The organism is Gordonia sp. McavH-238-E (genome assembly GCF_022348225.1).
GTDB lineage: Bacteria > Actinomycetota > Actinomycetes > Mycobacteriales > Mycobacteriaceae > Gordonia > Gordonia terrae.
Window position 1 is genome coordinate 1 of sequence record NZ_JAKRFE010000019.1, and the last position, 57,380, is coordinate 57,380.

Consider the following 57,380-nt stretch of genomic DNA (forward strand, 5'->3'; position numbering starts at 1 on the left):
GATGGCGGACTCGGCGGAGAACGTGTGCGATACTTTCACTGAAAGTGCCTTCTGAGCTGGAATGTTTTGTTGTCTCAACACCACCAATCATTCCAGCTCAGAGGGCATTTTCACGTTATCGACACCCGCACCCGTCCACGGATCCAGGCTGAGGAGCGAGCGTCGCCCCGCCCCCTGAGGAGCGAGCTTGCGAGCGTCACGAAGGGTCCTGGTGAGATGCTTGGCAGACCCTTCGTGACGCGCCCTCCGCACGCTCCGGGCGCTCCTCAGGGAGCAGAAGGGGCCGCTTCTATCGGATCAGGAGCAGTGTGAGACGTCGCTCGCGCTGGTGCATCGAGCGGAATGAGTCGTCGCCCCTGGCTGGTTCAGAGACCAGCGGTCGTGCGGGCGAGCCGGACGAAATCGTCGACGTCGAGTTTCTCGCCGCGCACGCCGGGATCGATATCTGCTTCGCGCAGTCGGCGTTCGGCCTCGGCCGCCGACCCGGCCCATCCGGCCAGTGCCGACCGCATCGTCTTGCGGCGCTGGGCGAATGCCGCGTCGATCGCCGCGAACACCCGCGCGCGTTCAACCGGATCGGTGGAGTGATCGTCGGTGCGTTCGATACGGACGAGCCCCGATTCGACCTTGGGTTCGGGCCAGAACACGTTGCGTCCCACCGCACCGGCGCGGCTCACGCGCCCGTGGTAACGCGCCTTGACGCTCGGCACGCCGTAGGTCCGGCTGCCCGGGCCCGCGGCGAGGCGGTCGGCGACCTCCGCCTGCACCATCACCAGGGCGGTGGTGATCTCGGGGAAGAGACCGAGCAGGTGCAACAGGACCGGCACCGACACGTTGTACGGCAGGTTTGCGACGAGCGCGGTGGGCACCGCGGGGAGGTCGTCGCGCGTCACCTGCAGCGCATCGGCGAGAATGACCTGGAAATTGTCCTGACGGCCGGGCGCGTACTCCGCGATCGTCGCCGGAAGACGTTGGGCGAGAACCGGATCGATCTCGATCGCGACGACCTTGCCGGCGGTTCCGAGGAGCGCGAGGGTGAGCGAGCCCAACCCCGGACCGACCTCGAGAACGGTGTCCTCGGGACCGACACCCGACGCGGCGACGATCCGCCGGACCGTGTTCGCGTCGTGGACGAAGTTCTGTCCCAGCGTCTTGGTCGGCCGGACGCCGACCTCGGCCGCGAGTTCCCGGATCTGTGCGGGACCGAGCAGACGGGGAGCCTCGTCGGGCTTGCCCGCGGGCGTCTCGTCAGGTGCCGGCGTCTCGTCGATCAGCGCAGGCCCAGCTTGGACGAGCAGGACGGCCACGCGCCCCAGCCCTGGACCGCCTGGGTCTTGCTGGCGACGGCGATCTGCTCCTCGCGGCTGGCGAGGTCGGCGCGCGGCGCATACTCGAGACCGCCCCAGCGTTCCCAGGTGTTCTGATCGAACTGCACCCCGCCGTAGAAACCGTTGCCCGTGTTGATGGCCCAGTTCCCGGTCGCCTCGCACGCGGCGAGAGCGTCCCAGACGGACCCGAACGGCACGAACGGCGCGCCCGGTTTGGTGCCGATGCGGACGGTGGCCGCGACCGGTTCGGTGAGCACTTCACTGGTCAGCTTGTCGCGCTTGACAACTCGGCCGTTGACGGTGGTGACCTTGTACGTCACGCGCGCCTCACCGGGCGTGCCCTTCTTCTCGACCACCTTGCGATCGCGGATGAGGGTCGGATCTTCCTTCTTGACCTCCGGCGGCGCGACCGGCTCGGTGAGCGTGACGTCCTCGGTCTTGATCCGCGTGACGACGATCTTCAGATTCGGGGTGACCTTGGTGTCGGCCGCGGGAGTGACCTTGTCCTCGGCGCCCAGCGGCGTCCCGAGCGACTCGAGCAGATCCTTCACGGTGTGTGCGGCGACGGTCGGACGCTTCTTGGCCGGCCCGTCGACGAGGTTCACCGGCTTGGGCAGTGCGACCTCGATCTGGCCGCCGCCGACCGGCAGCTCCTGGCCGAACGCGGTCTCCTCGGCGGCGTGGGTCAATCCACGCTCGGCCATCAGCTGGTCCACGGTCGAGGCGTTGGTGACGATGGTCTCGCGCTTGCCCTCGATGTCGAGGGTGAGCTGCTTGAGCTTGTTCACCCGGATGGTCTGGCCGTCGCCGAAGCCGGAGTCGGGCGCGGGGCTCACCTTGTCACCGTCGGCGGGCGCCAGCCCCTCGGACTCGAGGAGGCTCTCGACGGACATCGCCATGGTGGACACGTGCCGGACGTCGCCGTCGACGTCGATCGCGACGTTCTTGTGCATGGTGACGCCCATGATCCCGCCGGCCGCGACAGTGGCGCAGACGGCGCCGACCGCGACGCGGACACGCAACGAGTTCGATCCGTTGATCTTGGCGAATACCGACTTGGACGACACCGGCTCGGACGACTCTGGATTGGGCAAGGAAGACAAGGGCACGACATCCTGATAGGCAACACTGGCACCACGCCCGCCGAGTGGATCAGCACGTCGGCCAGGCGGATCACAGTACGATAACGAACCGGCCAGATTATGGCAAAGGGATGCCGTAGACCCGTCGCGCGTTGGCTCCGAGAAGACGCGCCATCTCCACATCGGTCACGCCGCGCACCTCGGCGAGCGCTCGCGCCGTGTACGGGAGGCAGTAGGACTGATTCGGCTGGCCACGGTAGGGATGCGGGGTCAGGAACGGGGCGTCGGTCTCGACGAGGATCTGGTCGTCGGGCACGAGTTCGGCCGCGACCCGGAGCTCGTCGGCGTTGGCGAAGCTCACAGTGCCGGCAAAGCTGAGCATGAAGCCCCGGTCGACACATTCGCGGGCAACGTTTCGGTCACCGGAGAAGCAGTGCATGATCACGGAGTCGGGTGCCCCCTCCGCGGCCAAGATGTCCAGCAGGTCGCGGTCGGCCTCGCGGTTGTGGATCATCAGGGGTTTGCCCACACGCTTCGCGAGGTCGATGTGCCAGCGGAAGGCCTCGTGCTGCACCTCGGGCGGCGCGCACTCGTCCGACTTCCCGGGCCAGTAGTAGTCGAGCCCGGTCTCGCCCACGGCGACGACGCGCGGATGACGAACCATCTGCTCGAGTTCGGCGGCAGTCTCGTCGTTCAGATCGCCGGCGTGCATCGGGTGCAGGGCCACCGCCGCGTACACCCGGTCGTCCCAGTCCGCGGCGGCGACCGCCCAGCGCGCGTCGACCATGTCGTCGGCAACCGTGACGACATGGTCGACACCGACGGCCTGCGCGTGGTCGCAGATCGCACGGACCGTCTCGGCATCGCGCCCGCCACACGCGGCCAGGTGGGTGTGGGCGTCGACGAGGCCGGGCAGGGGCGCCGGGTCGGGCGGTGGTTCGCGTCGACGCCGCTTCCTGGCGGCCTTGTTGCTCAGAGATTCGTCGCCGCTCGTCTCGGGATCGCTCTTGTCCGGGGCGCCAGGGGCGTCGCTCATGGCACCACCTTGGCACAGCGCGCCGACACCCTCCGGTTGCGGCCCTCACGCCCGGGCATCCGGGTCAGAGCGTCACCGTGCCCTCGATCACCGTCGTCGTGTCGCCACCGATCCAGATGTTCTCGCCGTCGTCGTGGACGTGAACGCGTCCGGCACGGCCGAGTGCGGCGCCCTGGGCCGCGACATACGACGCCGGGGCGTGACCGTTCGCACGCAGCCACATCGCGATACCCGCGTTGAGACTGCCCGTCACCGGGTCCTCGGGGACGCCGATGCCCGGCACGAAGGCCCGGACCTCTCCGAAGACCTCACCGTCCGAGTCGTACATCCCGAACAATCCGACCTTGTGATCGCCGAGCGCCGGGATGTCCGGCGTCACCTCGAGCACCCGCTCCCCGGACGCGAGTTGCAGCACCATCCATTCCGGCCCGTTGTCGACCCACTCGGCCGCGAGGACCTCGCCGGCCACGATCCCCAGTGCGGCGGCGACCTCGGCGACGACCGCGGACTCGACGGGGCCGGATCGTCGCAACGGCGGTGCCGCGAAGGCCAGCCGTGCACCCGAACGGCGGAGTCGGACCAGGCCGACGCCGCACTCCTGCACGATGTCCTCCCCCGCAGGGCGGCCGCCCGTCGTCAGCCACGCATGCGCGGAACCGAGCGTGGGGTGACCGGCGAAGGGCAACTCCCCGTCCGGGGTGAAGATCCGCAGGCGGTAGTCGGCTGCGGCGTCGGTCGGCGGCAGCACGAACGTCGTCTCCGACAGATTGGTCCAGCGGGCGAATGCCGCCATCCGGTCGTCGGGGATGTCGGCGGCATCGAGCACCACGGCCACCGGGTTACCACCGGTTCCGGTGGCGGAGAACACATCGATCTGGGCGAAACGTCGGGTCATCGGTTCATCGTCTCACCCTCAGTTGCAGCCCGGTCAAAGGTTTTTCGGGCCCGTCACCCCGGGACGGCGAGCGGTCGCCCGCCACCGCGAGCACCACCACCGCGGGAAAACGGTTCGCCCGGCCGCGCAAATCGCGCCGGAGTCGTCCGGGACGGGTAGCGTGGCGAAGCGTGTTGGGATTGCCAGATTCGATCACCGTCGCACTGTTCGACCTCGACGGGGTTCTCACCGAGACCGCGGTGTTGCACCGCAAGGCATGGAAGAAGGCGTTCGACGCCTTCCTCGCCGCGCGTGCGGGCGGCGCGGACCATGCCGATTTCGTCGAGTTCACCGACCAGGACTACCTCGACTACGTCGACGGACGTCCCCGGGAAGACGGCGTGCGAGCCTTCCTCGCCTCCCGCGGCATCGACGACGTCGACCCGCAGACCGTGACCGCCATCGGGAACGGGAAGAACGACATGTTCCTGGTGTCCCTGGCCGAGGACGGCGGGCAGGCATATCCGGGTTCGGTGCGGTACCTCGAGGCGGCTCGTGATGCGGGCCTCCGGATCGCGGTCGTGACCTCCTCGAAGAACGGAGCAGCAGTGCTGGATGCAGCGGATCTGTCGAAATTCGTCGAGGTCCGGGTGGACGGGCTCGACATCGTGTCGAAGGGCCTGAACGGCAAACCCGCTCCCGACTCGTTCCTCCTGGGCGCCGAGCAGATGGGCGTCGAACCCGCTGCGGCAGCGGTCTTCGAAGACGCCATCTCCGGCATCCGGGCCGGCAGCGCGGGCGAATTCGGCTTCGTCGTCGGCGTCGACCGTGTCGGCGGCGGGCAGGCCGAGGCGATGCGCGCGGCCGGCGCCGACGTCGTCGTGACGGACCTCGACGAATTGCTCCCCGCATGACCGCCGAGCACGGCCACGACTTCGGCTTCGAGATCCACCCGTGGCAGCTCAAGTGGCGCGGCGGAGTCGACCTCGACATGCTCGGCCGGACCGAGACACTCTTCGCACTGTCCAACGGACACATCGGTTTACGCGGGTCGTTCGAAGAGGGCGAGCCCGTCGATCATCCCGGCACCTATCTCAACGGCTTCTACGAACTGCGCGGCCTGCCCTACGCGGAGAGCGGTTACGGTTACCCCGAGTCGGGGCAGACCGTCGTCAACGTGACCGACGGCAAGATCATCCGTCTGCTCGTCGAGGACGAGCCGATGGACCTCCGGTACGGGCGTACCGAAGAACACGAGCGGACCCTCGACTTCCGTACCGGCACACTGCGTCGCCACACCGTCTGGACCTCACCCACGGGCCGCAAGGTGCGCATCAAATCCGAGCGGCTCGTGTCCTTCACCAAGCGCACCATCGCCGCGATCCGGTATGAGGTCGAGCCCGTCGACGAGGACATGAAGCTCGTCCTGCAGTCGGACCTCCTCGCCAACGAGCCGGTGCCCGCCCCCGGGAACGATCCGCGCCTGGCGGCCGCGCTCGACGCACCCCTCGTCTCCGATCTCGCGACATGCCGCAACTACTGGGGCATGCTGGTCCACCACACCAAGAAGTCCGGCCTGCACATCGCGGCCGGGATGGATCACGAGATCTACTTCCCGGACAAGGCGGACACGTTCATCCGCGCCGACGGCGACCTCGCCCGGCTCACCATCGCGGCGAACGTGCCGAAGGGCAAGAGCCTCACGCTGACCAAGTACATGGGGTACGGCTGGTCGGCGCGGCGTTCGGTGCCGGCACTGCGCGCCCAGGTCGACGCGGCCCTCGCGATGGCGATGGAGACCGGCTGGGATTCGCTCAAGGCCGACCAGGTCCGCTACCTCGAGGACTTCTGGCGCGACGCCGATGTCGAACTCGACGGCGATCCGGAGCTGCAGCAGGCCGTCCGGTTCGCGCTTTTCCACGTGTTGCAGGCCGGCGCACGCGGTCAGTCCCGCGCCATCCCGGCCAAGGGCCTCACCGGCCCCGGCTACGACGGTCACACCTTCTGGGACACCGAGAGTTTCATCCTGCCGATGCTCACCTACACGGTCCCCGCCGCCGCCGGCGAGGAACTACGGTGGCGCCACTCCACCATGGACAAGGCGAAGTCTCGCGCCGCCGAGCTCGGCCAGCGTGGGGCGATGTTCCCGTGGCGGTCGATCAACGGCGACGAGTGTTCGGGCTACTGGCCGGCCGGGACTGCCGGCGTGCACGTGTCCGCCGACATCGCCAACGCCACCGCTCGCTACCTGCGAGCGACCAACGACGAGCAGTTCGAAACCGAGTGCGGCGTCGAACTACTCGTGGAGACCGCGCGACTGTTCGCCGGGCTGGGTCACCACGATGTGAACGGGAAGTTCCGCATCGACGGGGTGACGGGTCCCGACGAGTACACCGCGGTCGTGAACAACAACACCTTCACCAACCTCGCAGCGCAACAGAACCTGCGGGACGCGGTGGCCGCCGTGCACCGCCGGCCCGATCTCGCCGAGCATCTCGGGGTCACGACCGCCGAGGCGGCGCACTGGGAGGCGTGCGCCGACGACATGACGATCCCCTACGACGACGCCCTCGGCGTCCACCAGCAGTGCGAGTCGTTCACCCTGCTGGGCGCCTGGGATTTCGAGTCGTCGGTCGGGCGGTATCCGCTGCTGCTGAACTATCCGTACTACGACCTCTACCGCAAGCAGGTGGTCAAGCAGGCCGACCTGGTCTTCGCGACCTATCTGTTCGGCGATGCCTTCACCCCCGAGCAGAAACTGCGCAACTTCGACTACTACTACCCGCTCACCGTCCGCGACTCGTCCCTGTCGGCGTGCTGTGAGGCGGTCACCGCCGCCGAGGTCGGCTACCCCGATCTCGCCTACGATCTGCTCGCCGAGTCGGTGTTCACCGACCTGCACGACCTGCACAACAACGTCAGCAGCGGACTACACATCGCGGCGCTCGCGGGTGCCTGGACCGACTGCGTGGCCGGTTTCGGCGGCATGCGCGACTTCGGCGGGAACATCACGTTCGCGCCCCGGCTCCCGAAGCGGCTGACCTACATGTCGTTCCGCATGATCATCCGTGACTCGAAGATCGTCGTGGCCGTCGACAAGGACAACGCGACCTATCGGTTGCTGTCGGGCCCGCCGATCGACCTCGCGCATCACGGCGAGAAGTTCACTCTCGAGTCCGCCCCGATGACCATGCACATCCCGGAACTGGAATATCGCGAGCCGCCCAAGGCCCCGCCCGGGTGTGATCCGTATCGTCGGGAGATCTAAAGCCCCCGACGCTTGACCTTGACACGGTGTCAAGCGGTCAGGTGGGCGGTGAAGGAGGTGGTCGATCATGACCGACCAGACAACCCGCCCACTCGATCCGGCCCTGATGGCAGCATTGTCGGCCGATGACGCGTCGATGCGACTGCGGGCCGCGATGGCGGCCGGCAGCAACCCGCATCCCGGGTATGCCGAGGAGCTGATCCGACGCTGCGGCGTGGAACCGGACTTCTTCGTGCGGGACATGTTGACCTGGGCCCTGACGCGGTTGCCCGCCGAACTGACGGTGCCCGGCCTCATTCCCGAGCTGGCGTCCGCGTCTCCGCAGGCGCGGGCACAGGCGCTACACACCCTGTCGAAGATCGGTGACCGGTCGGCGTGGACGTCGATCACCCCCGCGCTCCTGCACGATGCGGACGACGAGGTGGCTCGCGCCGCCTGGCGGACCGCGGCCGTCCTGGTCCCAGCGGGCCGGGAGGCCTGGCTCGCGAACGAACTGGCCGGCGAACTCGGCCGCGGGAGCACCGACGTCCGACGGAGTCTCAGCCGTGCCCTGGCCGGACTCGGCGACGCCACGGCCGGACCGCTTGCCGTCGCGAAACAGCGGGGCAACCGCGCGGTGCGCGCACACGTCGTGGCCACCGAACGGCTGATCGACGACCCGGACAGTGACTTCGCCGCTGCGTCGGACTTCGTCGCGCCGACGACCAGCCCTGTCCCCGACGACGATTCGGCCGTCGAAACAAACGACGGAACGTAGCGGTGCTGATCGGCGAGGTGGCGCGGCAGACCGGCTTGAGCAGCCGGATGCTGCGCCACTACGACTCACTCGGACTCGTGCGACCGACCGGCCGGACATCCGGCGGCTACCGGGAGTACTCCGAGGCCGACCTCGAGCGGCTCATGCACGTCGAGAGCCTCCGATCGCTCGGACTCTCGCTGCGCGACGTCGGCCGCGCGCTCGACGAGCCGGGGTTCGCACCGGACACGCTCATGGACCGCCTCATCGACGACACCGAGGCGAGGATGGCTGCCGATGCCCAGCTCCTCGCGCGTCTACAGGACGTGCGGGGTGCCGGGCCCACCGAGTGGTCCGCGGTGCTGGGAGTGGTCAGACTGCTCCGTGCCGTCCAGTCCGACAACGCGGCCGATCGTCAGACTGCCGCGATGCTGGCCGGCGAGGTCAGGGTGTCCGGGGACTCGCTGGCGGACGCACTCCTGAAGGAGCCCGATCCCAACGTCGCCGGTGCCCTTCGGTGGGCGCTCGCGCAGAGACCGGGCGGTGTCGACCGCCTCGTCGACGGTGCGGCCGACCCCGATCCGGTTGTTCGACGCCGGGCGGTCACCGCGCTCGCCGCGATCGAGGAGACCACACAGGTCACGTCGGTTCTCGAGGGACTGCTCGCCGATCCCGATCCCGCCGTCCGACGCACCGCTGCCCTGACCCTCGGACGCCGCGGTGCCGCGGTCGCGGTCGATGCCCTGGTCGAGCTCATCGGTGCCGGCGACCGCGATGTCGAGGCCGCCGAGGTCCTCGCCGGCCACGAAGCCCACCGCGAGCGGATCGTCGACCTGCTCGTCGACCGCCTGGGTGCCGACCCCGACGCGTCCGTTCGATCGCGCCTGGTGCAGGCTCTCGCCGAGATACCGGGGACCGCAGCAGCTTCGGCGCTGCGGACGTGCACCGGTGACGCCGACGAAATGGTCGCGCGCACCGCGACCGTATTGCTCGATCGGCGGCCGCAGGGCTGATAGCTCAACAAGTCGACGAAAACTGTGTGACTCGTGGGACTTCTGTTCACCGCGGTTCACTGCGGTTCACTGCGGTTCACCGAAGGTGCTCCTGTCCACTGATGGTTCTGATGTGAAAATCGCTGTCGTAGAACATCTTTGACTCGATGTAGTTGTGGAAATTGCTCGTCTTCGAACGGATTGTCGAGTACCTTGGTGGCATGACCCCGATCGCCGAGATGCGAGACTTCGTGATCACCCTCGAACCACCCACCGACCCGACCGGCCGGGAGATCTTCGACCGACTGGACGAACTTCGGTTGCTGCACAACGTCGTCGGTCATCAGATCGCCGTGCACGCAGCATCGTTCGAAGCGACCGGCGCGGCAGACAAGGTGGGGTCGACCACACGCGGGGTGCTGATCGAGATGGGTTTCGCGCCGGCTGTCGCTCACCGCAGCATACGGATCGGAGAGCGGATCGACTCGTTGCCGAAGCTCGGCGACTGCGCCTCCGACGGGCATCTGGCGAGCGAATGCGTCGACGCGGTTGTCCGCGGCCTGACCGTCATCGAGAAGCAAACACCCACAGGACTTTCCGACGAGGACCGGGCGGCGCATGAGTCCGAGCTGCTGGCTCAAGCATTCTCGGGTGCCACCCCCACCGAGATCGCCGACCACGCACGCACCATCGCCCACCGCAACGCCGACACCGCCGACGACGCCATCCCGGTTGCCGAGGACGCCTCGCTGAACGTGGTGAACTCGCGCATCACCGACGATGGCCGTGTGGAGATCAAGGCCGACCTCACCGCTGTGGTCGGTGAGAAGTTCCTGTCCATGATCGACGAACGATCCTGCCCGCGACCCGAACCCGACGGCAGCGAGGATCGACGGACGCGGGAGCAGCGGTGGGCCGACGGCTTCGAGTTGTTGATGGATCAGGCGGCGATCGGAGCGACCCTCGACACCAGCGGTTCGCCTCGAACCCAGCTGTTGGTGACGATCCCGGCCGATGCGAAAGATCCGGCGCGACTGCCATGGGTCGGTCCGGTGTCGCAGACCACCGCCAAGCGACTCGCGTGCGACGCCCTTGTGAGCGAGATCGTCCTGGACGGGGAAGGCGTGCCCTTACAGATGGGGACGAGCAGGCGGCTCTTCCCGTCCCACTTACGAAAGGCCATCACGGTCCGTGACCTGTGTTGCATCAAATGCGGTGCGCCCGCGGCACATACGCAGGTGCATCACATCGTGCCATGGGTGGACGGCGGCCCCACCGACCTCGACAACGGGTGCCTGCTCTGCCAACGCTGCCACACCCAGGTACATCACCACGGCTGGGAAGTGACGATGGGATATGACCGCCACCCCTGGCTGATCCCGCCTGCTGACATCGACCCTCAGCGCCGCCCGCGGCCCGCCTACAACCGACGCACGATGCGACTCGACGACGTGTTCGTGTAGGTCCTGCGTCACCGCACGCGCTGCCGGACAATCCATCTCAGACGGGACCGAGCAGCCGACACGACAACACCTCACGACCACAGATCCTGACGGCATAACCGTCGCGGCGTTCCTTGACAACTCCACAGTGTGAAAGCCGAGCACGGCGTGGGCGTCGTTGCGGTCCGTCTCCTGGATCTTCGGGAGATGGACCGCAACGAATCCGCGTTACTCGACGCGCTACTTGACGCATCAGTCGTCGCGGTCTTGGTCGCGTCAGTCGCCGCCGTCCCGGTCGCCTCAGCCGTCACCGTCTCGGTCGTGTGTGCCGCCACCACGCGGGTCTGGCCCTCGCCACCTCGGACGCTGCATGGTTCTGCACCTGGGTCGGCGCATGAGCCCGTTCATGGACCAGCACGATGGTCAGCGAGCTGGTGGTGACCGTTCCGCAGCTCCCGCGGCCTCCGCAGCCTTCCGGAGACCCAGCGCCGCGCGCAGGATCGACCCAGCGCCGACCAGAAACGTCTGGACCGCAATTGGGTGCCGTCCCGGCCGGTCGGTAGTCTGTTGGGCACTATGGCACCCGATCTGACCAGCCCCGATCCGTCCGGCGCATCCCACGGCGAGGGACGCCCGTACTACATCACCACCGCGATCGCCTACCCCAACGGCGCTCCGCACATCGGGCACGCCTACGAGTACATCTCCGCCGATGCGCTCGCGCGGTTCAAGCGGCTCGACGGGTTCGACGTCCGGTTCCTCACCGGCACCGACGTCCACGGGCAGAAGATGCAGCAGACCGCCGCCGCGGAGGGCATCCCCACCGCCGAACTCGCGAAGCGGAACTCCGACCGTTTCCAGTCGCTGCAGGAACGCCTCGGGTCCAGCTTCGAGCGCTTCATCCGCACCTCCGACGAGGACCACAAGCGCGCCTCGGAAGAACTGTGGAAGCGGATGAGCGACCGCGGCGACATCTACCTGGACAAGTACTCGGGCTGGTACGACGTCCGGGACGAGACGTTCTACGCCGAGGCCGACACCCGGGTCGACGAGTCCGGCGACCGCGTCGCCACCGACACCGGGCATGTCCTCACCTGGACCGAGGAAGAGACCTATTTCTTCCGCCTCTCGGCGTATCAGGACAAACTGCTGGAGCTCTACGAGTCCCGGCCGGAGTTCGTCGGTCCCGACGTCCGGCGCAACGAGGTCATCAGTTTCGTCAAGGGCGGCCTCACCGACCTGTCGGTCTCGCGCACCACCTTCGACTGGGGCGTCCCGGTACCCGGACACCCCGAACACGTCATGTACGTGTGGGTCGATGCCCTGACCAACTACCTCACCGGCGTCGGCTTCGCCGACGACCCGGAGACCTTCGCGCGGTTCTGGCCTGCCGACCTGCACATCATCGGCAAGGACATCATCCGATTCCACTGCGTCTACTGGCCCGCGTTCCTGATGAGCGCCGGGATCGAGTTGCCCAAGCGCGTGTTCGCGCACGGATTCCTGTTCAACAAGGGCGAGAAGATGAGCAAGTCGGTCGGCAACGTCGTCGACCCGGAGAACCTGATCGACGAGTTCGGTCTCGACCCGGTGCGCTACTTCTTCCTCCGCGAGGTGTCCTATGGTCAGGACGGTTCGTACTCGGCGGAGGCGATCGTGTCCCGCATCAACGCCGACCTCGCCAACGAATTCGGCAACTTGGCGCAGCGCACCCTGTCGATGATCGGCAAGTACTTCGACGGCACCCTGCCGGCACCGGGCGAGTTCACCGACACCGACACCGCGCTGCTGACACGTGCGGATTCCCTGCTCGACATCGCGCGCGCCCACATCGACAACCAGGCCATCCACCTGGCGCTCGAGGCGCTCTGGTCGACGCTGGCCGAGACCAACCGGTACATCTCGGCACAGGAACCGTGGAAGCTCGCCAAGACCGACCTCGACCGCACCGGCACGGTTCTCTACGTCTGCGCCGAGGTGGTGCGCATCGTCGCGCTGCTGAGCCAACCGGTCATGCCGGAGTCGTCCAACAAGATCCTCGACCTCCTCGTCGTCGGCGACGATCGGCAGTTCACCGCAGCCGCCACCCGGTTGGAACCCGGTACCGCGCTGCCGAAGCCGACTCCGGTGTTCCCCCGGTACGAGAACTGAACCCGCACATCGAGAATGGTCGCGTGGGACGGGGTGGGGTCGGACTCGCTCGGCCCGGACGCGGTGGCGCCGGCACTCGATGTGCTGCGTGCACTGCACACCGAGACCGCCGCGCGTCGCCTGCCGCCGCCGGCCGCGCTGATCGGTGACTGGTACGACGCCGACGCCGTCATCGCACCGTCGATCGAACTGACACCCGGCTGCCTGCCCCCGGATGACCCCGACCGGTTCTGGTTCGGCTACCTCGGGTTTCCCGTGCGGCCGCACGACGCGTCGCTACCGCCGAACGTCGGCGGACACACCGACGGCGTGCTCGTACTCCGCGACGGACGCTGGAGTCGCACCGGCACCGGTGTACCCGACTGGGCGGAGGCGGCCGTGCGCGCCGCCGGAGACCGGGTGGACCCCGTCACGCGGCGCGGATCCGCCGCTGCACCGACGGCGGAATGGCATGCGCCCGAACGCAGTTCACACCTGGATGCCATCGCACAGTGCCTCGACGCCATCCGCGCCGGTGAGGTCTATCAGGCGTGCGTGTGCACCCGCTTCACCGGCACGCTGAGCGGCCGGCCCGTCGAGTTCTTCACCGGACTCGCCGGCGCCACCGCGCCGGCGAAAGCCGCTTTCCTGCAAGGTGACTGGGGGGCGGTGGCGAGCCTGTCGCCGGAGTCGTACCTGCGCCGGACCGGCAACATCATCTCGTCGTCGCCGATCAAGGGCACCCTGCCCGCCTCCGCCGACCCCGATGCGCTGGCCGCCTCTGCCAAGGACATCGCCGAGAACATCATGATCGTCGACCTGGTCCGCAACGATCTGGGCCGGATCGCGGTGACCGGCAGCGTGCGGGTCCCCGAACTCCTGACCGTCGTACCCGCCCCCGGCGTCTGGCACCTGGTGTCGCGGGTGGAGGCGATCCTGGCGCCGGGAACGGGCAACGACGCCGTCCTGGCGGCGACGTTTCCGCCGGCGTCGGTCACCGGCACCCCGAAGCTGCGGGCGATGGAACTGCTCGAGGGCTGGGAGTCCGACGCGCGCGGCGTGTACTGCGGGGCCATCGGCATGGCCGGCCCCGGGCGGGCACTCGACCTCAACGTCGCCATCCGGACCGTGGAGATCACGCCCGACGGGGCACTCGCCCTCGGTGTCGGCGGCGGGATCACCATCGACTCCGACCCGGCCCGGGAATGGCAGGAATGCCTCGACAAGGCCGCCAGCATCGTCGGGTCGCGCGGTTGGGCATGATCGACCCCCTCGTTGGGTACGATTCCGCCATGACTGTGCCCATCCGGTCGTCCACCGATCTCGCGGTGCTCGATCGTGATCTGCGCCGTGACCACGATGCCTTCATGTCGGGCGGCACCCCGCGTGCCGACGTCCCGGGGGATGTCGTCGAATCGTGGGGCCGTGTCCGGGCGGGCAGGCACCGGTCCACCGTCGACACGCACAACCCAGGCCACATCTCGGACGACGAGCTCGAGACCCGGCGCGCCACGCACCCCCTGAGAGACGCGGTACAACCACTTCAGCGATTGTTCGCCCAGTCCGCGGACGATGCCTCGATGACGCTGGGCGTGTTCGACGCGGACGGCGTGCTGTTGTGGCGCGGCGGCTCGGCGTCCGTTCTCCCGGAGGCCGACCGGCTCGAGCTCGTCGAGGGCAGCCGATGGGACGAGAACTCCACGGCGACCACGGCGGTCGGCCTCGCCGTGCACCTCCAGCGCCCGACCCGGCTGTTCGGTGCCGAGCACTACTACAGCTCGCTGCACGGGCTGTTCTGCACCGCGGTACCGGTGCACGACCACCGCACCGGCGACATGATCGCCATCGCGGGCCTGGCGGGCCCGGCCATGGAGATGCAGCCGGCGGCATCGGCGTTCACCTCCGCGCTGGCCGCCCTCGGCGAACACGAGATCACCCTCGCCCACCAGCGCGAACTCGCCGACCTGCGATTCGCCGGCCAATCGCAGCTGGCCGGGCTGCACGGGCCGGGGCTGCTCATCGACGACGACGGATGGGTGGCCGAAGGGCGCGGCTGCACGCCGCCCGTCCGCGTCGCGGCCCCGACGGACGACATGCGGCAGTTCGTGCCGGGGCTCGGGATCTGTGTGGTCGAACGCCTCGGGCAGGGGTGGCTGGTGCGTCCGGCGGGCCCGTCCGGCCCGGTCCTGGCCGAGCTCTCCCTCGACGGCGAGCCGACCGTCACGGTCACCGGCGACGGCGAGCCGTGGCGCACGGTGCTGACCCGTAGGCATGCCCAGATACTGTTGCTCCTCGCCGACGCCGGTGACCAGGGCCTCACCTCACAGCGATTGAGCCAGCTGCTCTTCGGCGACGACGGCCACACCGTCAGCGTGCGCGCCGAGCTGTCCCGACTGCGCCGGGTGGTCGGGGCGCTCGTCTCGAGCCGGCCGTATCGACTGGCGCCGCGAGTGGAACTGCGGGTCAGCCCGGATCAGCTCGACGTCTTTCGAGTACCTGTTGGTAGACGTCGCGCCGAGAGGCACCGGAACCCTGCGTGACCTCGGCGCACGCGTCCTTGAGTCGCATGCCGCCTGCCACGAGTTCTTCGGCCCGATCGGCGAGGTCGTCGACGTCGGGTTCGGCGGCCACGGCACCGGCGATCACCACGGTGATCTCGCCGCGGACGCCGTCAGCCGCCCACTCGGCGAGTTCGGCGAGCGGGCCGCGCCGGACCTCTTCGTAGGTCTTGGTCATCTCGCGGCACACCGCCGCGCGGCGGTCCGGACCGAGGATCTCGGCCGCGGCGACCAGCGTGTCGGCGAGTCGGTGGGGCGACTCGAAGAACACCGCGGTCCGGGGCTGGGCGACCAGTTCGCGCAGCCACGCGGCTCGCGCGCCGGGCTTGCGGGGAGCGAAACCCTCGAAGCAGAACCGCTCGGAGGGCAGCGCCGACACCGCGAGGGCCGTCGTCACCGCCGACGGCCCGGGCAGTGCCGTGACCGGGAGTCCCGCGTCGGCGCATGCCACCACCACGCGATACCCGGGATCGCTGACCGACGGCATCCCGGCGTCGGTGATCAGCAGTACCGTCTGCCCCTCGGCGATCGCGCTGACGAGACCCGGGGTACGCGCGGCCTCCACCTGGTCGTAGTAACTGACCAGCCGCCCGCCGATCTCGACGTCGAGCGCCGCGGCCAGCGACCGGGCGCGCCGGGTGTCCTCGGCGGCGACGATGTCCGCGGTCTGCAGGGCCGCACGCAGACGCGGCGAGGCGTCGTCGATCTGTCCCATCGGCGTGGCGGCCAGCACCAGCCGGCCGAGAGCGTGGGACACGCGACCGGGGTCGGGGCCGGAGTCGGGGGTGTCGAGGATCTCGGTCGCGTCGTCGTCGGAGGGCGGCGTACCGGGCTGGACGGTGTTCATCGACAGTCAGCTTACGAGGGACCACTAGGATCGATCGGGTGCCACCTCGCCTGGGCCCGGACGTGCCCGCACCGCTGTTCGGTGCCCCCGACCGCGGGCGTGGACTCCTCGTCGGAGTCGTCATCGCACTGCTGGCCACCATCACCCGGTTCTGGGCCCTGACCCACCCCACCGACAAGGGCACACCGGTCTTCGACGAGAAGCACTACGTCCCCCAGGGCTGGCAGGTGCTGTCCGGCGGCAGCTGGATCGAGGACAACCCGGCGTACGGCCTGGTCGTGCACCCACCGGTCGGCAAATGGATGCTCGCGGCGTCCGAGGCGATCTTCGGCTACGGCCCGCTCGGCTGGCGTGTCGCACCGGCCGTCTCGGGCGTGCTGGTCGTCGTGCTGATCTACTGCGCGGTGCGCCGGCTCACCCGGTCGACGCTGGTGGGCGCCATTGCGGGGATCTTCGCGATCTGCGACGGCGTGCTGTTCGTGCAATCCCGGATGGGCATGCTCGACATCTTCCAGACCCTCTTCATCGTGGCCACGTTCGCCGCGCTCGTCGCCGATCGCGACCAGGTCCGGGAACGCATGTACCGCGTGTACCTCGAGGGCCGTATCGCCGACAGCCCGTTCGGACCGCGACTCGGCTTCCGCTGGTACCGGTTCACCGCCGGTGTGATGCTGGGGTTGAACTGCGGCACCAAGTGGTCGGGCATCTACTACGTCATCTTCTTCACCGCACTCGCGATCGGCTTCGACGTGGCCGCCCGCCGCGCCTATCACGTGCCGCGCCCCTGGGTCGGCACCCTGGTGCGCGACGTCGTCCCGAGCGGCGCGAGTCTCGCGGTGATGCCGGTCGTCATCTACTTCTTGACCTACATCCCCTGGTTCACCAGCGAGACCGCCGTCTACCGCTACCAGGTGGGCAACACGATCGGAACCGACGGCCCGTTCGCGTGGGTGCCGGGTGCCTGGCGATCGCTGTGGTACTACGAGTCCGGCATCCTCGAGTTCCATTCGGGGCTGACCAATTCCGCGGGCAACCATCACCCGTGGGAGTCCAAGCCGTGGACATGGCCGATGAGCCTGCGTCCCATGCTGTACGCGCTCGAGAACGGGCCCGACCAGTGCGGCGGGGGTGAGTGCGTCCGCGCCCAGATGCTCATCGGCTCGCCCGCGCTCTGGTGGCTGTCGTTGCCGATGCTCCTGTGGGGACTGTGGTCGTGGATCGTGCGTCGCGACTGGCGGTACGCGGCTGTCCTCGTCGGATACCTCGCCGGCATCCTGCCGTGGTTCCTCGCGCTCGACCGGCAGATGTACTTCTTCTACGCGACCGTCCTCGCGCCGTTTCTGGTGATGGGTCTCGCCCTGTGTTGCGGTGATCTGTTGCGTTCGGCTGCGGCGACGGCGCGCGTCCGGCCCGAGCGCCGTGCGCTCGCGATCCTGGTCGTCGCGATCTACGTGGGCCTGGTCGTCGCGAACTTCGTCTGGTTGTGGCCCATCCTGACGGGTTCCCCGATATCACCGGGCCTTTGGCGCCAGCAGATCTGGCTGCCCAGCTGGGGCTGAGCACCCCCGGCGCACAACCGAATCCCGTGAGGCCCACGCGGCCTCACCGTGAGACGGGGAACGGCGGCGGTGCGGCCTCGTTGCGGTACTTCCGGTGGTACTCGGCGTAGAGGTCGGCGTTCTTCTCCCGGTCGAGCGCGTTGATCAGCGCCGGATCGAGTCCGTGCTGGACCAGCCGGTAGCGGCGATAGACACGGTTCAGCGCGATGGAGAAGAACAGGTACGACAGCAGGATCGGCATGGTCATGGTGATCCGCACCCCCCACGGCCCCGGGACGAACAGCATCGGCAGCACGAGGATGATGCACGGTATCGACCACCGAGCGACCATCCGCGCCGAGGCGCCGGGACCGACGAGGTCGTTGATCACCCAATCCTGCACCGAGACAGGCAGTCTGCCGCCGTACCAGTACGCGACATAGCGCCACCAGGCCGGGCGCGGGGACTCGTGATTCATGGGCGAACACTCCTGATCTCGGTGATGTACGACCAGGGTAGCATTTGTCCTAGGACAAAAATGGGGAGCGGGGGTTACAGTGTCCGTTGTGATCACCGGGCAGACAGTGAACGCGATCGTTCAGAGCGCTCGGGACGCGATCGTCTCCGGCCGACTCCGACCGGGTGACACGTTGCCGCCGATCCGTGAACTCGCAACCGAGCTGGGCGTCAACCGCAACACCGTGGCCACGGCATACCGGCAGCTCGTCGTACTGGGCGCGGCGGACACCCGAGGCCGCGGCGGAACGGTGGTCGCCGACCGACTCCACCCCGGCAGCGAACTCGCCGCCCCGGCAGATGCCGTCGACCTCGCCGGCGGCAACCCGGACCCCGATCTCCTCCCCGACCTGCGCGCCGCGATCGCCGCGTCACCGTACCGGCCCACGATGTACGGCACCTCCGCGGTGGCTCCGGCGCTCCGGGCCGCGGCGCCGGTGCTGTTCGGCGATCATCCGCAGGAAGGCGAACTGGTCGCGACCCACGGCGCCGTCGACGCGATGGAACGGCTGTTGAACACCCACCTCGTCCGGGGTGACGGTGTCGCCGTGGAGAATCCGTGTTTCCTCGCCAGCGTCGGCACGGTCCGCGTCAACGGATATCGCGCGCTACCGGTGGAACTGGACGGATCCGGCATGCGACCCGATCACCTGGCACGGGCGCTGGACGAGGGCGCTCGGGCCGTCATCGTCACCTGCCGCGGCCACAACCCCGGCGGGATCGCCCTCTCCGAGACCCGTGCGGGAGAACTCCGTGCGCTCCTCGAGCGGTACCCCGAGGTGCTGGTCATCGAAGACGACCACTTCTCGCTGCTGTCGGTCTACGACTACCGGCGCGTGATCCCGGACAACAGCCGGCACTGGGCCGTCGTCAGGTCCGTCGCGAAGTTCCTGGGTCCGGACCTGCGGGTCGCCCTCGTCGATGCCGACCCGACGACGGCGGCCGCACTCGACGCGCGACTCCGGTCCGGCCGCCCCTGGGTCAGCCACCTGCTGCAGACCACCGCGGCGCACCTTCTCACCGATCCGGCGACGACCGAGCTCATCGCCACGGCTCGCGACGAATATGCCCGTCGCACAGGATTTCTCATCGATGCACTCACCTCCGCGGGCGTCGCGTCGACGCTCGGACCACCTGACGGGATCAACACCTGGGTCGACCTGCCCCGCGAGGTCCCCGCGGAGAAGGTGAGCACCGAGCTCGCCCGTCGTGGCTGGGCGGTACAACCCGGGACGATCTTCGCCGTCGACGGCGCCACCCCCCGAAACGGCCTGCGGGTCACGACGTCCCGGCTCGACCGGGCGGCTGCCGAGACGTTCGCCGCTGCTCTCGCCGCGTCGATCGCGGAGATCGACGCTCCGTAGGCGGCCCTTCCCACCCCGGCACGGCCCCGCCGACGCCGGTGGGCCGCGCACCATCGCGCGGCCCACCGGGTGTCATCGCCCCATCGGGGGCAGATCGGTTGCTAGACCGCAGGTCCGGGCAGGCGATCGGTGTCGCGCTGGCCCTCGTCCCGGTTCCCGTCGGTGCGGCCGTCGTCACCGACAGACGGCGCGGCGGGCGACGACCCGTTGGTCGATCCGGCGGCCTCCGAACCGTTCGCCTGCTCGACGAAGTCCGGGTCGATCTTCTCCAGGTGCCGTACCGCGTCGGCGTCGATCGACTGGAGTTCGCCCGTCGCGATGGCGACCGCCTGCTCCCGGACGTGCTCGTCGACCTGGGCCGTCAGGACGTGCCGGGACACGATCAGCGGGTCGCGCCGGAGGTCGAGATAGAGCGACAGGCACATGCCGATCATCACCACGACGAACGGCAGCGCGGCGATGATGGCCATCGTCTTGATGCCGTCGAGGGCGTCGTCGCCGCTGATCGCCAGGAGAAGCGCGGCGACCACGCCGGTCAGCACACCCCAGAACACGGTCAGCGAGCGCGACGGATGTTCGACGCCCCGCTGCGAGAGGGTGCCCATGACGAGCGAGGCCGAGTCGGCGCCGGACACGAAGAAGATGCCGACCAGGATCATCACCAGGGCCGACGCCACCCCGGTCCACGGCATGTGCGCCAGAACGTCGAACAGCGTGCTCTCGCTGGCCGCGGTCGCCGGATCGAAGGCCAGCGTGCCCTCGATGTCCTGATGGATCGCGGTGCCGCCGAAGATGCAGAACCAGACCAGCGACACCGTCGTGGGGACGACCATGACGCCGATCACGAACTCGCGGATGGTGCGACCGCGGCTGATCTTCGCGAGGAACAGACCGACGAACGGGGTCCAGGACACCCACCACGCCCAGTAGAAGATCGTCCAGTCCGCCAGCCACTGATGACCCGCCTCGGTCGTGACCGTGGCGTCGGAGCGGGCCGCGAAGGTGGTCAGGTCGGTGGCGTAGGCCCCGAGAGTGGTCGGCAGCAGATTCAGGATGAAGATGGTCGGACCGGCGACGAAGACGAACAGCGCCAGCACCACGGCGAGCACCATGTTGATGTTCGACAACCATTGGATACCGCGCGCGATACCCGACACCGCCGACGCGACGAAGGCCGCGGTCAGGAGCGCGATGATCGCGACGAGCAGCATCTTGGTGGGCTCGTTGACCCAACCGAGGGTGTCGAGACCCGATCCGATCTGCAGCGCGCCGAGTCCCAGGGAGGCCACGGTGCCGAACAGGGTGGCGAAGATCGCGAGGATGTCGATGACCTTTCCGCCCGGCCCGTTGGACACCCGCGGACCGAGGAGCCGTTCGAACACCGCACTCATCAGCTGCGTCCGACCCAGCCGGTACGTGCTGTAGGCCAGCGCCAGACCGACGACCGCGTACATCGCCCACGGGTGGAAACCCCAGTGGAACATCGTCGTCGCCATGGCCGCGCGGATGTCGTCGGGACCGATTTCCGGTGGCGGACTGGCGAAGTGGTAGAGCGGCTCGTAGGCGCCGAAGAACATCAGTCCGATGCCCATGCCGGCGCTGAACATCATCGCGATCCAGCTGATGGTGCGGAACTGCGGCTTCTCCCCGGTCCGGCCCAGCGGAATCCGGCCGTATTTGGACACGGCCAGGAAGATCGCGAAGATCACGAAGCCCGTGGCCGAGAGGATGAACAACCACCCGAGGTTGTTGGTGATCCAACTCAGCACCTCGGTCGTGGTGGTGTTGAGGCTCTCCTTGTCGCCGATCCCCCAGATCACGAAGGCGATGACCAGAACCGCGGTCACGGTGAAGACCACCGGGTCCAATGTCTGCTTCGGACGCCTGGTGATCACATCCTGTTCACTTGTCATCGTTCAAGCCAATCAATCTCGGTGAATCTATTCAAGTTCGCCCGAGCACACGGTTGAGCATCTCAACGATCAGGGAATCGTCGAAGCCCAGCTCACGGGCGGTTTCGACGTATGCGGCGGCGGCTGCGAAGCCGGCGTCGAGCGCATCGTGGCGACCGGCCTTGATGAACGATCCCTGCCGCCCACGGGTCTCGATGACCCCGGCCGCCTCGAGCTCCCGGTAGCTGCGCGCGACCGTGTTGGCGGCCACGCCGAGCCGCGACGCCAGCGCCCGCACCGTCGGGAGGCGTTCGCCCGTGAGCAACTGCCCGGATTCGATGAGGTCGATGACGCCGACCCGCACCTGCTCGAAGGGCGGCCGATCGGAGTCTGCGTCGATCCGCAGTGCGGCGAGCGCCGACGGGGCGGCGTCGCTCGCCGCGTCGGGGGTCGATGAATCCGAGGTCACGACGCGCCCCCTTCCCGAGAATCACGTGCGAGTGGACACGACATGCACCGCGGCCCGCCGCGGCCCGAGCCCAGCTCGCGACCCTCGATCTCGATGACCTCGATGCCGGAATCGCGGAGTCGCCGATTGGTCTCGGAGTTCCGGTTGTAGGACACCACCACCCCGGGGGCGAGGGCGAGGGTGTTGTTGCCGTCGTCCCACTGCTCCCGTTCGGCGGTCACCGGGTCGAGGCCGGTGTCGATGACACGCAACTTGGAGATCCCCATCGCCTCGGCGGCCGCGTCGAGGAAGGGCCGTTCACCGGTGATCCGGACCGCATCGGTCGCGGCGTCGTGGACGAGGGTGAACGCGGACATCGTGTCGCGGATGTTGGGATACATCACCACGGCGTCGGTGTCGACCATCGTGCAGACGGTGTCGAGGTGCATGAAGGCCCGCGACTGTTCGATCGGCACCGCGAGCACCGCGTGTGCCAAATTGTCGTCGAACAGGCTGCGCGCCAGCGCTTCTGCCCCGGCAGGCGTGGTGCGTTCGCCGACCCCGACGGCCACCACACCGGCGGCGAGCAGCAGCACGTCGCCACCCTCGACCGGCGCCACCTGCGACTCGTAGGCACGTCGGGCGCCGGTGAACCGCGGGTGATGGGCGTAGATGAGATCAGTCAGCGACGTCTCCCGGGCCCGTGCGGGCAGCGCGAGCGAGGTGATCGCGAACCGTCCACCGATCCAGAACGAACTGTCGCGGGTGAACAGCAGATTGGGCAGGGGCTCGATCGCGAACTCCGGCCCGTGATGCATCCGCCGCACCAGTGACGACCGCTCTGCCGACGGGGTGATCGGCAGCTCGTCGAACGTCATCCCGGCCATCAGCACGTAGGCGAGGTCGGCCGGCGACAGACCCCGCAAGTGGGCGGCGAGATCCTCCGCGAGGTGCGTTCCCAGCCGGCGTGCGCTGACAGCCGCCGCGATGCCCTGGATTCGGGCCGCACCGCTGTGCGCGATCGTCTCGGCGAGCAGGTCGCCGAGGAGGTACACGTCGACTCCGCGGCCGCGCAACACCTCAGCGAACGCATCGTGCTCCTCCTGCGCGCGCCCGACCCACGGGAGCCCGTCGAAAAGGAGCTGGTCGCTGTTCCGCGGGGTGAGTCGGCGCAATTCGTCGCCGGGACGGTGCAACATGACCGCCCGCAGGACGCCGACCTCCGAGTCGGCCCCGAGCGCGTAGTCGTATCCCGGCGCGCGGCCACCGTTGCCGGACGTCATCGGCCCACGCGTCCGACGGTCCGCCGAGGCGGGTGATCCGACTGCCCTGCACCGGTCATCGCTCAACCGTAATTCGTCGTCCGCCCGCGCACATCACTCATCGGCACCGCGGGGGTTCGTGTCGGTCGGCGTCATCGTGGGGCCGTCGCCCACGATCGCCGGCGCGGTCTCCCGCGCGAAGATCCACAGGACCAGCGCAACCGCCGCCACCACCCCGGTCAGCACGAACGCCGGGCCGAAGCCGACCCGATCGGCCACGAACCCCACGATCACGGGTCCGGTGACGGCGCCGAGGTCCGACGACATGCCGTAGGCGGCCAACGCCGAACCGCCTTGCTGACGGTTGCCGAGGACGTCGGCGAGGGCCGCCTGATGGGTGGGTGCGAAGAGACCCGAGCCCACTCCGGCGACCACCGACAACGCCAGGGCGACGCCGACGTTCGGCGAGAAGCCGAGCGCGATGGTCGCGACGACGGTGATGACGAGACCGGGCAGCATGATGGGCCGCCGCCCGAACCGGTCCGACAACCGGCCCGCGACCAGGATCGCCAGCACGTTGCCCGCGGCGTAGATCGCCAGCACGATCCCGGCCATTCCCGCTCCGGCACCGAGACTCTCGGTGATGAACAACGGCACCACCGCGACCCGGACGCCCATGGACGCCCAGCCCTGGGTGAAGTTCGAGGCGAGGATCGCCCGATAGGCGCTGTCGCGCAGGGCGGTCCGGAAACCGATCAGCGCGCCGGCCGGGCCGTCGGCCTGATCGGGGGCAATGACCTCCCGCAGCTGGGTGGCCACCACCGTCGACGCGACCAGCAGCGCAACCGCGTACACCACGAACGGGACACGGAGGCCGAAGCCGACGAGTGCCGCCCCGATGAGCGGCCCGGTGATGCTGCCGATGAGGAACCCGGCCGAGAAGAAGCCCGACACCCGCCCGCGAATGTCGCTCGGCGCCATCCGGATCAGCAGCGCCATCGCGGAGATGCTGAACATCGTCGAGCCGATTCCGCCGAGGCCGCGGAAGACGAGCAGCTGCCAGTAGGTCTGGGCGAACGCGCACGCCAGCGTGCTCGCCGCGACGATCAGCAGGCCGGTCAGATAGATGCGCCGCTCGCCGAAGACCGTGACCAGGCGGCCGGTCGCGGGCGCGAACATGAGCCGCATGACGGCGAACGCCGACACGACCGCGGTCGCGGCCGTGAACGACACGTTGAAGGTGCGGGCGAAGGTCGGCAACGCGGGCGCGATGAAGCCGTATCCGAGTGCGATGACGACGTTCGCCGACAGCAGGACCCAGATGCCGCGGGGGATCTGCCTCATGGCAGCTCGGGCAGGTCGTCGAGGGCTCGCGCGGTCAGGGCCCGGCCGAGTTCGATCATCTCGGAGGCCTTGTGGAAGTCGAGCGTGCGAACCGTCCGCCGAGGCACCCTGATCAGGACGTCGGGCGGATAACCGGCGACCTGATAGCGGGTCAGGGCCTCCTGCATGATGTCGAGGGACCGGCTGAGCACTTCCACGCGTCCCATCCGAGCCGGCTCGTCGACGCCGAACCCGGCCTGCTCGGTGGTGGGGACGGAGTCCGGCCCGGCCGCCGCGTCGACCATGTCGGCACCGCCGGTGGCGGTCGCTGCCCCACCCGTCGTCGACCCGTCTGTCGCCGCCCCGCCTGTCGCCGCCCCGCCTGTCGCCGACGGCTCGCCGCGCTCGGTCGGGGGCACCTCGTGGCCGAGCCGGTCCCGGACCGCGCGGATGAACTCGTTGTCGAGGATCGGCGCCACGTTGCGGCGCAGCAGTCCCTTGGCCTTCGGCTCGCGGATGGCGCCCGCCTCCGGACCGCCGTCGGAGCCGATGATGACGCCGATGGTCACGTCACTCGACACCGTCGAGGTGGGCGCCACCGGCAGCGGATCGAGGATGCCGCCGTCGGCGAGCAGCCGGCCACCGTGCTCGTGCGGGCTGATGACCCCCGGGATCGCGATCGACGCGCGCAGGGCGTCGGCGAGGACACCGCGCTGGAACCAGACCGCACGACCGGCGTTCAGGTCGGTGGCGACGGCGGTGAACGGGACGGGGAGATCTTCGATCACGGTGTCGCCGAGGATCTCTCGTACGCGGAGAAGGATGCGCTCGGCGCCGATGACACCCGGCTTGGTCAGTGAGACGTCGAGCAACCGGACGACGTCGAGCTGCGACAGGCCGGAGATCCAGTCGACGTAGTCGTCGAGTTTGCCCGCGCAGTAGAGGCCGCCGACGAGCGCACCCATCGACGAGCCGGCGACGGTGACGATCTCGAATCCGCGTGCCTCGAGTTCGGCGATCACCCCGATGTGCGCGTAACCGCGGGCGCCTCCACTTCCCAGAGCCAGCGCCACGCGCGACGGTCGAGCCATGGGGCAACAGTACCGCCGGCAGTTGTGCGCCCCGAATCGCAAGTGGCCGAACCCGCTGTGGTCGAGCTCGCTACTGATCGGTGAGGAGTCGGCGCGGCCCCGGACCGAGTTTGTTGAGTTCGTCGCCGGGGTTGAGGAGGTGACACTCCCCGAGCGAGAGGCAACCGCAACCCACGCACGAGCCGATCATGTCCCGCATGTTCTCGAGCAGCGCGATGCGGTGATTGATGTCGTCCATCCAGCGTTTCGACGCCGCTTCCCACATCGACTTGGGCGGGGATTCATGGTCGCCGAGTTCGGCGAGCACCTCACCGATCACCGACAGCGGGATACCGGCGACCTGCGACGCGCGTATGAAGGCCACGCGCCGCAGCATCGCCCGGTGATAGCGGCGCTGGTTACCCGAGGTTCGCCGACTGAAGATGAGGCCCTGGTCCTCGTAGAAGCGGACCGCCGACGGGGCGATACCGGCCCGCTGGGCGAGCTCCCCGACCGAGAGCTCCAGCTTCTTCAGCGTCATGCGTCGATGGTAAGCGCCGCCGGTGCGTCGGCCCCGGTCCGCGATCGGGAACGACGCGCCGCGTTCGTCCGGTCAGGCGCGGACCACCATCACCGGACACTCGGCGTGGTGCATCACCTTCTGGCTCGTCGAACCGAGCAGCAGCCCGCGGAAGCCACCCCGCCCACGACTCCCGACCACGAGGAGCGACGCGTCGGCGCCCGCCGCGTCGAGCAGGGCCTTCGCCGGGTCCTCGGGCAGCACGGAGCGTTCGATCGTCACGTCCGGGTAGTCCTGCGCGTATCCGGCCAGCCGCTCGGCCAGCACCTCCACCGCGTCCTGCGTCATCCGCGCCACCTCGTCGGCCCCGATGCCGTAACCATGCAGCGCGTCCGCGTCGAGGGGGGTCCATGTGTGCACCGCCCGAAGTGGAACGTTCCGCAGCGACGCCTGTCGGAAGGCCTCGGCGACCGCGGCGTCACTGACCGGCGAACCGTCGACACCCACGACGACGGGGCCGGCGTCACTGCCCTCGGCGGCCACCACCGCGACCCGGCCGTGCGCGTGGGCGGCGACACTGGTGCTCACCGAACCCAGGAACAGTCCCTTCACGCTGCCGAGACGGCGCGTGCCGACGACGATCATCGCCGCGTCCTTGCCCAGCTCGAGCAGGACCCGGGTCGCGTCGCCGTCGACGATCGAGGTGGCGACCGTCACCCCGGGCGCCACTTCCTTCGCGGCGTCGGCGGCCGCGTGCACGGCGTCGGACGCGTCCTGGCGGATGGCGTCGACGACGTCCTGCGGGATGATGAGGCCGGGGGCGTAGTCACTCGTGCTGGCGTCGTACACACCGACCACTTTGAGATCGAGACCTTCGGCCGCGGCGGCCCGGGCGGCCCATCGCACTGCTCCCGTGGCCGCGTCCGACCCGTCCACGCCGACGAGTATCGCATTCATGTTGTGGCTCATCTCCTCTGATCTCGACAAACCCGGGTGGGGTCCTCGGGTTCGGCCGCGGGCCGTTCGGGTCGCCCCGCGCGGCCCGGTTCGGCCCCGCCCTCCATCCTGCCCCGGCGTCGTGGCCGCGGCAATGAGTACGAAGTCCTGATCGCGGTGGCTTTCTGCACGATTCGCCCGGCGTGTAACCTGGTGGACACCATGACGTCACCGCTTCCGCAGAACGGCACCAACGACTTTCGCGCGATCCTGATCCACGTCGGGATCACCGTCGCCCTCGGACTCGGCCTGCTGTTCCTCGCCCACGCGTCGTCGGATTCGCTGCAGACCGTACTCGTCGTGGCCTCCCCCGTCGTGGTTCTCGTGGGCGCGAGCGCGATGCTGTATCGCACGTACCTGGTCTGGAAGCGCAACGGCCGCTGGCAGGTGTGGCAGGGCGGTGCGTGGTTCCTACTGTTCTTCTTCATCGTGATGCTGTTCAACTCCGCCCCGCTCCTCTTCGAATGATCTGCACGGCGACGACCGACGACTGATCACCCCGGGCGGACATGGTCCGACCGGTAAAGTCAGGACTCACCTGAGGTGAGGGGGCGCCGTGTCCGTCGGTCCGGCTCACGACGAGCCACTCCTGCCCGGCACTCTCGTCGGGCCTCATCGCATCGACCGCCTGCTCCGCAGGCGCCCGCACGGTACGGACTACCTCGCGACCGTCCGCCACGGCGGCGCCGGGGAGCCCCCGACACCGGGTTCGCCTGCCGAGCAGGTTCTGCTCACCGTCGTCGACCGGGGGACCTCGGCCGACCCCGGGTTCGGCGGCTGGCTCCCCGTTGCGCTCGAAAAGGCTTCCACGATGCGGCATCCCGCGATCGCACGCGTCGCCGGTCATGGTTCTGCCGGCGGGCGGTCATGGGTGGCGGTCACACCCGTGCCTGCTTCCGACGCCGCCCTGCTCGTCCGCCGCCGGCCCGACGGCATCGACAACGAACTCGCGGTGCGCATCGTCTCGATCGTGGGCGAGGCGCTCGACGCCGCACACCGCCGAGGACTGGTGCACGGAAACGTCTCCCCCGCCGACATCCTGCTCGCCGAGTCCGCAGACCTGGCCGCCTCCACCGCGGCGACCCCCGGGGTCGTCACGCTCACCGGGTTCGGCCTCACCGCACCGGCGAACGGTGACCAGATGCCGCATCCGGCAGACGATGTCGCTTCCCTGGGTCGAACACTCGTCGAATTGCTCACCGGCACAGACTCGGTCGCACGGCATCGGGTGTCGGGAGCCGTGTCGCCGGCCTTCTACGCCGTGCTGGCGCGCGCACTCGACGCCGGTCCCGATCACCGATACCGCACCTGCGCGGAATTCGTCCGCGCCGCCGAACTCGCCCTACATCTCACGCACACCGGCGGCGAACCTCCGACCGAGGTCATCGTCGCGAACGCGCCCCGCCCGGACCACGTCCCACGCGTGTTCCAGCCCGCAGGTCATCCGGACCGGCCAACCGAGATCAGCACCGACCGGAACCGGACGGTCGCGGCGACGGGGCAGCCGTCCACGACACCGGTGCCGGCGTCGCCACGACGCCGTCGATGGATCGCACCATTTCTCGTCGCGACGCTGGTCGTCGCCGTCGTCGTCGGATCGCTGATGCTCCTCGGTGCGCGCACCACCCGGCCCCCGTGGCCGTCGACCGTCGCCCCGATCGCCGCGGCCTTCCCGCAACTCCTCCCCGACACACCCGAGGGGACCGGCTGGCGCGATGCCGCCTGCGCGGCCGTCTTCCGCGACGGCGTCGACGGCATCTCGTGTACTGACGACGCGAGCGTCGGATTCGTGGTGTGGCGCACGCCGACGCCGGCCGCACGTGCCGCTGTCACGGCCGACCTGAAAGGTTTTCCCGGGGACGAGATCAGCTGGCGGGACGGGCCGGCTTCGACGAGCCGGGACAGTGTGGAGGACGGCTGGGTCGTCACGAATTTCAGCGGTTCACCACACGCGGAGTACACCCTGGTGACGACGTGGCCCGGGCACACCGGCCGCGAGATCCTGGACGACTGGTGGCGAACCGCGCCGCTGGGCTGACCGCCCGGACTGTCGCCCGCCCGGCGGCCGGTGCGAGGTGGTGGGTCAGCGCCCGCGGAGCGCGTCGATCCGGCCGGCGACCTCCGCGGCGGTCGACGGACGGGAACCGGCAAGCGCCAGGCAGTTGGCGATCAGGGTGCGTTCGTCGCGGTCCAGATTCTCCGAGAGCGCCGGCGGGGTCGACAGCGCCGCCCGGATCGCCAGCAGGGGTTGGGCGTCCGGGACCTCCCCGTACACCCCGTCGCCGGTGAGGGCACGGTGCAGACACGCTCCGAGCGACCAGATGTCGGTCGCACGCGAGGGCACGTCACCCGCCAGCAGTGCCGGATCCATGTACTGCACCGCGCCGGGCTGGGCGAAGCTCGTGATGGGTTCGTCGGCGGCGAGGACCCGGGCCAGGCCGAGATCGGAGATCTTGCCACCGGTGTCGGTGACCATGATGCTCGACGGCGTGATGTTGGCGTGCGCGATCCCGGCTTCGTGCAGTGCGTCGACCCCGCGCGCCGCGTCGGCGATGGCGGCCAGCTTCTCGTCTCGGCTGAACTCGCGGGCCGGACTGCCCAGCGAGCCGAGCGGGAAGTACTCCATCGCGTACATGAACTGGCCCTGCAGCACCGCGTCGTAGAGGCCCGCGAGGTAGGGCGACACGACGGCCGCGAATGCCCGCAGTTCGCGCACGCCTCGGCGGTAGGCGTCGTCGCTGCAGACTCCCCCGAAGACCTTCACCACCACGCGGTCGGTGCTCAGACCCAATCGGGCCGGCGGCACGGCGAGGTAGAACGTCCCGTTGCCGCCCATGCCGAGCTTCTCGAGCACCGTGAAATCCGCCAGTTGCTGCGGGATCTCGACTGTCGCCATGTCAGTGCCTCTCCGATGATGAACTGATGTCGGGGCTGGATGTGTCGGGGGCCGCTCGCGACGGCGTGGGTTGCGCCACCGGCGGCGGATAGAGGGCCGCCACGCGGTCGCCCAGCGATTCCTCGCTTGTCCCGGTGTTGTCGACGACGGTGACCGGAACCGGTGTGCCCGGGCCACCCTCGTCCGGTGCGGCGACGGCGAACGACACCGCATCGTCGCGATGCCGCCGCGGATCTTGTACCGACACCGAGACTCCCTGTTCCGCAACAGCGTTGAGATCTGCGAGCCACCGTCGCCGGGACCCGGATGCGACGACGGTCAGCGAGCGCGATCCGAAGAGCGCCAGACCCGCGGCCACCAGCGCAGCGGTCCGGCCGCTGCGACTGTCGGCGGCGAAGCAGGTGACGGTGCTGCGCCCCGGGGCCACCGCCGCATCGGCGGCCTCGTCGATCACGGCGACCGGGGCCGATCGCAGCGACTCCCCCAGGGATCGGTCCACACTGTCCACGACGATGATGTCGGCATGCGCGTTCTCCGACATCGCGTCGAGGTCGGCGGCCGGATCAGCGCTGAACCGGCACAGCACAGAGACCGAACCCGCGCCGGTCAGCGACGAGCCCAGCTCGGTGAGCTTCTCCACGGCCGAGGCGATCGCCGCGAAGTCCGGCACCACTGGGATACCGACCTCGAGTGGACGGGCGGACCGATCCGGAGCAGTGAGCAGACCGGCCAGCACGACGTCGAATCCGGTGGCGCAATCCAGCATTCGCCGGTGCCTCGCCCGCAGGTCCGCGACCGTCCCGACGGGATCGCGGATCAGCACCAGGACCCGGGGTGCGGTGGCGGTGGCCAGCGCACGCCGCTCGGCTGCCGCGATGTCGTTGGCCACCACCCGGTCCGGGTACACCACGCGCAACAACGGCTCGGTCAGGATCGTGGTCACCAGCGCCATCACGACGAGCATGGCGAACAGCTCGTCGCTCAGCACGCCGAGCTCCCGGCCGGCGGCGAGGATCACCAGCTCGGTCAGTCCGCGCGTGTTCATCAACACCGCGATGGCCGCACTCTGCCTGGTGGGTATCGCACTCACCCGCGCGCCGGCATAGGCACCGACGAACTTGCCCGCGATCGCGACGAGCAGGACCAGGAGCAACTGCCCCATCCCCGCGAACCCGATCTCGGTGAGGTCGACGTTGAGTCCGGTCACGACGAAGAACATCGGCAGCAGAAGCAGCACGCTCGCCTGCTCGAGCCGCTCGAGGATCTCCCGGTGCAGCTGCTCGGCCCCCACCTTCGGCATCACCGCGCCGAACACGAAGGCGCCGAAGATCTGGTGGATGCCGATGACGTCGGTCGCCGCCGCCGAGAGGAACAGCCCGATCAGGATGACCGCCAGGATGTCCGGGGTGAGCCGGCCGGCCGTGTCGCGCCACGCGATCAGCTTGGCCAGCAGGGGACGAACCACGCCGAACATCACGGCCGCGTACACGAGCGTGAGCCCGACGATCTTGGCGACCTCGAGCGGACTGCCGCCCTGGATGATCGCGATGATGAAGGCCAGCAGCGTCCACGCCAGGATGTCGTCGATCGCGGCCGCGGCCAGGCTGAACACGCCGGGGACGGTCCGCATCATCCCGCGGTCGGTGAGGATTCGCGCCAGTACCGGGAAGGCGGTGATCGACATCGCGACGCCCATGAACAGCACCATCCCGAGCCGTTCGATCTCCATGCCCCCGACCATGTTGTGCGAGGGGTAGAGCAGCACTCCGAGCCCGGCACCGAGAGCGAACGGCAGGGCGATCGAGAAGGCCGAGATGCTCGCCGCCGCGCGTTCACGCCCCTTGGTCAGCCGCATGTCCAGTTCTAGGCCGACGATGAACATGAACAGCACGAGACCGATCTGCGCCAGCGCGCCCAGCAGCGGCCGGACGTCGTCGGGGAACAGCCACTGGTCGGGATCGCCGGGCAGGAGTCCGAGCAGGCTGGGGCCCAGCGCGATCCCGGCGGCGATCTCGCCGACCACGGCCGGCTGACGGCACGCCCGCGCGATCATCCCGCCCACCCGTGCGGCGGCGATGACGACCGCGACGTCGAGCAGCAGGAAGGCGATCGTGTGTTTCTCCATGACCTCGGTTCCCTCAGATGCGGGCGTGGTGCGACTCGAAGATGAAGTGCCGACCGCCGATTCGTACATGCGATCCGGGCACCAGCACATGGGCACGATGCGGCAGCAGGCGGGTCTCGCGGTTGCCGTTGCTGGGATCGGCGACGAAGGTGCCGTTGGCGGACCCGAGGTCGACCAGTTGCACCGTCCACTCCACCAGCCGGATCTCGACGTGCCGCCGCGACAGCTGACCGGTTTCGTCCTGTACGCGAATCGGTTTGGGCGAACCCGCCGGTCCGCCTCCGGCTGATCCCGGCTCTCGCCCGATGACCAGGTCCTCGTCGAGCAGGAAGGTGAATCCGTTGTCGAGCAGCAACCAGCCCAGCGGCGGCCGCTCCCCCTCGACGAGGAAGGTCGTCAACTGATCCATCCGGATTCCGCAGACTCCGCACAGCCACGACTGCGGGTGGTTCAGATGGCCTCGCGAGCAACGTATCCCGTGGACCATGGCCCGGGAGGCCTCGATCTTGACGACCTCGGTCGCGGGCTTCTGATGCTCTGCCTTGGGCAGGGGCGCGCGCGGTTCGAGAGGCTCGGCGAACGGATTCGACGCGGCTCCGGGTTCGACGGGCGCGCGTCCGCCCGGCGGCATGGCGTCCCGCGGCGCGGGCTCGGACGGAAGCGGCGCGTTCGGCGACAACTGTTCCGCCTCGAACAGGCCGCCCAGCGGAGTCGAGGTGAACGGCAGCGGGTCCGGTGCGGGCGATCCGAGGCTCCCGGCGCCGGGGGCCATCCGTTCGGTGGTGCCCATCGGGTCGGGCTCCGGTTCCGCTTCGGGTGCCGGAGTTCTGGGCATCTCGGGATCCGGCTCGTCGAGCCCTCCCAGCGCCTCGGTCGGCGGCCCCGCATCCGGGTCGGGTCGGGACGGTTCGACCACCCGATCCGGCCGCGGCTGCGCCGCACCGTCGCGCCGCGGCCGCGCCGCTCTGTCGGACACCGCGTGGAACTCGGTGCCGCGCAGACCGAGTGGAGTGTGCAGCAACGCACCCGCGGCGGGCACCGTGCCCTCGACCAGGTCGAATCGCTCCTCGCCGACCTCGGCCGGCTCGGTGCCGGCGAGATACAGCCCGAGACCCTCGTACGGCCACGGCACGGCGCGGTCGTAGGTGTCGCCGGCGGCCGGCTCGACACGCTTGCCGTCGGTCTCGCCGTACACCCGGCCCGAGAGGAAGATCGCGATGCCGGCACTGTCGGGTGCGGCGAAGGCGATGTCGACCGGGTCGGCTGCGGTGGCCACCAGTTGCGCCAGCGCCCGCACCAGGTGCCGTCCGCGTCGGGGTGCCGAATCCGGTACGGAGACCGCCGATTCGATGTCGAGGAGGTCGGTGAGGAAGGACGCGGGCACCGTGTCGTTCAACAGGCACAGGAACGCCGGCGTGCGGATCACGACCCCCTCCCCGCGGATCAGCGTCACGGTCGGTGTGACGCTGGGGATGTCGCCCGGAGTGGTCACAGGAAACGACCTCCCTGGAATCGCCAGTGGGGGAAGACCGCTCGCAGTGGGCCGTTGACCGCCACCCACACGAGCAGCCACGTGGTGACGAACTGGACCGAGAACACGAAGGGAGATGGCCGGAGGGATTCCGGGATGAGTCCCGTGTTGTCGATCACCACCCACACGAGAATGCCCTCGTTGATGGCGGTGAGGAGCCCGAACAGCGTCGGCCAGTCCTTCTCCCACCGGAACTGCTGCAGGAAGTGGTACAGGAATTCCCAGAACACCCCGAGGACGATGACGGTGACGAGCACGGTGAAGGCGACCCGGTAGACGTCGAGGATCGTCGGATCACCCGAGGAGATCAGCCAGAGGAACGGGACCAGCACGATGGTCCACAGACCACCGAGGATGCCGAGCACGAGCACGCGGGTCTGGATTCGCCCCCACAGGGTGGGCAACATGTCAGTCGACTCCCTTGTTGTTCATCCAGCGCCACCACTGAGCGGTCGACCGCCACGGCGTCAGGCGCTTGCAGAAACCCTGGCGCGCCAGGTCGTCGACGATCTCCAGGGCGGCGATCTGCAGGCCGAGGAACGTGTCGACGCCGGGAAAATAGCCCCCGAGTGTGGCGCTGCCGGAGGCGTAGAGCTTGCCGTTCCCGCTCCGCGTGCCCTTCAGCTCGAAGTCACGTTCGACATCCATGCGGCCGACGGGGTTGATGCCGGCACCGGTGTGGTCGAGCAGGTCGCGCAGCAGGCGGTGCTCGCGAACGTCGGCTTCGAGTCCGGTGCAGTCGATCACGTAGTCGGCGTAGATCTCGAAGGTCCCGTCGGGCCGGTGGTCCTGCCGGATCGGTGCGTGCGGGTCGACCCGCACCGTGGTCACCACACCCTGACCACCCGCCGCGGGCACCAGACTCTCCGCCTTGCCGACGGCGACGCGGTACCAGCCCTCGCGCCGCCCACGCGCCAGCTGCTCCTGCCAGTCGTCGCGGACGGGCGTGTTGGTGCCGCCCATCTGCTTGTACGCCTCGGCCCGCTCATGCCCCTCGAGCTTGCGCATCCGGGCCTTGAGCTGTCCGCCCCAGACCGACTTCGGGTAGTTGAACCCCTGATAGGCCCAGCCGTCCTTGCCCTTGCGCCGCATGAAGATGTGCGGCCCGTGCGGTTTGTCGTAGTAGGTGCGGAACAGGTGCACGATCTGCGTCTGGAGTCCGTACGCGTCGCGATCGTCGATGAGTCGCTGGAGAACCCGGGAGGCGACGATCCCGGCGCCGCGGATCACCACGGTGCCGGGCTTGCGCTGCAACGACTGATAGATGTGTTCGTGGGATTCGTAGGCGTTCACGACCTTGCTGGCGTCGCGGTAGGTCTCCCGGAACGCCTGCAGATCGGGCAGCAGTTTGATCCCGGGGTAACCGATCGCGACGTGGACCCATTGGCTGCGGAACGCCACCCGCTTGGTGGGCGAAGATCCTTGCGGCGGTGTGAGAATCGTGAAGTACCCGCCACCGGCGCGGCGCCGGATCATCCGGACCTGGCCGCGGTGCAGGCACTTCAGGTAGCCGATGCGCTCGCACTCCTTCTCCATCGAGGCGAATGCCTGTCCGGCCTTCGGCGTGTAGAAGTTCGCGAAGACGGGTTCCACCAACACATTCCACAGAGGCTTGAACTTCTTGTCCGCCCACGCCTCCCGGACCGCGTACGACGGGAAACCCCAGATGTTGTCCGGGGTCGACGCCGAGTCGGAACGCAGGCGCTCCCCGCGGGGGATCTGCGACACCCGCGTCAGATACTCGTAGCTGTGCCACGGCACATCCTGCGGGCCGAGCACCGCGATCCGATCGAGCGGCACCCCGCTGATCCGCAAGTAGTCGACGGTCACGAACGAGCCGATGCCCGACCCGACCGTCACGAACGGGACGTCGACGACGGGGATGCCCGCTCCCTCGACCATCGCGTCGGTCCAGATGTCGGTGTCGATGAGTTGCGGGGTCAGATCACCGAGGGCACCGCCGGGACCGGCACCGGGCGCACCCCGGTTCGGCGACCGCGGGGCCTGCCGCGGCATCGGACCGGGAGCAGGCGGGGGCGGTGGACCGGGCCGATGGGGACCCGGCGCACCCGGGCGGGGACCGCCCGGATGGGGCATACCCGGCGGGGGCCCGCCCGGCGGGGGGACGACACGCGTCGGACCCTGCGGCGGCTGATTCACGACCGGCTCCGGACCCGGGTCACGACCGCGGGCGCTTCGTGCCGGCGGGCGCAGGTGGAGTGCGTCGGGGCCCGGAAGCGCTGGGACGCGTGAACACGACGGGACATCGCTCCTCCAGGTGAGCAGACACGGGCACGGACGGTGGTAACTCTAACCTGCTGCCATCGCCTCGACCGGGTTATATAACCCGATCGAATTACACCTGTCTCACCAGGTCAGCCCCCGAAGCCGGACATCGGCCGACACGTGCACCAGCCCATTGTGCCGGTATCGAACGTGACATCGAGTGTTGACAAATAAGGCGGCGTCGAAATACGTTCGAGTCATCCGCTGTGGTCTGTTTCACCGACCGAGCCGCCCACCCGAAGGGATGCGACGATGACGAAAGCACTGACCCCGATCGATCGGGAGCACGAGGCCCCCGCCCGCTACGTGCCGCAGCACGACAAGTCCGGCGGCGACCACGACTACGGCCAGGTGCTCGACGACCTGTCCGCGGCCTCGGTCCACCGCAACTTCGATCCCTACGTCGACATCGACTGGGACGCGCCGCACATGGCGATCACCGAGAACGACCCCCGCTGGATCCTGTCCTACGAGGTCGATCCCATCGGGCGTCACCCGTGGTACCAGCAGCTCCCCCAGGAGAAACAGATCGAGATCGGCATGTGGCGCCAGGCCAACGTCGCCAAGGTCGGGCTGCAGTTCGAGTCGATCCTCATCCGCGGCCTGATGCAGTACAGCTTCAAGCTCCCCAACGGCGCGCGCGAATTCCGGTACACCACGCACGAATCCAAGGAGGAGTGCAACCACACCCTGATGTTCCAGGAGTTCATCAACCGCACCGGGGTGGACGTGCCGGGCGCCAAGATCGGCTACCGGCTGATCTCTCCGTTCGTCCCGCTCGTCTCGACCGTCTTCCCCACCCTGTTCTTCTTCGGGGTCCTCGGCGGCGAGGAGCCGATCGACCACATCCAGAAGGACTTCCTGCGCACCCGCGCCAGCCTGCATCCCACGATGGCGGCGGTCATGCAGCTCCATGTCGCGGAAGAGGCGCGCCACATCTCGTTCGCCCATCACCTGATCCGTGAGCAGGTGCCGCAGCGTGGCCGTTTCCAGCGGTTCATCCTGTCCCTCATGCTCCCGTTGACCATGCGCATCCTGTGCGGCGCGATCGTGGTGCCGCCGCGTGGATTCGCCAAGCGTTTCGACGTCCCCGACGAGGTCATGAAGGACATCTTCTGGCGGTCGGCGGAGTCGAAGCGCTTCCTGCGCAACGTCTTCGGCGACGTTCGGATGCTCGGCGAGCAGAGCGGGCTGATGAACCCGGTGTCGCGACTGCTGTGGCGTGCACTCGGCATCAGCGGTCGGCCCTCGCGTTTCCGCAGCGAGCCCACCTACACCGCGGCCTGAGCCGCACCGAACGCAGGTAGATCCCGAGACCATGCCCCACGTCGTCACCCAGGCGTGCTGCGGCGACGCGTCGTGCGTCTATGCATGCCCCGTCAACTGCATCCACCCCACGCCCGAAGAACCCGATTTCGGCATCGCCGAGATGCTGTACATCGATCCCGCGACCTGTGTCGACTGCGGCGCGTGTGTCAGTGCGTGCCCGGTCGGCGCCATCGTCCCGGGTCACCGTCTACCCGCGGGCCAGGAGCGGTTCGTCGAGGTCAACGCGACGCAGTACCACGACCCGGCCGACGGGGCCGCGCGCTTCCCCGTCGATCCGGCCCGTCGGCTGCCACTCGCACCCATCGACCGGCCGCGGCAGCTGGCCGTCGAGCGCTCGATCTCGATCGGCATCGTGGGCTCGGGCCCCTCGGCGATGTATGCCGCTGACGAGTTGCTGCGGCAGCCGCAGGTCTCGGTCACCATGTACGAGCGCCTCGACCGACCGTTCGGGCTGGCACGCTTCGGCGTCGCACCCGATCACCTGCACACCCGCAAGGTGATGGAGCTGTTCGACGACATCGCGCGCAACCCGCGTCTGGAGATCCTGCTGAACACCGAGGTCGGGCGGGATCTCACCTTGGCCGACCTGCGCACCCGGCACCAGGGCGTGATCTGGGCGTGCGGCGCCCCCACCGACCGGCGACTCGCACTGCCCGGATTCGACCTCCCGGGTGTGTCCAGTGCGACCTCCTTCGTGGGCTGGTACAACGGCCACCCCGACTTCACCGACCTCGACGTCGACCTGGACACCGAGCGTGTGGTGGTCGTGGGCAACGGCAACGTCGCCCTCGATGTCGCGCGCATTCTCGTCGCCGACCCGGACACGCTCGCGGCCACCGACATCTCTCGCAGTGCGCTGGCGACCCTGCGGGCCTCGTCGGTGCGCGAAGTCGTCGTGATGGGACGTCGCGGACCCGCGCACGCGGCGTTCACCCTGCCCGAACTCATCGGACTGGTCGATTCGGGTGTCCCGGTCACCGTCGATGCCGCCGATCTCGATGCGCTCCCCGCGCCGGCCGATCTCGACGCCACCGTCCGCGGCAAACTCGAGATCCTGGCCGAATGCGCCGCGCGCCCCGAGCCGACGGGCCGTCGAATCCGGCTGGTCTTCTTCAGCTCTCCGTCCGAGGTGACCGCAGGCCCCCACGGTCGGGCGAGCGCGTTGGTCGTCGGCCGCAACCGGCCCGTCATCGACGACGCCGGGTCCGCGGTGGGCATCGAACCCACCGGCGAGACCACCACTCTCGAGACCGGGTTGGTCCTCACCTCGGTCGGTTACCGCGGCGTGCCGGTACCCGGCCTGCCGTTCGACGACGCCGCGGGGGTCATCCCCCACCTCGACGGCCGCGTTCTCGACGGGACCGAACCCGTGTCGGGCATGTACGTGACGGGGTGGATCAAGCGAGGGCCGTCGGGCTTCATCGGCACCAACAAGACCGACTCCGCGCAGACCGTCGCGTCGTTGCTCGACGACCTCGAGGCGAGGGCGCCGGAGGTCTCGGTGCCGCGTCGGCGTCGGCTACTCGGCCGACGTCTGGGTGTCGCGCAGTCCGTCGCCGGCCTCGACGGCGGGGCCACTGCACTAGATTGAGCAGCCATGGGGCCCGCGTATCAGCGCACCACCGTGCGTGCCGATCTGTCCGACCTTTCCGCCGACGTCGCCGCGACGCTGCGCGACCACGCCGAGTCGAAGCAGCTCACGGTCACCGATGATCTGCCGGCGTGGACCACCCGGAGCATCAACCCGCCGTCGACGACGTTCCTCGGCAAGGTCTTCGGACGACGCAGCAACCCGGTCGACCCCGACTCCGAGCACCAGACGCTGATCGTGCTGCACCCGACCCACCTGATCGTCATCGTGTCCGGGGCCAAGCGCGGGGTCGCGGCGTTGTCGTGTCCGCTGGCCGTCGCGTCGATGTCGTCGACCCCGTATGTTCCCGAGTCGGACGGATTCTCGGTGACCGGGTTCGCCGGTGACGAGGGTCGCCCGGGCAGCTTCTACCTCGGGACCGGCGAGCCGGCCGGGCCGGAGTGCCGCGAAGCCGTTCGCACGGCGATCGTCGCCGCGAAGAATCCGTGAGCTCCGCGGACCGCACTCCCGCCCTCCCCCGACCTGCCCTCGGCATCACGCTGGCCCTCATCTCCTCGGCCTGCTTCGGCATCTCCGGCGTACTCGCCCGGGCCATGATCGAGGCGGGGTGGTCGGCCGGCGCGACGGTCACGGTGCGCATCGCGCTCGGCGGACTGGTGCTGGCCGTGCCCGGCCTGCTCGCCTTCCGCGATCGCCGACGGCCCGTCCCGGACCGGCCCGGCCGCCGGTCCTGGCCCGTGCTCGTCAGCTACGGCCTGCTCGCCGTGGCAGGCTGTCAGCTCGCCTACTTCTACGCGGTGACCTACCTGCAGGTCGGGGTCGCGCTGCTCATCGAGTACACCGCGCCGGTCGCGGTGCTGGTGTGGATGTGGCTCCGCCACGGTCAGCGTCCGGGACGGGTCACGGTCCTCGGCGCGGCCCTCGCGATCGCCGGACTGGCACTCGTGCTCGACCTGACGGGCGACGTGCCGATCAGTGCGGTCGGGGTGCTGTGGGCGCTGGCCGCGATGGTCGGGGCCGCCGCCTACTTCGTGATCTCGGCCGACGACCGCACGGGCTGGCCGCCGTTGAGCCTCGCCGCCGGCGGCCTGCTCATCGGTGCGCTGGCCCTCGTCGGCGCCGGACTGACCGGACTCCTGCCGATGACCATGACCACCGTTCCGGTCCGGGTCGGTGCACTCGAGGTGGCCTGGTGGGTGCCGCTGGTCCTGCTCGGTGTGGTCTCGGCCGCCATGGCCTACGGCTTCGGCATCGCGGGCGGGCGGCTCCTCGGCGCGCGCGTGATGTCTTTCGTCGCGCTGTCCGAGGTCCTGTTCGCGGTGGTCTTCGCCTGGCTGGTTCTCGACGAACTGCCGGCACCGATCCAACTCGCCGGCGGCCTGCTCATCGTGCTCGGCGTCGTGTGCGTCCGTCTCGGCGAAGCCGCCCCAGCAGCGTCACACGATTGAGAATCACCGTGCGCGTTTGTGAATAATGTTGCGCACGTTGCACATCTGTCCCCAGGTTCGGCGTGTTGGGACTGAATGTGTCGCACGTCGCAACGCGCCGGGGTACTGTCGTGCCCCATGTGGGGGGAGGAACCACGCGCGACGGGGATGTTCTCGAGGTTTGACTACATCGACGCCGCGCTCACGACCGGGGATCGGTTCACCGATCTCGTGCTCGGGGTCGACGACCCCGACACCCGGCTCCCGGACGTCCCCGGCTGGACGCTGACCGACTGCCTGGGTCATGTCGCGTCGGCACCGTCGCGCTTTCTCGGGCTGGCCCGCGGCGAGGGCGAATGGTGTTGTTCGGCGGTCGACGTCCCCGACTTCAACGCCAAGCAGATCGCCAACCTGCCCACCCGAGACGAGCGACTGCTGTGCCGTCGGCTGGCCGACGACCTGCGCGAACTCGTCGACGAGGTGTCGCACTTCCACGCCCAGGTCCCCAAGATGCACTTCGACGGCGACCGCCTCATCCGCGCGGACGCCGCACTGGGTCTGCTGATCGGTGAGTTCGTCGTGCACGCCCACGACATCGCCCGGGCCGTCGGCGCCCGCTGGTGGGTCGAGCCCGAGGTGGTGTCGATGATCATCCGCGCCCGCCAGCACATCCTGCCGAGCTGGGTCGATCCGGTGAACGCCGCCGGCCATTCCGGCACCTACGACATCCGATTGCGCGGGTGCGGCGAACGCCATGTCTACGAGTTCACCGACGGCGAGCTCGTGATCGACCCGCCGGAACCCCGCCGCCCCGACGTACACATCAGCGTCGACCCGGCCACCGCCCTGCTGGCCGGCTACGGCCGGGTGTCGCCGGGATGGATCGGCCTCACCGGCAAGGCGATCGCCTGGGGCGCCCGCCCGTGGCTCGCACCGCGGCTGGCCCAGCGATTCCTGCCTGCCTGATCCGACAGGGCCGCACGACCACTGGTCATGCGGTGCGCGGAGCAAAAGGGACGAGCCTCGAAGGGCGGCAGTGCCACCCCTCGAGGCTCGTGCATCGTTCTTCGGTTGTCGTGCGCGGCCGGCGCGTCGTCAGCGACCGGTCGGCGAACCGGCGGGGCGGCTCACCCGACGACCCTGCCCGCGGCTGCCCGCGCGCTGCTGATCGCCGGCCCGCGAGTGTCCCGCGCCTCGAGCCTGACCGCCTGTGCGACCCTCGGCCGAGCGCGAACCGCCGGACCGTGAGTCACTCCGGGCCGGACGTCCGCGGCCCTCGCCGCGGGTGCCGCGCGCGTCACCGCCGGCGGCGTTCCGGCCACCGCCGGTGCCGGCGCTCCGGTTCTCGCCTCGAGCACTGCCGTTACCGCCCTGGCCTCGGCCACGACCGCCGCGGCGACTCCCCTGTGACCGGCCACCCTGAGCGCGGCCGCCCTGAGCGCGGCCGCCCTGAGCACCGCCGCCACGCGCGGCCTCGGCTGCGGCGCGCGCGGCTGCGGACACGCGGGGCGCGCGCTCGCCGACGAGCTCGTCGACGGCCGCCGACGAGGCGTCGACGGAGACGGGGGTGACGTTGATCTTCGCCTTGCGCAGCAGCTGCGCGACCTCACGACGCTGCTCGTGCAGGCACACCGTCACCACGTCGCCGGCCGACCCGGCCCGGGCGGTGCGGCCCGAGCGGTGCAGGTACGCCTTGTGCTCGGCCGGCGGGTCGACGTGAACGACGAGCTCGATGCCGTCGACGTGCACGCCGCGGGCGGCGACGTCGGTGGCGACGAGGACGCGGACGTCTCCCTCACCGAATGCGGCGAGGTTGCGGTCGCGCTGCGCCTGGCTGAGGTTGCCGTGCAGGTCGACGGCGGGGATCCCGGCCTCGGTCAGCTTCTTGGCGAGCTTCTTGGCCTGATGCTTGGTGCGCATGAACAGGATGCGGCGCCCGGTGCCGGAGGCGAGTTCGGCGACGAGATCCTGCTTGTTCGCCGAGGAGACCTCGAAGACGTGGTGGGTCATCGCGGCGACCGGCGACTCCGCCGAGTCCACCGAATGCAGCACCGGGTTGTCGAGGAAGCGCTTGGCGAGCTTGTCGACGCCGTTGTCCAACGTCGCCGAGAACAGCATCCGCTGTCCGTCGGCGGGGGTCGCGGCCAGGATCTTGGTCACGACGGGGAGGAAGCCGAGGTCGGCCATGTGGTCGGCCTCGTCGATCACGGTGATCTCGACCTCGTCGAGGCGGACGATGCCTTGGCGCATCAGGTCCTCGAGACGACCGGGGCAGGCGACGACGATGTCGACGCCGCGGCGGAACGCCTGCTCCTGGCGGGTCTGCTTGACCCCGCCGAAGACGGTGGTGACGGTGAGTCCCACGGACGCGGCGAGCGGCTCGACGACCGCGGCGATCTGGGTCGCCAGCTCGCGGGTGGGCGCCAGGATCAGGCCGGTGGGTGCTCCCACGTAGCGCTTGACCTGCATCTCGGCCAGGCCGGCGACGAGCGGGATGGAGAAGGCGAGGGTCTTGCCCGATCCGGTCTTGCCGCGGCCCAGGACGTCTTTGCCGTCGAGGGTGTCGGGCAGGGTGTCCTGCTGGATCGGGAAGGCGTCGGTCTTGCCCTGCGAGGCCAGGACCTTGACGAGTTCGGTTGGAACACCGAGGGATTCGAACGACACACCGGGAGCAGACGCAGCGGCGTCGGCAGGGGTGGTCGTCGGGGTTTCGAGTACAGCAGTCATGTGGTGTGCAGGTGTCTTCCTGTGCTTGGCACGCGAACAGCACGACTGACGTGCAAGGCGGTGCCGGTGGCGAACACGCGGGTGCGCGAGCTCGTTCGCCGTATGAAGTCAATGGCAGGTGGCCGACCTGTGTCGGAATCTCCAGACCTGCGAGAGAGGCGTTCTACGACGCTAGACGCGGCCGGTACGGGCGCATCACTGTCAGCAACAGTACGCGTCGGTCATCGATACCGCGAATCGCTGTGATGCACGTCGCGTTTCGCCGGAACCCGTGCCACCGTCTCAGAACGCCTCGCTGAGCATCACCGCAACGGTACCCGGCTCCAGTGCGTCGAAGACGTGCTCGACGTCGCCGGGATACGAGATGTAATCACCCGCCGCGAGGATTTCGGCGGAGTCCGTGGGACCGAGACGCGCACGGCCGCAACTGATCACGACATGCTCGATGATCCCGCGCGCATGCGGCGCCGAGATTCTCGGCTTGCCGGGTTCGGCCCTGATGACATACATGTCGCGCCGCGACCCCGGCGAGGCGGTGGACAGCAGGGTGGCCGAATAGTCCGCGTCCGCGGCCGGGATGACCGGCCCCTCGCCGAAACGGATGACCTCGACCGTCGGCGTCGGCGAATCCAGCAGCGCCGAGAACTGCACGCCCAAGGCCGTCGAGAGGGCCCAGAGGGTCTCCACGCTCGGATTCCCCTCCCCCGATTCGAGCTGGGACAGGGTCGACTTCCCGATTCCGGCTCGGCGCGCGAGTTCGGTCAGGGACAGACCGGCCCGCGTTCGTTCCCGTTTCAGCGACGCCGCGACGAGCTCTTTCGGGTTCACCGACCGCGCATCGTTCATCAAACCGTCCGATCGTCCATCTTGACGAACACCCCCCTCTTGTTCACTATGATAGTCATGCGTTCGGCTTGGAGAACACTCGACACGGCGACCCTGCGCGCCGTCGTGGTGATGTCTCTGTCGGTGCTCGTCATCGGGGCGTCGTACGGCGTGGCCGCGCACACCGCGGGTCTCGCGCTGTGGCAGATCGTCCTGATCGCCACGGTGGTGCTCGCCGGCTCGTCGGAATTCGTCTTCGTCGGCATCCTCGCCGCCGGCGGGCTCCCGATCCTGGCTGCACTGGCGGGCCTGTTGGTGAACACCCGCAACTTCGGATACGGCCTCGCCGTCGGGAAACACCTGCGCAGCACTCCCGAGATCCTGTTCGGCGCACACCTCATCAATGACGAGACAGCAGCCCTGGCGACGGCCGAGTCCGACCCACGTCGCGCACGCGCCGCATTCCTGTTGTGCGGTCTGGGTGTTCTCGTCTCATGGCCCGTCGGGGCCGCCCTGGGGGCCGCCCTCGGCGGCGTGGTCGCCGACCCCGCGAGCCTCGGGCTCGACGCCGCGTTCCCCGCCCTGCTCGCCGCATTGGCCATCCCGGCCCTTCGCGACGGCGCCACCTGGGCGGCCGTGACCATCGGCGCAGCGGTCGCCGTGGCGTCGACACCGTTTCTGCCGGCCGGGTTGCCGATCATCGGTGCGCTCGGGGGGTTTGCCGCGCTGGAGACGGCCCGGCGGTTCCGTGCGGCACCGCCGCGTACACCGGATCGGTCCGACTCCGACGCCGCCGACGAGGACGTCACGACACGTGACATCTTCGGGCACAACACCATTCGGAGCGGGCAGTGAACACCGGGGCCTCCCTCGCGATCGGCGTCGCACTCCTCGCCGTCGGCACCTACGCGATGCGCGCCGCCGGACCTGTCCTGCGGAACCGGATCTCGGTGTCGGAGGCGACCGAGAAGCTGATGGACCGGGCGGCCGTCGTCCTGCTCGTCGCCGTGGCGCTGACGGGCGCGTTCTTCATCGACCACGACTTCGCCGGATGGGCGCGGCCCGCTGGTGTGGCGGTCGGCGTGATCGCGGCGCTGCTCAAGGCGCCCCTCGCCGTCGTGGTCATCCTCGCCGCCGCCACCGCCGCGGGATTACGAGCACTCGGCGTCGCCTGACGTCATCGTCGCGCAACGTCACCGCACAGCGTCACCGGACCACGGCCGGAGTCGTACAGCTGTCCGGCACGGCGACCAGCGAGCACGCCACCGGCATCCGCGTCGGACGATAGTCGCGGCGAACTCCGTGGTCACGGGTGATCTGACGATAGGCGGCGACCGCATCGGTCGGGTGACGGGCCAGACTCGGGTCATGCTGCGCGTCAACGGTGTACAGACCGAAACGCGAGTCGAAGTCACCCCACTCGTAGTTGTCGGTGAGGCTCCAGTAGTTGTACGACGCCACGTCGATGCCGTCCTGACGGGCTCGCTGCAGCCAGTACACGGTGTCGCGTAGGTGGTCGGCCCGCCGGTAACCGTCCGGCCGCCGGCCTCGGGGGTCGGTGGCCAGACCGTTCTCGATCACCCGGATCTGCTTTCCCGGGAACTGTTGCGCGACATGACGGAGCACGTAGTAGATGCTCTCCGGTGCCTGCGAACTCTTCCAGAACTCACCCGACGCGCCGTTGGCGACGGAAGCGTCGGTGACCGAGAAGGAGTAGTAGTGGTCGACGCCCACGAAATCGAGTGTGTTGCGCATGCGTTGCGGGAACACCGATTCGAGCCATGTCTGGACACCGGCGATCGGGTAGTACGCCATGTTCGACGACACCTGCGCCCCGGGTTGGGCGCGGTGGATGTGGCGGTAGATCGCCCGGTGCGCCGTCACGATCCCGTCGGCCATGAGCCCCACGTTCTGCGGTGCCACTCCCCCGTACATCACCTCGCGCCGAACGTATTCGGTGGGTTCGTTGAAGGTGATCCACAGCGGGTCGGCCCACGCATACCGATCGACCACGCGCTCGGCGAAGCGTACGAGGTCGGCCGACATCTGCGGACGATTCCAGCCGCCGAGGTCGACCGCCCAGCCCGGATGCACCCAATGGTTGAGGGTGATCATGGGCCGCATCCCGGCGTCCACGACCGCGCGGATCACCCGATCGTAGAACGCCCACCCGGCCGGATCGTCCCGACCGCGCGACGGTTCCACCCGCGACCATTCGACCGACGTTCGGTAGATACCCACTCCGAGGCTCTCGGCGCGGGCGATGTCCTCGGCGTAGCGATGGTAGAAGTCGACCGCGTTGCCGACACGGTGGGCAACCCGGCCCTGATCGCCGTATCGCACCCAGTTCGAGTCGCGGTTGTACCCTTCGGACTGGAAACCGGATTGGGCGACGCCGAACTCGAAGGCGGGACCGAGCGACGGAACATTCGCCGACGCCGTCCCGACACCACCGAGAGCGCAGATCCCGACCAGGATCGCGGCCGTCGCAATGGCCACGGCACGACCTCGACTCCGCCTGAAACCCCCGCCTATGAAACGTCTTCCGAGCGCGTTCAGAACGGGCTCCCCGTGATCGGTGCGGCGCGGTCACACGGAACCGGTCGCGGGTTCTCCGGATCGAGCGCATTCAGCACGAAGAACGCCGCACGCCGCGAACCCGCGATCCCGGCATGCTCGGTGTAGTCGACCGAGCACCCGTCCTGCACGACGATGTTTCGTACGTTCGAACCGCCCGGCGGCAATCCGAGGGTGTAGGGCACGACGAGTTCGTCATACCGCGTGGCGATGTTGGTGTACCGGACCGACGGCAGGTAGAAGCCGCCGGCGGCGATCTTGCGCAGCACCGGCGCCCCGGGGTCGAGCTGGGCGCAGGCCTGACAGAACGGCACCTGCTCGGGCCGTAGTCCGAGAGACCGGACGATCGGCATGATCACGTCGTTCCCACCGACCCCGGAGCCCCGCCACGCCGGGGCCAGCGACACGTACTTGTCGATGGCGTCTCGTCCGCCGAGATACTTCGCGTAGTACGCGGGCACCACCGACCCCTGCGAGTGGCCCACGATGTCGACCTTGGACGCGCCGGTCGTCCGGCGGACCTTGTCCACGAACTCACCGAACTGTGCGGCGCTGGTCGACATCTCGCCCATGCCGCCGATTGCGCTGATCGGCCACGGCGCCCCCGTCACGGCGCCGTAGGTCGGCGCGAACACGCAATAACCCTCGTTCTTCAGCAGCGGGACGTAGGTACCCCAGTTGGTCTGCTGCGACCCGCCTGTGCCATGGACCAGGATGACCGGATTGGGATGGCGCGCAGACGGTTTGCAGTTCCAGTCATTCGAACCGGGAAGTGAGCCGCCCGGATCGGCCAGTTCGTTCGGGATGCCGCCCAGGAAGTTGTAGGCGACCGGCAGGGTGTCGGCACGGGCGGGTGCCACGGTCATCACCAGCACACCGATCACGGCGACGATCAGGCCCCACAGGGTCTTCGGCGATCTCATGGACGAAACCTAACAAACCGTCTCAGGCCGGAACGTGGGTTTCACAGGACCCACTGTGAAAACCAGATCGCCGCGCGGCCCGCCTCCGCCGCCGGGCGAGACCGCCATCAGTCCGAGCCGGGTTCCTCGTCGCGGTGCCGGATGTCACGGACCGTGGCGACCGCCGAGGCGAACACCAGCACGAAGCCGAGCACGAGCAGGGTCACGGCGGCATAGTGCATGATCTGCTCGTAGTGCCCGACGTCGAATTGTTCGGCAGCGATGCGCAGGCCGACCACCACGAGCCAGGCCAGGAACGCCATGGTGAGGGCCCTCCGCTGGAAGACCGCACTTCGACGCCGGTGCTCGTACTCGCCGAGTTCGTCGATGGCGTCGAGGACGATCCCGCTCATCCGCGCGTGTGCCGGGGAATCATGCGGCAGCTTGGTCAGGATGTCGACCTTCTGCGAGAGCTTCTGGTGGCGGTCGTTGGCGTCGAGCCGCGCGATGACCGCACCGATCACCGCGACGAGCAACGTCCCGGCGAACGTGAGCATCGCGGCGGTCATGGGCGAAAACCTACACCGCAGGGCTTGGCCACGACCCTGGAAGCGACCGTGTCAGCGGGAGTGACGGTCTGGGTGCCGAGGCGGTCAGCGCGTCTCGCGGGTGGCCGCGAGGCCGGCACGCGCCAGGATGCGCTCGGCACGACGGAATTCCAGCGAATGGCACCGGCCGTCCCCGAGGACGCTGCCACTCGCTTGTCGCAGCAGGATCGCCGCGAGTGAGGACGCCGTCCGCGGCGGGATGACCAGCAGGGTCACCGACCGTCCGGACGCGGTGAGTGTCATCAGAGGAGGCTTCTCCGGCGAGTCCGGCGAGTCCAGACCGGGAAGACGACGAAAGCTGCTCCAGTTCACGTCGATGCCGCTGACATCGCCGACCGACGACCGCGCCGTCGTGAGCATCCCGGGGAGTTCGTCGGCGAGTTGGACCGTGTACGGATACCAGGCACCGGCGACAACCGCGGCCGGGTCGACGCCGAATCGCACCCGGGCGGGGCCGAGCAGCGGCTTCATCCGTCGAGCCGGTTGTTCGGGGAGACCCGTGGGCTGACTCCCACGGGACGAGTAACGACCTTCACCGTTGCCACCTGACTCGACCACCCGTGGGCGGTCATCTGACACCGGTGACGCCGACAGTGGTCTGTCGGATGTTCGATCCAGTTGGTCGCAGTGTACGCCCGGTTCTCATCGCGCCGCCGCATCCGCGTGACTCCCGGGTACACGGGTCACCGCGGATCGCTGACCCCGCGCACGATCTGCGTCGCCGCCGGCACGTGCCCGACCGAGAGGCCGCGCGCTAGGACTGCCCTGCCACTGTCACCGTCACGGTTCGGCGCCGCGGGCCGGAATCGGGTGGGGTGCCCGCTCCACCCCGATAGGAATACTCGAAAGCGATCGATGTCGAGCCGGGCGCCACTGCGACGAACCGCATGGTCAGCTCGATTGCACTCCCGGGCGGGGCCGGCTCCTGTTCGCCGCCCGACCCGTCGGCGAGCAACGGTGTGAGCACCTCGGGATCAGGATCATCGGCCACCCTCCACTGATCGCCGACGCTGTAGTTCACGGTGCCGAACTCGACGGCCAACGTGTCGCCGACGTCCAGATGAACCTCCCCGACTGTCGAGGGCACCGACAGGCCACGGGTCGACGACCCGACGGGCGTGCCACTGCCGGTTGTGGTGCCGGCGCAGCCCACCAGAGCGCCGGCGATCACGATCGCAAGAGCGGGCGCCGTTGACCAGGGACCACCTGCTACACGGCACCAACTCACCGCAACCTCCTTGCCCGCACCGAACGCCCCCTACCGAGGGCGGCATCTGCAATGCTGCCCGCGACCGGAAGCCGGTGCAATTCACGACATCTCGATCGTTGCGACCACCAGCATGTTCACCCCCACGGTGGGCCCGCCGTTTCCTGGTGGTGATCGCGGGCCATCCCGCCACCTTCACCGGGCGGTGGACGACCCCATCGCCCGCCGGACGCGGAGAAAGCATCCCGTCTCTATTTTGATGTAGTTGGACTACATTCAAAGTGCTATCGTCGCAACTCAGCGAGTCGACCTGCCACACCGAGCAGCATTTCGGAAAGTGTGCCCGTCGAGCAGATCACCCCATGGAAACAATCAGTGAGGACCCCGTCATGCACACAACACGATCCGCCAACCGTCTGATCGCACTCGTGTCAGCACTGCTGTTCGCGCTCGGCCTGAGCATCGGCACGTCGCCGCACGCTCAGGCACGGCCGACGCCTCCAGGCGGATCGACCGTGACCCTGATCATGATCAACAAGACGGGCTGGGACCTGTCGCTGAGCGGATGGCCGTCCACCGACACCTGGGGAGGAAGTTCGTCGATCACACAGTGGATCGACCCTCCCGCCCCGGTCCTTCCGCGTGGCGGCGTCGAGGTCGTGCGTGCCTGGTCAGCGAACCCGGCGCACATGTCGGCGTCGGTGACGTACTCCAACAGCTACCGGTGGGCGCACTGGCGCTACCAGTCCGAACTCAGCTGGGCGCTCGGTTTCACCACCCTCGGCAACACCGGCGCCTCCGACGGTGAGATCAACTTCGCGCGCATCGACCGCTTCGGCGCGCACTCCCAGGCGACGTACGTGCTGGGATGATCATGACATCGACTCGACTCCAGACACTTTCGGTGATCGCATGAATCCGATCGGCTTTGTTCTCGGTTTGGCACCTTGGTTCTTGTTCTCGCTGCTCAGCCACCGGCACGGCGACGACTCGGTCGCCATCGCCGCACTCTGTGCGGCGGCACTCGCCGCGGTCATGGCATGGACCAGCCGTGGGCGGGGTGGAATCAAATTCCTCGACGTGGCAGGTGTGGTGACCTTCGGCGCCATCGCCGTCGCCGGCTTCATCGGTGGCGACTCACTCGGAGAGTGGCTGACAAACTTCGCCCGCGGCGGCTCCACCCTGCTACTCGCCGTACTCATGTTGATCTCCGCGGCCACCGTCCCCTTCACCGAGCAATACGCCAAGGACTCGGTACCCGAAGAGCGATGGTCGAGCCCGTTGTTCCGGGCGACCAACCGGAAGGTCAGTGCTGTCTGGGGACTGGCCGTCCTGTTCACGGGCGTCGGCCATGTGGTGGCCGGACTTGTCGAGCCGGCGTCCGCACCGTCGGACGGTTCCCGCCCTGTCGACCTACTGCTGAACTGGATGGTGCCCATCGCGCTGCTCGTTCTGGCCGGCAAATACACCAAGCATGCGGTCGGAGCGGCGCGTCAGGAACGCGATCGCGAACCGGGAGAGGTCACGAGCCCCGGCAACTGACGACGAGGCTGGGGGTTGCAGACCCGACTCTGAGCCGGGGACTCAGGGGGACGCGCGGCGCCTGCTCGATCGCCTCGCGCAGGTTCCCGTTGAACAACGAGAAGCGGCCCCACCCGGGACGCGGGTGAGGCCGTCTGAACTGCTGTTATCGGTGGAGCTATGGGGAATCGAACCCCAGACCTACTCGATGCGAACGAGTCGCGCTACCAACTGCGCCATAGCCCCGGGAGGTCTTGCGACCAACCGCGAGCCACTTTATCAGCCCGGGGTCGTCGACTCCCAAACGGCTGGTACACCACTAGGCTGGACGAGTGCCTCGGATGTCAGATCAGCAGTTGGCCGGAATTCTCGACAATGTCGTGGGGGTGATCAACCCCGTCCTCGATGCCCTCGCCGAGCGGGACCCGCTCGGGCTGAAGGGCCACACCTTCCACGATGACGACCATTCCGACTCGCGCCTGCAGCAGGCCCAGCACGCCGCGTCGAAGCTGCTCGACGTCGCGGAGTGGCCCGGCACGAAGGGCTGGTCCGAGCGGTCGATGCACAAGCGCGCGAGCTGGTGGGTGACCCGCATCGGCACCCTGAACACCGGTGCCGTGGCGTTTCCGGGAGTCTTCGGCGTGTGGGCGAAGCGTCTGCCGATCACGCCCTACCTCGGTTTCGCCAACCAGGCCATGGTGCTGGTGGCGATCGCCCGCGAGTACGAGGTCACCGATCGCAAGCGGCAGGTGCAGCTGCTCGCGTCGGTGCTGTGCAAGCGCGATCTCACGAACCCGGATGTCACCGCCGAGTCGGGCGAGTCCCTGCCGTCGGAACCGAAGGAACGCGAGAAGTCGCTGTTCGCCGCGATCTGGGATGCGGCGAAGCTGCTGCGCGCCGTCGACGACGAATTCGAGAAGCGTCCGCAACCGATGGCCCTCTTCCGCATGCTGGCCTACATCCCCGTCATCGGGGCCCCGGCGACCTACCTCGGCGAACGGTTCGCACTGTCGCGGGCCGCGAAAGCCGGTCAGGCGTGGCTGGATTCGCATGGCAGGCCGGCATTGACCAAGTAACCCACAAGCAGTTCAGCAGTAGGTGTCGCCGAGCGAAACCTACTGCTGAACTGCGATGCCGGGTCAGCCGACGCGGCGGTACTGCAGGTCCTCGCGGTCCATTCGACGCCGCTGGAACGGCGGGATGTGATCGAACACGGGATCCTCGTCGTCGATCTCGAGAACCGTTGCGCCGCCGGGTCGCCGAAGTCGCGGAGGCGGAGGTGCGGCGGCGAACTCCGGAACCGCTGCGGCGCGTCGACGACGCTCCTCCTCGGCGCGCGCCGACCGCTTGGCACGCGCGAGACGTTGCGCCCGGATCTGCTGCTCGGTCTTCACCGCACGACGCAGGTACGCGAGGTAACCGACCAGGAGCAGACCGAGCACGCCGGTGGCGACCCAGCCGGGCATCCCGACGACGAACCCGGCCACGATCGCCAGCAGTACGAGTACGAACAGCCCCAGAGTGACGCGCTGACGTTCCCGGTACTTGAGTTCGCGTTCCTTGTCCGAGGAGTAGATGCTGCGTCCGGACCGTCGACTGCTCGACGAGCGCGCCGCGGGGCGGCTGTCCTCGACCTCGTCGACCTCGGCGTCGTCCGTCTCGGCGGTCTCGTCCTCGTCGACCGCGGACGGCGCGTCGGTGTGCCGCGACCCACGGGCGTAGTCGTCGTACTCGTCTTCGTCGAGTTCGTCTGCGACGTCCTCGTATTCGGCGTCGTCGTAGTCGGCGTCGTCGTGGTAGGTGTCGTCGTGGTCGGTGTCGTCGTCGAGTTCGTCTTCGGCGTCCTCGTACTCGCTGTCGACGTCCTCGAAGTCGCCGTCGTGTTCGGCGGCCTCGGACGTGGCGTCCGCCTCGTCCTCGGTGGTGTCAACGTGTTCGACGTCGGCCTCGGCCTCGATGTCGTCGCCGGCCTCCGCCGTCGCGTCGCCGTCCACCAGCCCGTCCTCGGTCTCGTCGAGTACGGTCTCGGCCACCTGGGTGTCGTCGCCCGCGGATTCGGCCACCGGCTTCTCGACCTTGGCGTTGCCGGAACGACGCATCCGGGTCGAGGGCTTGGTCTCATCGACTTCGGCGTCGTCCGCGGCCTCCACGTCGGCGTCCTTCTCGAGCGTCGCGGTTGTGCTGCGGCGCGAGGACTTCCAGGACGGGTCGTGCGGGTGCCGGGCCGACGACCGGCGGCGGTTGCCCGAAGCGGTCGTGGCACGCGACCCACCACGGTGCAGCAGACGCGTCTTGCGCGCCGCGTCGGTCGACTTCAGGATCTGCGGACGTCCCTTGATGACCATCGGGACCAGCACGAAGAGCCAGACCGCGACGAGACAGACCCACAGTACGGAGTTGGGCATGCGACTCTCCCTTCATTCACTCTGGTCACACGAAGCCACTCCACAATCTAGGGCGACGAGACGTCGGCCCCGGGTAGACGCGCCGTGTCACAAGCGAATCGGCACGGGTTTCACACGCGCCTCTCAGCAACACCGTTGCCGAGAGGGTCAGTGCGCCCGGAATCGCGCGTCCACCGCCACGGCGATCTCGATGTCGTCGGTCCGCAGTTCCAGCGACGGCGAGGACGGTGGACCGGCGGCGACCGCCATCGGCATGGCCCGACGCGGTGACGCCGGCACGCGCACGGCCATGTCCGGATCGGACAACAGCACAGGTGTCACCGGTCCCCGACCCACCGCATCGGAATAGGCCTGCGCCTTGAGAATCGCGTCGTCGACCGCGGCGCGACGCAACTCTCGTTCGTGTTCGCGCCGGGTCTCCTCGCGCAGATCCCAGTCGACGTCCTCGATCTCGACGGCGTCGACCGACGCCCACCGGTCGATGAACTCCGACAGCCTCTCGAAGTCGACGAACTCGGCTTCGATGCGAATACGGGTGTTGTACACCAGTTCTCGCCGCTCCCCGGTGTCCGAGTACGGGCGATAGGAGTACACCCGCACCGAGTCGGCCGACCATCGGGTCACCATCCCGGTCGACTCGTGGTCCGTCAGCGCGTGACTCAGCTCGGCGTGGACCTCGACCGCGCCCGTGTACACCGCCGGCTTGTCCGCACCCTCCACCCGCACCACGAGGTAAATGATTCCGCGCTCGGGCCGGTACCGCCCGCGAGCGTTGCCGCGGACCACGATCTCCAGTTCGTCGATGTGCTCGGTCATTCCGAGAGCCTATGTGTCGACGAGCCGATCCGGACTATCGTCGAAATCGGACATTCAGGGCGAAGGTCGTGGAGGGAACAGCCTGGTGCGGAGGACTTGGTGCGGATGAGGAGACTCGTGGGGTTGTTCGCCGCAGCGATGTCGGCGTGCATGGTCGCGGGATGCGGATGGATCGCCGATGTCGTCTCGACGCGCGTGGACGCGGCCGACTACTTCACCGCACCCACCGTTCGACTGCTCGACGCCGCCCGGCGAGACGACCAGCCGCAGATCGACTCCCTGATCGCCGCCGGCGCCGACCTCGACGAACTCGGCGGCGACCCGGACATCGACCCCCGCCGCGTGGACATCACACCCCTGCAGTGGGCGGTGGAATTCGGGCCGCCGACGGCCGTGGGTGCCCTGCTCCGCGCGGGCGCCGATCCACACCTGCCGGGCGCCGGCCGGTACAACGCCGTCGCCTACAGCGTGCTGCTCGACCGTTTCGACGCCTTCCGCACCATCATCGGGTTCGACGAGGGGCTGGTCGAGGCGTCCGACCGGATCGGCGGCAACGTCGTCCACACCGCGGTCCGCCATCGTCGCGGAGACGCCTTGCGTCTGTTGATCGACCGCGGCGCCGACCTCGACTCGGTGCAGCCACTCGCCGGTCGGACGCCGCTGTTCACCGCGGCTGATGTGCTCAACATCGATCACTGCCTCGTCTTGCTGCGTGCGGGCGCCGATGGCGCGCACCGGGATCAGCGCGGTTCGACGTTCCTGCCCTCGCTGTACACCGCCGACGACTCGATCCGGACGAGTTCCTATCTGCGTACTCGAGGGGCCATCGAATCGGAGATGCGCGCGCGGGACTTCCCCGTCGAAACCGGCCGCTGACCGGCGGCTAGCGGTAGCGGTACTTGTCGAGCAGCGCCGAGATCACGAGCCCCGCCCCATCGGGCGCGCTCGGGGTCCCGGAACGCACCGATCTCCCAAGTGCATGTCGGTCGGGACGCCGCGCCCCGCATCACTGGAACGTCGCCCTGCCCGCCCGGACCAGTGCCTCGGCCGCGCTGCCGACCACCTCTTCGGCCGTGAGCGCGAACAGCATGTGGTCACGCCAGCGCTTGTTGACGTCCATGTAGCGCAACAGCAGACCCTCTTGCCGGAATCCGATGTTGGTCAACACCTTCTGCGACGCCTCGTTGAGCGGCTGCACCGTCGCGTCGAGCCGGTGCAGGCCGACGGCACCGAAGCAGTGGTCGACCCCGAGCGCCACGGCGGCGGTCGCGATGCCGTTACCGGCATAGGCCGCGTCGACCCAGTAGCCGATCCACGCGGTCCGTACCGCGCCGCGCTGGATGTTCCCCACGGTCAGCTGTCCGACGTAGCGTCCGTCGAGTTCGATGACGAACGGGAGCAACGCCCCACGCTTGGCCTCGGACTTCAACACCGCGAACAGGGGCGGCCACGACCCCGGCTGATGGCGTTCGGCCCAGCTCCCCACGCCGGTCGGCTCCCACGGCAGGAGGGCGTTCTGGTTGCGGATCCGCAACTCACTCCAGGTCTTGGCGTCGCGCATCTTCACCGGCCGCAGGGTGACCGTGCCGGTCCGGGTGCGCAGCGGCCCGAGAGTTGCCGGCCAGCCCGGGCTTCCCTGATTGCCGCTCAACCACCTGAACACGAGAAGAAGTTTATGCGCAGTCACAGTGGTGTCGGCATGAGACCGGCATCTCGCGCCAGGTGGTTTCGACTCGGCTCCTCGCTCCGCTCGGTGCCGGCTCAACCAGCGGGAGTGGGCTCTCGACCTCGAGGCGCTCCTCCGTCGCTTGCTCGGCCCGGCGGCTGCGCTCGGTGCCGGCTCGACCAGCAGGGGCCGGCTCGGTCAGCGGAGGCTCACCCGCGTTGCGCGAGGAAGGCCACCTCCACCTCGTCGCCGGTACCCATCTCCTCGACGTCGGGGTCGACCATGATCAGGCAGTTCGCCTCGGCCAGTTCGGCGAGCAGGTGCGAGGACCCGGTCGGCGACGCCCCGAGCACCTGCACCAGGTAGTCACCGGAACGTTCGTCGCGCATCAGCTGCCCGCGCAGGTAGCCCTTGCGGCCGCGGACCGACGCGATCGGTCCGATGGTGCGGGCCTTGATGATCCGCCGCATCGGCTGCCGCTTCCCGAGCGCGATCCGGATGAGCGGACGGACCATCACCTCGAAGGTCACCAGCGCGCTCACCGGGTTGGCGGGCAGCAGGAACGTCGGCACTTCGTCGCGACCGAGGCGCCCGAAACCCTGGACCGAGCCGGGATGCATCGCCACACGCACGATCTCGAGGTCGCCGAGATCGGCGAGTGCGTCGGCGACGGCGGTCGACGCACTGCCCCCGACGGCACCGCAGATCACCACGATCTCGGAGCGGATCAGCTGCGCCTCCACGACTTCGCGCATCCGCGACGCCTCGCGCTCGGCGATGCCGACACGGTTCACATCGGCTCCGGCGTCGCGGGCGGCGGCCGCCAGCGCGTAGCTGTTGACGTCGTAGATCTGACCGGGTCCGGGTGTGCGGTCGATGTCCACGAGCTCGCTGCCCACCGAGATGACCGACAACCGCGGCCTGGGGTGGACCATCACCCGCGCCTGGCCGACCGCCGCGAGGAGACCGACCTGGGCGGGTCCGATGATCGAACCCGCGCGGACAGCCACGTCGCCCGGCTGTACGTCGTCGCCGACCCGCCGGACGTAGTTGCCGCTCTCCACACCGTGCCCGATCTTGACCTTCTGATCGCCCCCATCGGTCCAGCGCAGCGGGACCACTGCGTCGGCGAGCGTCGGCATCGGGGCCCCGGTCTCGACGCGCACCGCCTGACGTGGCTGCAGTCGCGTCGGTGTGCGAGCACCCGGGCCGACCTCTCCGACCACGGGCAGCGACACGATCATCGGCTCACCGGGTTCGAGATCGACCAGCTCCGCGCCGTTGGCGTCGAACTCCTCGAGGTCCTCGGGCGCGAGTACCCCGGCGAGTCCCACGTCGACCGCCCGTACCGCGTAGCCGTCGATCGCCGCCTGATCGAATCCGGGCATCGGGTGCTCGGTGACGACCTCTTCGGCACACATCAGGCCCTGCGCCTCGGAGATCGCGACGCGCACCGGTCGCGGCGCCACCGCCGCCGCGGTCACCAGCGTCAGATGATCTTCGACAGACCGCATCTCACCGCTCTTCTCGTCTCAACCGGTCGGCACCGGAACGTGCAGACGACAGCCCACGGCGCGTCGTGCACTCGATACAACACGTCGGAAACGTTATCGAGCACTCCCGCCTCGGCGTGCGAGGCGCGCGGATGCAACCGTCGATCGCGGCGCCGACTCAGCTGTCGGCGAGGCGCTTCTCCAGCCACTCGCGCAGATCGGGGCC

At 68.9% G+C, this 57,380-nt stretch carries 53 protein-coding genes and 1 tRNA gene (1 of these 54 running past the window's edge); 23 read left to right on the forward strand and 31 right to left on the reverse strand.

Annotated features, from left to right (window positions below; genetic code table 11):
* Positions 1–365: 365 nt before the first annotated feature.
* The 4 genes from rsmA to MHN80_RS22315 all read right to left on the reverse strand — a co-directional run bounded on the left by rsmA (position 366) and on the right by MHN80_RS22315 (position 4,341).
* Complete coding sequence (gene rsmA, locus MHN80_RS22300; RefSeq protein ID WP_239403701.1) at positions 366–1,307, reverse strand: 16S rRNA (adenine(1518)-N(6)/adenine(1519)-N(6))-dimethyltransferase RsmA; 942 nt, start codon at positions 1,305–1,307, stop codon at positions 366–368.
* A complete protein-coding gene (locus tag MHN80_RS22305) occupies positions 1,271–2,395 on the reverse strand; it encodes a resuscitation-promoting factor (RefSeq protein ID WP_064569339.1) in 1,125 nt (374 codons plus the stop codon). The genes rsmA and MHN80_RS22305 overlap by 37 nt, the downstream gene beginning before the upstream one ends.
* Positions 2,396–2,528: 133 nt before the next feature.
* Complete coding sequence (locus MHN80_RS22310) at positions 2,529–3,446, reverse strand: TatD family hydrolase (protein WP_064569337.1); 918 nt, start codon at positions 3,444–3,446, stop codon at positions 2,529–2,531.
* Between the two features lie 64 nt (positions 3,447–3,510).
* Positions 3,511–4,341, reverse strand: coding sequence for a PhzF family phenazine biosynthesis protein (locus MHN80_RS22315; protein WP_239403702.1), 831 nt, complete (start codon positions 4,339–4,341; stop codon positions 3,511–3,513).
* 170 nt (positions 4,342–4,511) lie between these two features.
* Between MHN80_RS22315 and MHN80_RS22320 the strand changes: the two genes are divergently transcribed.
* The 8 genes from MHN80_RS22320 to MHN80_RS22355 all read left to right on the forward strand — a co-directional run bounded on the left by MHN80_RS22320 (position 4,512) and on the right by MHN80_RS22355 (position 15,428).
* The gene (locus MHN80_RS22320; RefSeq protein ID WP_239403703.1) at positions 4,512–5,234 is read left to right on the forward strand and encodes a beta-phosphoglucomutase family hydrolase; all 723 of its coding nucleotides are present in this window, start codon (positions 4,512–4,514) and stop codon (positions 5,232–5,234) included.
* Entirely contained in the window at positions 5,231–7,588 is a 2,358-nt protein-coding gene (locus MHN80_RS22325; RefSeq protein ID WP_004019672.1) for a glycoside hydrolase family 65 protein, read from the forward strand. The genes MHN80_RS22320 and MHN80_RS22325 overlap by 4 nt, the downstream gene beginning before the upstream one ends.
* 67 nt (positions 7,589–7,655) lie before the next feature.
* On the forward strand, positions 7,656–8,345 hold the full coding sequence (locus MHN80_RS22330; protein ID WP_239403704.1) for a HEAT repeat domain-containing protein: 690 nt from the start codon (positions 7,656–7,658) through the stop codon (positions 8,343–8,345).
* Positions 8,346–8,347: 2 nt separating this feature from the next.
* The gene (locus MHN80_RS22335) at positions 8,348–9,337 is read left to right on the forward strand and encodes a HEAT repeat domain-containing protein (protein WP_239403705.1); all 990 of its coding nucleotides are present in this window, start codon (positions 8,348–8,350) and stop codon (positions 9,335–9,337) included.
* 200 nt (positions 9,338–9,537) lie between these two features.
* The gene (locus tag MHN80_RS22340) at positions 9,538–10,779 is read left to right on the forward strand and encodes an HNH endonuclease signature motif containing protein (RefSeq protein ID WP_239403706.1); all 1,242 of its coding nucleotides are present in this window, start codon (positions 9,538–9,540) and stop codon (positions 10,777–10,779) included.
* Positions 10,780–11,334: 555 nt separating this feature from the next.
* Entirely contained in the window at positions 11,335–12,909 is a 1,575-nt protein-coding gene (metG, locus tag MHN80_RS22345) for a methionine--tRNA ligase (RefSeq protein ID WP_239403707.1), read from the forward strand.
* 15 nt (positions 12,910–12,924) lie between these two features.
* The gene (locus tag MHN80_RS22350) at positions 12,925–14,151 is read left to right on the forward strand and encodes an aminodeoxychorismate synthase component I (protein WP_239403708.1); all 1,227 of its coding nucleotides are present in this window, start codon (positions 12,925–12,927) and stop codon (positions 14,149–14,151) included.
* 29 nt (positions 14,152–14,180) lie between these two features.
* Complete coding sequence (locus MHN80_RS22355) at positions 14,181–15,428, forward strand: helix-turn-helix domain-containing protein (RefSeq protein ID WP_239403709.1); 1,248 nt, start codon at positions 14,181–14,183, stop codon at positions 15,426–15,428.
* Here the strand turns inward: MHN80_RS22355 and rsmI are convergent.
* Positions 15,352–16,293 carry a 16S rRNA (cytidine(1402)-2'-O)-methyltransferase gene (gene rsmI / locus MHN80_RS22360; RefSeq protein ID WP_239403710.1) on the reverse strand — a complete coding sequence of 314 codons (942 nt, stop codon included), beginning with the start codon at positions 16,291–16,293 and terminating at the stop codon, positions 15,352–15,354. The genes MHN80_RS22355 and rsmI overlap by 77 nt on opposite strands.
* Before the next feature lie 38 nt (positions 16,294–16,331).
* On the opposite strand from rsmI, the gene MHN80_RS22365 reads away from it, so the two are divergent.
* Positions 16,332–17,852: a dolichyl-phosphate-mannose--protein mannosyltransferase gene (locus MHN80_RS22365; RefSeq protein ID WP_239403711.1), complete on the forward strand. Its 1,521-nt coding sequence runs from the start codon at positions 16,332–16,334 to the stop codon at positions 17,850–17,852.
* Positions 17,853–17,895: 43 nt separating this feature from the next.
* Here the strand turns inward: MHN80_RS22365 and MHN80_RS22370 are convergent, their stop codons facing one another.
* Positions 17,896–18,309 (reverse strand): DUF5313 domain-containing protein, encoded by a 414-nt coding sequence (locus MHN80_RS22370; RefSeq protein WP_101821893.1) that lies wholly within the window; start codon positions 18,307–18,309, stop codon positions 17,896–17,898.
* 88 nt (positions 18,310–18,397) lie between these two features.
* On the opposite strand from MHN80_RS22370, the gene MHN80_RS22375 reads away from it, so the two are divergent.
* A complete protein-coding gene (locus MHN80_RS22375; RefSeq protein ID WP_239403712.1) occupies positions 18,398–19,711 on the forward strand; it encodes an aminotransferase class I/II-fold pyridoxal phosphate-dependent enzyme in 1,314 nt (437 codons plus the stop codon).
* Between the two features lie 101 nt (positions 19,712–19,812).
* Here the strand turns inward: MHN80_RS22375 and MHN80_RS22380 are convergent, their stop codons facing one another.
* From MHN80_RS22380 to MHN80_RS22410, 7 genes are all read right to left on the reverse strand, one after another.
* Positions 19,813–21,624 carry a BCCT family transporter gene (locus tag MHN80_RS22380; protein ID WP_239403713.1) on the reverse strand — a complete coding sequence of 604 codons (1,812 nt, stop codon included), beginning with the start codon at positions 21,622–21,624 and terminating at the stop codon, positions 19,813–19,815.
* 31 nt (positions 21,625–21,655) lie between these two features.
* Entirely contained in the window at positions 21,656–22,072 is a 417-nt protein-coding gene (locus tag MHN80_RS22385; protein WP_180819465.1) for a GntR family transcriptional regulator, read from the reverse strand.
* A complete protein-coding gene (locus MHN80_RS22390; protein ID WP_239403714.1) occupies positions 22,069–23,334 on the reverse strand; it encodes an arginine deiminase in 1,266 nt (421 codons plus the stop codon). Before MHN80_RS22390 ends, MHN80_RS22385 begins: the two co-directional genes overlap by 4 nt.
* Positions 23,335–23,427: 93 nt before the next feature.
* Positions 23,428–24,657, reverse strand: a complete 1,230-nt coding sequence (locus tag MHN80_RS22395; RefSeq protein WP_004019986.1) for an MFS transporter — start codon at positions 24,655–24,657, stop codon at positions 23,428–23,430.
* Positions 24,654–25,727 (reverse strand): patatin-like phospholipase family protein, encoded by a 1,074-nt coding sequence (locus tag MHN80_RS22400; protein ID WP_239403715.1) that lies wholly within the window; start codon positions 25,725–25,727, stop codon positions 24,654–24,656. Before MHN80_RS22400 ends, MHN80_RS22395 begins: the two co-directional genes overlap by 4 nt.
* A gap of 70 nt (positions 25,728–25,797) precedes the next feature.
* On the reverse strand, positions 25,798–26,247 hold the full coding sequence (gene soxR, locus MHN80_RS22405) for a redox-sensitive transcriptional activator SoxR (protein ID WP_004019988.1): 450 nt from the start codon (positions 26,245–26,247) through the stop codon (positions 25,798–25,800).
* Positions 26,248–26,319: 72 nt separating this feature from the next.
* Positions 26,320–27,183: a universal stress protein gene (locus MHN80_RS22410; protein ID WP_033203817.1), complete on the reverse strand. Its 864-nt coding sequence runs from the start codon at positions 27,181–27,183 to the stop codon at positions 26,320–26,322.
* 201 nt (positions 27,184–27,384) lie between these two features.
* Here MHN80_RS22410 and MHN80_RS22415 point away from each other — a divergent pair, with 201 nt between their 5' ends.
* Positions 27,385–27,690 carry a hypothetical protein gene (locus tag MHN80_RS22415; RefSeq protein WP_033203819.1) on the forward strand — a complete coding sequence of 102 codons (306 nt, stop codon included), beginning with the start codon at positions 27,385–27,387 and terminating at the stop codon, positions 27,688–27,690.
* Positions 27,691–27,778: 88 nt separating this feature from the next.
* Entirely contained in the window at positions 27,779–29,260 is a 1,482-nt protein-coding gene (locus MHN80_RS22420) for a serine/threonine protein kinase (RefSeq protein WP_239403716.1), read from the forward strand.
* Positions 29,261–29,305: 45 nt separating this feature from the next.
* Here MHN80_RS22420 and MHN80_RS22425 read toward each other — a convergent pair whose 3' ends face one another.
* From MHN80_RS22425 to MHN80_RS22445, 5 genes are read right to left on the reverse strand one after another with little or no spacing between them, the layout of a single operon-like run.
* Positions 29,306–30,118, reverse strand: coding sequence for a protein kinase (locus MHN80_RS22425; protein ID WP_239403717.1), 813 nt, complete (start codon positions 30,116–30,118; stop codon positions 29,306–29,308).
* A 1-nt stretch (position 30,119) separates the two neighbouring features.
* Positions 30,120–32,243, reverse strand: coding sequence for a cation:proton antiporter (locus MHN80_RS22430; protein WP_239403718.1), 2,124 nt, complete (start codon positions 32,241–32,243; stop codon positions 30,120–30,122).
* Positions 32,244–32,256: 13 nt separating this feature from the next.
* Positions 32,257–33,735: an FHA domain-containing protein gene (locus tag MHN80_RS22435; RefSeq protein ID WP_239403719.1), complete on the reverse strand. Its 1,479-nt coding sequence runs from the start codon at positions 33,733–33,735 to the stop codon at positions 32,257–32,259.
* Entirely contained in the window at positions 33,732–34,181 is a 450-nt protein-coding gene (locus MHN80_RS22440) for a hypothetical protein (protein WP_004019996.1), read from the reverse strand. Before MHN80_RS22440 ends, MHN80_RS22435 begins: the two co-directional genes overlap by 4 nt.
* Position 34,182: 1 nt before the next feature.
* Positions 34,183–35,790 (reverse strand): hypothetical protein, encoded by a 1,608-nt coding sequence (locus MHN80_RS22445; protein ID WP_275448054.1) that lies wholly within the window; start codon positions 35,788–35,790, stop codon positions 34,183–34,185.
* A 522-nt stretch (positions 35,791–36,312) separates the two neighbouring features.
* Between MHN80_RS22445 and MHN80_RS22450 the strand changes: the two genes are divergently transcribed.
* The 5 genes from MHN80_RS22450 to MHN80_RS22470 all read left to right on the forward strand — a co-directional run bounded on the left by MHN80_RS22450 (position 36,313) and on the right by MHN80_RS22470 (position 41,373).
* Positions 36,313–37,347 carry a diiron oxygenase gene (locus MHN80_RS22450; protein WP_239403720.1) on the forward strand — a complete coding sequence of 345 codons (1,035 nt, stop codon included), beginning with the start codon at positions 36,313–36,315 and terminating at the stop codon, positions 37,345–37,347.
* 31 nt (positions 37,348–37,378) lie between these two features.
* Complete coding sequence (locus tag MHN80_RS22455) at positions 37,379–38,980, forward strand: 4Fe-4S binding protein (RefSeq protein WP_239403721.1); 1,602 nt, start codon at positions 37,379–37,381, stop codon at positions 38,978–38,980.
* Positions 38,981–38,986: 6 nt separating this feature from the next.
* Positions 38,987–39,469: a hypothetical protein gene (locus tag MHN80_RS22460; protein WP_239403722.1), complete on the forward strand. Its 483-nt coding sequence runs from the start codon at positions 38,987–38,989 to the stop codon at positions 39,467–39,469.
* A complete protein-coding gene (locus MHN80_RS22465; RefSeq protein WP_004020007.1) occupies positions 39,466–40,428 on the forward strand; it encodes a DMT family transporter in 963 nt (320 codons plus the stop codon). The genes MHN80_RS22460 and MHN80_RS22465 overlap by 4 nt, the downstream gene beginning before the upstream one ends.
* A gap of 117 nt (positions 40,429–40,545) precedes the next feature.
* Positions 40,546–41,373: a maleylpyruvate isomerase family mycothiol-dependent enzyme gene (locus tag MHN80_RS22470; RefSeq protein ID WP_239403723.1), complete on the forward strand. Its 828-nt coding sequence runs from the start codon at positions 40,546–40,548 to the stop codon at positions 41,371–41,373.
* 129 nt (positions 41,374–41,502) lie between these two features.
* On the opposite strand, the gene MHN80_RS22475 is transcribed toward MHN80_RS22470, so the two are convergent.
* Together MHN80_RS22475 and MHN80_RS22480 are read right to left on the reverse strand one after the other, a co-directional pair.
* Positions 41,503–43,134: a DEAD/DEAH box helicase gene (locus MHN80_RS22475; RefSeq protein ID WP_239403724.1), complete on the reverse strand. Its 1,632-nt coding sequence runs from the start codon at positions 43,132–43,134 to the stop codon at positions 41,503–41,505.
* A 282-nt stretch (positions 43,135–43,416) separates the two neighbouring features.
* The gene (locus tag MHN80_RS22480; RefSeq protein WP_239403725.1) at positions 43,417–43,980 is read right to left on the reverse strand and encodes a helix-turn-helix domain-containing protein; all 564 of its coding nucleotides are present in this window, start codon (positions 43,978–43,980) and stop codon (positions 43,417–43,419) included.
* 57 nt (positions 43,981–44,037) lie between these two features.
* On the opposite strand from MHN80_RS22480, the gene MHN80_RS22485 reads away from it, so the two are divergent.
* Positions 44,038–44,814 carry an AzlC family ABC transporter permease gene (locus MHN80_RS22485; RefSeq protein ID WP_239403726.1) on the forward strand — a complete coding sequence of 259 codons (777 nt, stop codon included), beginning with the start codon at positions 44,038–44,040 and terminating at the stop codon, positions 44,812–44,814.
* Positions 44,811–45,134: an AzlD domain-containing protein gene (locus tag MHN80_RS22490; protein WP_239403727.1), complete on the forward strand. Its 324-nt coding sequence runs from the start codon at positions 44,811–44,813 to the stop codon at positions 45,132–45,134. Before MHN80_RS22485 ends, MHN80_RS22490 begins: the two co-directional genes overlap by 4 nt.
* A 31-nt stretch (positions 45,135–45,165) precedes the next feature.
* Here MHN80_RS22490 and MHN80_RS22495 read toward each other — a convergent pair whose 3' ends face one another.
* The 5 genes from MHN80_RS22495 to MHN80_RS22515 all read right to left on the reverse strand — a co-directional run bounded on the left by MHN80_RS22495 (position 45,166) and on the right by MHN80_RS22515 (position 49,217).
* Positions 45,166–46,452, reverse strand: a complete 1,287-nt coding sequence (locus MHN80_RS22495; RefSeq protein ID WP_239403751.1) for a family 1 glycosylhydrolase — start codon at positions 46,450–46,452, stop codon at positions 45,166–45,168.
* Between the two features lie 62 nt (positions 46,453–46,514).
* Positions 46,515–47,459, reverse strand: coding sequence for a triacylglycerol lipase (locus MHN80_RS22500; protein WP_239403728.1), 945 nt, complete (start codon positions 47,457–47,459; stop codon positions 46,515–46,517).
* A 107-nt stretch (positions 47,460–47,566) separates the two neighbouring features.
* Positions 47,567–48,007 (reverse strand): hypothetical protein, encoded by a 441-nt coding sequence (locus tag MHN80_RS22505; RefSeq protein WP_101821938.1) that lies wholly within the window; start codon positions 48,005–48,007, stop codon positions 47,567–47,569.
* Positions 48,008–48,091: 84 nt separating this feature from the next.
* The gene (locus tag MHN80_RS22510; RefSeq protein WP_239403729.1) at positions 48,092–48,517 is read right to left on the reverse strand and encodes a DUF5994 family protein; all 426 of its coding nucleotides are present in this window, start codon (positions 48,515–48,517) and stop codon (positions 48,092–48,094) included.
* Between the two features lie 283 nt (positions 48,518–48,800).
* Positions 48,801–49,217 (reverse strand): protease inhibitor I42 family protein, encoded by a 417-nt coding sequence (locus tag MHN80_RS22515; protein ID WP_033203672.1) that lies wholly within the window; start codon positions 49,215–49,217, stop codon positions 48,801–48,803.
* A gap of 425 nt (positions 49,218–49,642) precedes the next feature.
* Here MHN80_RS22515 and MHN80_RS22520 point away from each other — a divergent pair, with 425 nt between their 5' ends.
* On the forward strand, positions 49,643–50,125 hold the full coding sequence (locus MHN80_RS22520) for a hypothetical protein (RefSeq protein ID WP_231895799.1): 483 nt from the start codon (positions 49,643–49,645) through the stop codon (positions 50,123–50,125).
* Positions 50,126–50,165: 40 nt separating this feature from the next.
* On the forward strand, positions 50,166–50,795 hold the full coding sequence (locus tag MHN80_RS22525) for a hypothetical protein (RefSeq protein WP_239403730.1): 630 nt from the start codon (positions 50,166–50,168) through the stop codon (positions 50,793–50,795).
* A gap of 152 nt (positions 50,796–50,947) precedes the next feature.
* On the opposite strand, the gene MHN80_RS22530 is transcribed toward MHN80_RS22525, so the two are convergent.
* Positions 50,948–51,020 (reverse strand) — tRNA-Ala (locus MHN80_RS22530).
* Between the two features lie 86 nt (positions 51,021–51,106).
* Here MHN80_RS22530 and MHN80_RS22535 point away from each other — a divergent pair.
* Positions 51,107–51,850: a hypothetical protein gene (locus MHN80_RS22535; protein ID WP_239403731.1), complete on the forward strand. Its 744-nt coding sequence runs from the start codon at positions 51,107–51,109 to the stop codon at positions 51,848–51,850.
* A 63-nt stretch (positions 51,851–51,913) separates the two neighbouring features.
* Here the strand turns inward: MHN80_RS22535 and glpR are convergent, their stop codons facing one another.
* A complete protein-coding gene (gene glpR, locus MHN80_RS22540; protein WP_239403732.1) occupies positions 51,914–53,179 on the reverse strand; it encodes a gephyrin-like molybdotransferase receptor GlpR in 1,266 nt (421 codons plus the stop codon).
* 147 nt (positions 53,180–53,326) lie between these two features.
* Entirely contained in the window at positions 53,327–53,995 is a 669-nt protein-coding gene (locus MHN80_RS22545) for an SIMPL domain-containing protein (protein WP_239403733.1), read from the reverse strand.
* Positions 53,996–54,100: 105 nt separating this feature from the next.
* On the opposite strand from MHN80_RS22545, the gene MHN80_RS22550 reads away from it, so the two are divergent.
* Complete coding sequence (locus MHN80_RS22550; RefSeq protein ID WP_239403734.1) at positions 54,101–54,871, forward strand: ankyrin repeat domain-containing protein; 771 nt, start codon at positions 54,101–54,103, stop codon at positions 54,869–54,871.
* Between the two features lie 130 nt (positions 54,872–55,001).
* Here MHN80_RS22550 and MHN80_RS22555 read toward each other — a convergent pair whose 3' ends face one another.
* From MHN80_RS22555 to MHN80_RS22565, 3 genes are all read right to left on the reverse strand, one after another.
* Positions 55,002–55,658, reverse strand: coding sequence for a GNAT family N-acetyltransferase (locus MHN80_RS22555; RefSeq protein ID WP_239403735.1), 657 nt, complete (start codon positions 55,656–55,658; stop codon positions 55,002–55,004).
* Positions 55,659–55,870: 212 nt separating this feature from the next.
* A complete protein-coding gene (glp, locus tag MHN80_RS22560; RefSeq protein ID WP_004020029.1) occupies positions 55,871–57,175 on the reverse strand; it encodes a gephyrin-like molybdotransferase Glp in 1,305 nt (434 codons plus the stop codon).
* A gap of 157 nt (positions 57,176–57,332) precedes the next feature.
* Positions 57,333–57,380 carry the 3' end of a UTP--glucose-1-phosphate uridylyltransferase gene (locus tag MHN80_RS22565; RefSeq protein ID WP_004020030.1) on the reverse strand. 897 nt of this gene lie beyond the right edge of the window, so the window shows 48 of its 945 coding nt (coding positions 898–945); its start codon lies beyond the right edge, outside the window — the gene reads right to left on this strand; its stop codon occupies positions 57,333–57,335.

What these genes read in the sequence shown, in the direction of transcription:
- MHN80_RS22310 (WP_064569337.1), bottom strand. Translation starts at nt 3,446, where the DNA reads ATGAGCGACGCCCCTGGCGCCCCGGACAAGAGCGATCCCGAGACGAGC.
- MHN80_RS22315 (WP_239403702.1), bottom strand. Translation starts at nt 4,341, where the DNA reads ATGACCCGACGTTTCGCCCAGATCGATGTGTTCTCCGCCACCGGAACC.
- MHN80_RS22325 (WP_004019672.1), top strand. Translation starts at nt 5,231, where the DNA reads ATGACCGCCGAGCACGGCCACGACTTCGGCTTCGAGATCCACCCGTGG.
- MHN80_RS22330 (WP_239403704.1), top strand. Translation starts at nt 7,656, where the DNA reads ATGACCGACCAGACAACCCGCCCACTCGATCCGGCCCTGATGGCAGCA.
- MHN80_RS22340 (WP_239403706.1), top strand. Translation starts at nt 9,538, where the DNA reads ATGACCCCGATCGCCGAGATGCGAGACTTCGTGATCACCCTCGAACCA.
- metG (WP_239403707.1), top strand. Translation starts at nt 11,335, where the DNA reads ATGGCACCCGATCTGACCAGCCCCGATCCGTCCGGCGCATCCCACGGC.
- MHN80_RS22350 (WP_239403708.1), top strand. Translation starts at nt 12,925, where the DNA reads ATGGTCGCGTGGGACGGGGTGGGGTCGGACTCGCTCGGCCCGGACGCG.
- MHN80_RS22355 (WP_239403709.1), top strand. Translation starts at nt 14,181, where the DNA reads ATGACTGTGCCCATCCGGTCGTCCACCGATCTCGCGGTGCTCGATCGT.
- rsmI (WP_239403710.1), bottom strand. Translation starts at nt 16,293, where the DNA reads ATGAACACCGTCCAGCCCGGTACGCCGCCCTCCGACGACGACGCGACC.
- MHN80_RS22370 (WP_101821893.1), bottom strand. Translation starts at nt 18,309, where the DNA reads ATGAATCACGAGTCCCCGCGCCCGGCCTGGTGGCGCTATGTCGCGTAC.
- MHN80_RS22380 (WP_239403713.1), bottom strand. Translation starts at nt 21,624, where the DNA reads ATGACAAGTGAACAGGATGTGATCACCAGGCGTCCGAAGCAGACATTG.
- MHN80_RS22390 (WP_239403714.1), bottom strand. Translation starts at nt 23,334, where the DNA reads ATGACGTCCGGCAACGGTGGCCGCGCGCCGGGATACGACTACGCGCTC.
- MHN80_RS22395 (WP_004019986.1), bottom strand. Translation starts at nt 24,657, where the DNA reads ATGAGGCAGATCCCCCGCGGCATCTGGGTCCTGCTGTCGGCGAACGTC.
- MHN80_RS22400 (WP_239403715.1), bottom strand. Translation starts at nt 25,727, where the DNA reads ATGGCTCGACCGTCGCGCGTGGCGCTGGCTCTGGGAAGTGGAGGCGCC.
- soxR (WP_004019988.1), bottom strand. Translation starts at nt 26,247, where the DNA reads ATGACGCTGAAGAAGCTGGAGCTCTCGGTCGGGGAGCTCGCCCAGCGG.
- MHN80_RS22410 (WP_033203817.1), bottom strand. Translation starts at nt 27,183, where the DNA reads ATGAATGCGATACTCGTCGGCGTGGACGGGTCGGACGCGGCCACGGGA.
- MHN80_RS22415 (WP_033203819.1), top strand. Translation starts at nt 27,385, where the DNA reads ATGACGTCACCGCTTCCGCAGAACGGCACCAACGACTTTCGCGCGATC.
- MHN80_RS22425 (WP_239403717.1), bottom strand. Translation starts at nt 30,118, where the DNA reads ATGGCGACAGTCGAGATCCCGCAGCAACTGGCGGATTTCACGGTGCTC.
- MHN80_RS22430 (WP_239403718.1), bottom strand. Translation starts at nt 32,243, where the DNA reads ATGGAGAAACACACGATCGCCTTCCTGCTGCTCGACGTCGCGGTCGTC.
- MHN80_RS22440 (WP_004019996.1), bottom strand. Translation starts at nt 34,181, where the DNA reads ATGTTGCCCACCCTGTGGGGGCGAATCCAGACCCGCGTGCTCGTGCTC.
- MHN80_RS22445 (WP_275448054.1), bottom strand. Translation starts at nt 35,790, where the DNA reads ATGCCGCGGCAGGCCCCGCGGTCGCCGAACCGGGGTGCGCCCGGTGCC.
- MHN80_RS22450 (WP_239403720.1), top strand. Translation starts at nt 36,313, where the DNA reads ATGACGAAAGCACTGACCCCGATCGATCGGGAGCACGAGGCCCCCGCC.
- MHN80_RS22455 (WP_239403721.1), top strand. Translation starts at nt 37,379, where the DNA reads ATGCCCCACGTCGTCACCCAGGCGTGCTGCGGCGACGCGTCGTGCGTC.
- MHN80_RS22460 (WP_239403722.1), top strand. Translation starts at nt 38,987, where the DNA reads ATGGGGCCCGCGTATCAGCGCACCACCGTGCGTGCCGATCTGTCCGAC.
- MHN80_RS22470 (WP_239403723.1), top strand. Translation starts at nt 40,546, where the DNA reads ATGTGGGGGGAGGAACCACGCGCGACGGGGATGTTCTCGAGGTTTGAC.
- MHN80_RS22475 (WP_239403724.1), bottom strand. Translation starts at nt 43,134, where the DNA reads ATGACTGCTGTACTCGAAACCCCGACGACCACCCCTGCCGACGCCGCT.
- MHN80_RS22480 (WP_239403725.1), bottom strand. Translation starts at nt 43,980, where the DNA reads ATGAACGATGCGCGGTCGGTGAACCCGAAAGAGCTCGTCGCGGCGTCG.
- MHN80_RS22485 (WP_239403726.1), top strand. Translation starts at nt 44,038, where the DNA reads ATGCGTTCGGCTTGGAGAACACTCGACACGGCGACCCTGCGCGCCGTC.
- MHN80_RS22500 (WP_239403728.1), bottom strand. Translation starts at nt 47,459, where the DNA reads ATGAGATCGCCGAAGACCCTGTGGGGCCTGATCGTCGCCGTGATCGGT.
- MHN80_RS22505 (WP_101821938.1), bottom strand. Translation starts at nt 48,007, where the DNA reads ATGACCGCCGCGATGCTCACGTTCGCCGGGACGTTGCTCGTCGCGGTG.
- MHN80_RS22510 (WP_239403729.1), bottom strand. Translation starts at nt 48,517, where the DNA reads ATGAAGCCGCTGCTCGGCCCCGCCCGGGTGCGATTCGGCGTCGACCCG.
- MHN80_RS22520 (WP_231895799.1), top strand. Translation starts at nt 49,643, where the DNA reads ATGCACACAACACGATCCGCCAACCGTCTGATCGCACTCGTGTCAGCA.
- MHN80_RS22525 (WP_239403730.1), top strand. Translation starts at nt 50,166, where the DNA reads ATGAATCCGATCGGCTTTGTTCTCGGTTTGGCACCTTGGTTCTTGTTC.
- glpR (WP_239403732.1), bottom strand. Translation starts at nt 53,179, where the DNA reads ATGCCCAACTCCGTACTGTGGGTCTGTCTCGTCGCGGTCTGGCTCTTC.
- MHN80_RS22545 (WP_239403733.1), bottom strand. Translation starts at nt 53,995, where the DNA reads ATGACCGAGCACATCGACGAACTGGAGATCGTGGTCCGCGGCAACGCT.
- MHN80_RS22550 (WP_239403734.1), top strand. Translation starts at nt 54,101, where the DNA reads ATGAGGAGACTCGTGGGGTTGTTCGCCGCAGCGATGTCGGCGTGCATG.
- glp (WP_004020029.1), bottom strand. Translation starts at nt 57,175, where the DNA reads ATGCGGTCTGTCGAAGATCATCTGACGCTGGTGACCGCGGCGGCGGTG.